Consider the following 42,729-nt stretch of genomic DNA (forward strand, 5'->3'; position numbering starts at 1 on the left):
CCGCATCCGTGAGCGCCCGCTTCACCTTGCCGGGACTGCCCATGACCATCGACCGCGGGGGAATGACAGTGCCTTCGGTGACGAGCGTCCCGGCGGCGACGATGGAATCGCTGCCCACCACCGCACCGTTCAGCACGATCGCGCCCATGCCGATGAGGACGCGGTCTTCGATCGTGCACCCGTGGACAAGTGCGCCATGCCCGATTGTCACCGCATCCCCGATCATCGTCGGATGCGTGCCGCGCATCACGTGCACGACGGTACCGTCCTGGATGTTGGTCCGCGCCCCGATCCGGATCCGGTGCACGTCGCCGCGCACCACGCAGTTCATCCAGACGCTGGACTCCGCCCCAATCACCACGTCGCCGATGACCTGCGCGCTCTGATCCACGAAGACCGAAGCGTCGAGTTGAGGCCACAGGCCACGATACGGGCGAAGCATGGACGAAACATTATACGGGGCGAACAACCGGCAATGGGCAACCGGCAACCGGCAACCGGCAACCGGACGGACGGCGGACGGACGGCGGACGGCGGACGGCCGGGCTCGGCGAGCCGGCCCTACCAGCTACGGTCGCAGGTTGGCCGGTAGGTAGGGCCGGCCCTCCGGGCCCGGCCGCAATGGACATCGCCAACTGCAGGACAAGGTCCGTCTACACCGACGCGGGGCCGACCTCATTCGACGTTCGTGAAAAGATCGCGTACCGCAATGGCTATCACCGAGAGGGTCGGACGCAGCGCGCTGATCGAGACGTTGCGGTCCTGTCGCGAGCCGTTCGACGTGCTGGCGGCTGGCGACGGCGAGGTACTGCGCCTCCGTCGAGGGGCGCGCGTGCTCGGGCTGTTCACGGCCGGGAGCGAGGAGAACCTGCTGTGGACACATCCGGCGCTCGGTAACGTCGACAGCGCTGGTGCCCTGTTGGCCAACGCCGCGTCATGGAATGTCGGCGGCGACCGCACGTGGATCGCGCCTGAAGTGGACGTGTTCTTCCCCGCGTTTCCCGACACGTCGATCTGCGAATGCCCCGCGGCGCTCGACCCGGGCGCGTATCAGGTCACAGACTCGGGACTGGTCAATCGGTTCGAACTGCGCCTCTCTCGAACCGAGGCCACTGTGTCCCTCGAGCTGGCCAAGACGTGGGACGCTGCCACCGCCCCACCGTCTGGCGTCGAGTCGTTGCCGGCCGACGTCAGCCATGTTGGCTACGTCCAGACGACTACCCTGACTGCGCTGGCGTGCGATCGCGACGTGGCCATTGGCATGTGGGGCCTGCTGCAGGTGCCTTCCGGTGCCGAGTGTCTCGTCTCGACGCGTGCCGCGGCAGATGTCGTGTCGTACGTCGGCGGCGTGACGCCTGGCGAACTGCACTCGAGCACACGACTGCTTCGCTATCGCCCTTCCACGCCAGGCATCCACAAGATCGGCGTGCACGCCCCGGTTCTGACGGGGCGCATCGGCTGCCTCCACCGGGAGGGCGACACCGCGATGCTCGTGGTGCGCACCTTCGACGTCGACTCGTCAGGCACCTACATCGACACCGCGTGGCGAACGCCCGACGACCTCGCCTCGCCCGGATGCGCTGCCCAGCTTTGCGCCGTCGACACGCCTGCACTCGGCCGCTTCATCGAACTGGAGCACCACACGCCCGCCTTGCGCATCCCGCCGACGTCCAGCAGTGCCTCCTCGACCCGACTCGCTGACGCGAGCCACGTCTGGGCCTGCCGCGGCCCCGGCCAGCAGATCCGCACGATCGCCGAACGGCTGTTCGGGGAATGACGAATGCTGAATGACGAATGACGGAAACCCTGGCCTCCATGCCCCTTGGGGCTGCGCCGTAGGTAGGGCTCTCCGAGCCCGGCATCCGTGTCCGAGCCCGTTCCGGTTGCCGGTTGCCCATTGCCGGTTGCCGAACGCAATAAATATCGCGCATGTTTATCTAACAAAGATAACTTTGACTTTCCTTGCTCCAGACGCGCACCATCGACAGGCATGGTGGTGGCGTATCAGGGGGAACCGGGGGCGTACAGTGAGGCGGCGGCGCAACGCCATGCGCCCGACGCCACGGCGCGACCCTGTCCCAGCTTCGACGAGGTGTTCCGCGCGGTCGAGGCAGGCGAGGCCGCCTTCGGGGTCCTGCCGATCGAGAACTCCATCGGCGGCACCATCCACCGCAACTACGACCTCCTCCTCCAGCATCCGCTCCAGATCGTCGGCGACCTCGAACTCCGGGTCATCCACAGCCTGATCGCGCTGCCTGGCACGACGCTCGATCAGGTGAGACAGATCTATTCGCATCCGCAGGCGCTCGCCCAGTGCGACAGGTACCTGCGGAGCCTTCCGGGCGTCGAGGTGGTGGCCACGTACGACACGGCCGGTAGCGCCAAGCTCATCAAGGACAAGCAGATCGCCGGTGCGGCCGCGATCGCCTCCGAGCGCGCCGCCGCCGTCTTCGGCCTCCAGATCCTCGAGTCGGGGATCCAGGACTTCGCCGACAACATCACCCGCTTCATCGTCGTGGCGCCGGTGGGCAAGGCCGGCATCACCGGGGCGCCGAGCAACAAGACGACAGTCGTGTTCACGCTGGCCAACGAGGCCGGCGCGCTGTTCAAGGCGCTCAGCGTGTTCGCGCTCCGCGGCATCGACCTGACCAAGCTCGAGTCGCGGCCGATTCCCGGGCGCCCCTGGGAATACCTGTTCTACGTGGACCTGGCCGTGGGTGCCGACGATGCGCGCTGCGATCGCGCGCTCGCGCACCTGGCCGAGTTCGCGCCGATGTTCCGCAATCTCGGGTCGTACGCGTCGACGCTGCTGCCCCGTTCCGTGCCCGTGGCGGCAGGAGATCCCGCATGACCGACCTCAACAAGCACAAGAGCGCCGCGCTCACCGACGGCCCGAACCGCGCCGCCGCGCGCGCGATGCTCAAGGCCTGCGCGTTCACCGACGAGGACCTCGCCAAGCCGCTGGTGGGGATCGCCAACACGTGGACCGAGATCGGGCCATGCAACTTCCACCTGCGTGAGCTGGCCGAGCACGTGAAGGCCGGCGTGCGCGCGGCGGGCGGTACGCCGATGGAGTTCAACACGGTGGCCGTCTCCGACGGCATCACGATGGGCGCCGAAGGCATGCGCGCCTCGCTCGTGAGCCGCGAGGTCATCGCCGACTCCATCGAACTGGTCACGTTCGGCCATCACCTCGACGCCGTGGTGATGCTGTGCGGCTGCGACAAGACGATTCCAGGCACGATCATGGCGCTTGCCCGCCTCAACATCCCGGGCGTCATCCTCTACGGCGGGTCGATTGCGCCGGGCACGTGGCAGGGCAAGGACGTCACGGTGCAGGACGTGTTCGAGGGCATCGGCGCGCAGGCGGCCGGACGCATCTCGCTCGTCGAACTCAAGGATCTCGAAGACAAGGCCTGCCCCGGCGTGGGCGCGTGCGGCGGCCAGTTCACGGCCAACACGATGGCGATGGTGGCCGAGTTCCTCGGCATCGCCGCGATGGGCAGCGTGAGCATTCCGGCAACGCTGCCCGAGAAGCAGGCGGCCGCCGAACACGCGGGCCGACTGGCGCTCGATCTCCTCCACCGGGGCGTCCGTCCGCGCGACATCATCACGCGCACTGCGCTCGAGAACGCCATCACGGGCGTCGTTGCGACAGGTGGATCGACCAACGCCGTGATGCACCTGCTCGCGATCGCCCATGAAGCCGGCGTGCCACTCGGCATCGACGACTTCAACGCGATCAACGACAAGACGCCGCTACTGGCCGACCTGAAGCCGGGCGGACGCTACGTGGCCGCCGACCTGCACTACGCCGGCGGCACCGGACTCGTGTGCCAGCGCCTCGAGACGGCAGGCCTCATCGACGGATCGGCGCCGACGGTCACCGGCCGCACCATCGGCCAAGAAGCCGCGGCGGTGCGTGAAACGCCCGGACAGGATGTGGTGCGGCCTTTCGATACGCCGCTCAAGCCCACGGGCGGGCTACTGATCCTCAAGGGCAACATCGCGCCCGACGGGTGCGTGGTGAAGGTGGCGGGTTCGTCGCTCGCCGGGCATCAGGGGCCGGCGCGCGTCTTCGAAGGCGAGGAAGCCGCGTTCGCCGCCGTGCAGGCGGGCCAGATCGTCGCCGGCGACGTGGTGGTGATCCGCCATGAAGGACCGAGGGGCGGTCCCGGCATGCGCGAGATGCTCGGCGTCACCGCCGCCATCATGGGCGCGGGTCTCGGCAACTCCGTGGCGCTGCTCACCGACGGCCGTTTCTCCGGCGCGACGCGCGGCCTGATGGCCGGCCACGTCGCTCCCGAAGCCGTGTCGGGCGGCCCCATCGCCGCCATCCGCGACGGCGACGTCATCACGTTCGACCTGAAGCAACGCCGCCTCGACATGGCGGTGAGCGACGAGGAGATCGCGCAACGCCTCGCGGCGTACCGCGCGCCCGCGCCGCGCTACACCACTGGTGTCATGGCCAAGTACGCCAGCCTCGTTTCATCGGCGTCGGAAGGCGCCATCACGCGGCCGGCCCCCGCCCTGCATTCCTGAACCTCGAGTATCCCCATGAAGAAGACCGGAGCCCAAATCCTGTGGGAGAGCCTGGTGCGCGAAGGCGTCACCTGCGTGTTCGGCTACCCTGGCGGCGCGATCCTGCCGGCGTACGACGCGATGCTCGACTACCCGATCCGTCACATCCTGGTGCGCCATGAGCAGGGCGCCACGCACATGGCCGACGGCTATGCGCGCGCGACAGGCCAGGTCGGCGTCGCGATCGCCACGAGCGGCCCAGGCGCCACCAACATGGTCACCGGCATCGCCACCGCCATGATGGACTCGGTCCCCATCGTCTGCATCACCGGGCAGGTGGGCAGCAAGGCGATCGGATCGGACGCCTTCCAGGAAACCGACATCACGGGCATCACGCTGCCCGTGACCAAGCACAACTACCTTGTGACGCGTCCCGAGGACGTGGCGCGCGTGGTGCGCGAGGCGTTCTACGTGGCACGGTCGGGTCGGCCCGGTCCCGTGCTGATCGACATCACGAAGGACTGCCAGCAGTCGACCTGCGAGTTCGTGTGGCCGGAGGCACCGACGCTGCGCGGCTATCGTCCGTCGCACACGCCGAGCACGCGCGAAGTCGATCAGGCCATCGAGCTGATTCATTCGGCCAAGCGCCCGATCATCCTCGCCGGCCGCGGCATCGAACTGTCGGGCGCCCGCGAAACGGTGCTGACGTTCGCCGAACAGGCCAACGTGCCGATCGCGACGACGCTGCTCGGCATCGGCGCGATCCCGGCGAGCCATCCGCTGAACCTCGGCATGATGGGCATGCACGGCGAGGCGTGGGTCAACACCGCCATCCAGGAAGCCGACCTGCTGCTCGCCTTCGGGATGCGCTTCGACGATCGCGTGACGGGCAACGTGCGCACGTACGCGCCCGATGCAAAGAAGATCCACATCGACATCGATCCCGCGGAGTTGAACAAGAACGTCCGCGTCGACGTCGGCCTCATCGGCGACCTCCGGCAGACGATCGAGCAGCTCATGCCACGCGTCGAGGCGCGCGATCGCAGCGACTGGATCGCCTACATCTCGATGCTCAAGGGCGATTCGGCCGTTCGCGACATCCAGAACCTGCCCGACAACGGTCACCTCTATGCCGCGCACGTCATCAACGACCTGTGGCGCGAGACGCGCGATCGCGACACGATCGTGGTCACCGACGTCGGCCAGCACCAGATGTGGGAAGCGCAGTACTACAAGCACGAGAGCCGGCGCTCCCTCATCACGTCGGGCGGACTCGGCACGATGGGCTTCGCGCTGCCCGCCGCGATCGGCGCGAAGGTCGCGCGGCCCGATGCCGAAGTGTGGGTGGTGGTCGGCGATGGCGGCTTCCAGATGACGATGTGCGAACTGGCGACGATCGCGCAGGAAGGCATCGACATCAACATCGCGATCATCAACAACGGCTTCCTCGGCATGGTGCGGCAGTGGCAGGAGTTCTTCTACGAGCGCCGCTATGCCGCCACGCCGCTGGTCAACCCCGACTTCGTCAAGCTCACGCAGGCGTTCGGCCTGAAGGCCATGCAGGTGACCTCGCGAGCCGAGGTGGTGCCGGCCGTGCGCGACGCAAGCGGCCACCAGGGCACGGTGCTCATCGACTTCCGCGTGGAGCAGGAAGACTCGGTGTACCCGATGGTGCCGGCGGGCAACGACCTGCACAACATGATCCGGCGCCCGAGCGCCATCATCGAAACCGGAGCTGACGCATGAACACCTTCGTGGTGCTCGTCGAAGATCACCCGGGCGTCCTCACCCGCGTGAGCGGGCTCATCCGGCGCCGCGGCTTCAACATCGACTCGATCACCGTCGGCCACACCGAGACGGCCGGCGTGTCGCGGATGACGATCGCGGTGGAGGCCGACGAACTCGGCGCCCGCCGCATCGAGGCAAACCTCTACAAGCTGCTCGAGGTGCTGCGCGTGGACAACGTCACGAGGCAGCCGTCGATCGTCAGGGAACTCGCCGTCCTCAAGGTGAAGACCACGCCCGAGACACGCGCGCAGATCTTCCAGCTCGCACCGATCTACAGGGCCCGCATCATCGACGTCTCACCGGAGTCGCTCGTCATCGAGATCACCGGCAACGAGGACAAGGTCGAGAGCCTCATCGAGGTGCTCGAGCCGTACGGCATCCTCGAGATCGCGCGCACGGGCCGCCTGGCGATGCTGCGCGGCACGGGCACGGCCAGCACGCCTCCCGACGCCACACAGGACCTGAGCGCCGCCCAGGCCGAGGAGGACGTGCTGTCGCACTCGGTGTAGCGGGGGCTCAGGGCTTACGGCAAAGGGAAAAAGGGTTCGGCGGACGGCTGCAACCCGACATTCGGCATTCTGCATTCGACATTTCGAGAATCACCAACACATGGCTGCGAAAATCTTCTACGACAACGACGCCGACCTCTCACTGATTCAAGCGAAGAAGGTCGCGATCATCGGCTACGGATCGCAGGGACACGCGCACGCGCTGAACCTCAAGGACAGCGGCGTCGACGTGCGCATCGGCCTGCGGGCCGGCAGCGCGTCGGCCGCCAAGGCGCAGGCCGCCGGCGTGCGCGTGGTGAGCGTGGCCGACGCGGCGCAGGAAGCCGACGTCATCATGCTGCTCGCGCCCGACACGGTGCAGCCCTCGCTCTACAAGAAGGACATCGCGCCGCACCTCACCGCCGGCAAGATGCTGATGTTCGCGCACGGCTTCAACATCCGTTACGGCACGATCGTGCCTCCGGCCGACGTCGACGTCACGATGGTCGCCCCCAAGTCGCCGGGCCACCGCGTGCGTGAAGTGTTCGAGGAGGGCGGCGGCGTGCCCGGCCTCATCGCCGTCCATCAGGACGCCACGGGCCATGCGCGCGCGCTGACGATGTCGTATGCCAGGGGCATCGGCGTCACCCGCGCCGGCGTGATCGAGACGACGTTCACCGAGGAGACCGAGACGGACCTCTTCGGCGAGCAGGCCGTCCTGTGCGGCGGCACCGCCGAACTCGTGAAGGCCGGCTTCGAGCCGCTCGTCCAGGCCGGGTATCAGCCCGAGATCGCGTACTTCGAGTGCCTCCACGAGCTCAAGCTGATCGTCGACCTGATGTATCGCGGCGGCCTGAACTACATGCGCTACTCGGTGAGCGACACGGCCGAGGCCGGCGACTACTACACCGGTCCGCGCATCATCACCGACGAGACGCGCGCGGCCATGAAGCAGGTGCTCGCCGAGATCCAGGACGGCACGTTCGCCCGCAAGTGGATCGACGAGAACGAGCAGGGGCGTCCGTGGTTCAACAAGGTCCGCGCCGACGAGCAGACGCAGACGCTCGAGGACGTGGGCGCGAAGCTGCGCGCGATGATGCCCTTCCTGAACCCCGTCACGCACAAGCCGCAGGAACAGAACGCGCCGGTCCAGGGCTAGGACGCGCCGGGGGGCGCTGGCTCGCCTACAATGCGTGTCTTCACGGAGATGCGCATGCCAGGCCCCCATATCCGAACAGTTCTCGCCGCGATCCTCGCGGCGTTCCTGGCGATCGTCACAGGTGCCGCCGGTCAGACAGCCGGCGGCACGCCTCGCGTCCCCACCATCGACGATCTCGTCAACCTGGGCTCGGTCGGCAGCGTCCAGATATCCCCCGACGGACGTTGGGTCGCCTACGAAGAAGCCACCACCAACTGGGACAAGGACGCGTTCGTCACGCAACTGATGGTTGCCGACGTATCGGCCGGCACCGTCGTGCCGCTCACGCGCGGCACCGAGTCGGTGAGCGACATCGAATGGTCGCCCGACAGCGTGTGGATCACGTTCCTGCGAACGGTCGACGGCAAGGCGCAGATCCAGGCCATCAGGCCCAACGGTGGCGAGGCGATCACGCTGTCGCGTCACGACGCGTCGATCGTCAATCACGCGTGGGCGCGCGACGGCAGGACGATCGTCTTCAGCGCACCTGAAGGCGACGCCCCGGCCGACAGGGCGCGCAAGGACGCCTATGGCGACTTCACTGTCGTCCATCGAGACTACCGGTACGCTCACCTCTGGACTCTGGTCGCGACCGACGCGTTCACCGCGCCGATCAAGGGACGCCAGCGCACGTCCGGCACGACGCGACACGTACAGGGTTTCGACGTGTCGCCGGACGGAGCGCGCGTGGCATTCGCCGCGACGCGCACACCGGATTTGATCGACACCGGCTCGTCGGATCTCTACGTGCTGGATCTCGCGAGCGATGCCGTGCGACAACTCGTCACGCAGGACGGCCCGGACACGTCGCCACGGTGGTCGCCGGACGGCACGCGAATCGCGTTCTCGTCGGCCATGCGCGAGCCGCGCTTCTTCCACGCGAACACGCGCGTGGCGATCGTCGACGCCGGCGGCGGCACACCGGTGTCTGTCACCGACTCGCTCGACGAGGACGCCAGACTGGTTGCCTGGGCGCCGACCGGCCTCTACATCAGCGCCTTGCAGAAGACGGCGGCGCACCTGTTCCGCGTCGACCCGGCGACGCGCGCCATTGCCCGCGTCTCGTCGCCCGATGCACTCCTCCTGCTGGCGGCATCGTTCAGTGCCGACGGCCGCACGCTCGCGTTCTCGTCCTCGTCGGCCACCACGCTGCCCGAGGTGAGCGTGACGAGCCTGGCACCATTCACGCCCCGCGTCCTGACAGCGCGCTCGAAGGTGCTGGGGGACTGGACGCTGGCCACGCGTGAAGTCGTGTCATGGAAGAGCCAGGATGGCGAGACGATCGAAGGCATCCTCGCCAAGCCGCGAGACTTCGACCCGACGCGGAAGTATCCGCTGCTGTGCGTGATTCACGGCGGTCCGACGGGCATCGATCGTCCGCAGGCGATCGATGCGCGCTACTACCCCGTCGATATCTGGACCGCGCGTGGAGCGCTCGTCCTGAAGGTGAACTATCGCGGCAGCGCGGGCTACGGCCAGCGTTTCAGGCAGTTGAACGTCCGCAATCTCGGCGTCGGCGACGCATGGGATGTGCTGTCTGGCATCGACGCACTCATCGCCAAGGGCATCGTCGATCCCGAACGGCTCGGATGCATGGGATGGAGCCAGGGCGGCTACATCTCGGCGTTCCTGACCACGTCGACAACGCGGTTCAAGGCGATCTCGGTGGGTGCAGGCATCTCGAACTGGGCGACGTACTACTACAACACCGACATCACGCCGTTCACGATCCAGTACCTCGGCGCGGACCCGGCGAAGGATGCGGAGATCTATCGCAAGACGTCGCCGATGTCGTACGTGATGGGCGCGAAGACGCCCACGCTCATCCAGCACGGCGAGTTCGATCGTCGCGTGCCGATCGCCAACGCGTACGAGCTGCGCCAGGGGCTCGAAGACCGGGGCGTGCCGGTGGAGATGGTGGTGTACAAGGGCTTCGGTCACGGCATCACCAAGCCGAAGTCCATGCGCGCCACCATGCAGCACAACCTGCTCTGGTTCAACCACCACATCTTCGGCGACTCCGCCCCGAACCTGGCGTTGCCTCCTCGGTAATACGGCAATGCCGCGATGCCGGGAATGCCGAATGCCGCACAGGCGGCAACCGTTCGAGTGGAGGCAGGTGTAGCCGCCCCTATGCCGATCTCAGCGCCTGCGCGGGATCGGTGCTGGCGGCGTGGCGTGATGGCCACCACGTGGCGACGAGCGCAACGAGCGCGAACGCGACGCAACTTCCGGCGAGCGCCAGGGGATCGGCGCTCGTCACGCCGACGAGTTGTGTCGCGAGCAGCCGACCCGTCATGAGCGCGCCTCCGATGCCGAGCGTCAGTCCGACCACGAGCACCACGCTGGCTGGCCCCAGGAACAGACGCGTGATGCGTCCCGGTCCAGCGCCGATCGCCACGCGGATGGCGATCTCCCGCTCGCGCTGACGCACCGCGTATGCCACGAGGCCATACAACCCCACGAGGGCCAGTACAGAGGCGGCGAGCGCCAGCGTCGAGAGCAGCGCACTCATGAACCGCGGACGCGCCATGTCCGCAGCCATCAGGTCCTGAAGCGGCCGGATCCTGTCGATGGCGATCTCCGGATCGACGTCGCGAACCGCACGCCGAAGTGACTCGTCGGGATCCACCGACGCGCCGCCCGGCGTGACAGCCATGCGCACGATGGCAGACGCGAAGCGGCCGGGCTGCTGCATCAGCGGCACGTAGACGTCGGCCTGCTCCTCGTCGGTGCCGCCCTGCCTCACGTCGGCCGCCACACCAATCGTGGTGCGCACCACCCGCCGCGGTTCATCCTCGTCATCCTCTTCAAGAGTCACGACACGCTTACCTATTGCCACATCGTCTCGCCACAGCCGTCGCGCGAGCGTCGCACTGACCACGACCACCGCCTCTCGCCCCTCGACATCGTCTCGCTCGATGGGCCGGCCGGTCACGATCGGAATTCCCAGCGTCGAGAAGTAGCCGTCCGACACGACGTGAACCGACGTGCGTGCGACACCGACATCCGTGGTGTCCGTGCCCACGTCGATGAGGCGCGGCTGTTGCGTGAGGGACGCCGACGTCAGCCCCACCGACGCGACGCCTGGCATCGCACGCAGCGACGTCAGGAGCCTGTCGAACACGTGCGCGCGATCCGAGGGGTTCGGATAACGCGACTGCCGCAGCGCGAGACCAGTGGTCGTGACGCCGCCACTGGCAATGCCCCAGTCCATGGCGGTGAGCACGGAGACGGTCCTGAGCATCAGCGTCGCGCCCGTCAGGAGCGACAGCGAGATCGCCACCTGCGCGACGATGAGCGCCGTACGCGTGCGCTGACTCGCCCCGCCTGCTGTCGACGTCCGACCGGCCTGCGCGAGCACGACCGAGGGCTTCAGCAGACGCATGCCCATCACGGGCACCAACGCACAGATCAGTGTCGTCGCCAGGCCGACGATGCCGATGATCGCGGCTGTCCTGCCCGAGATGGCCAGGAGTCCACCAGGCGCCGACCGCCCGCGGTGTTCCTGCATCGTCGGTCCCAGCCACGAGATCGCCATCGCCGCCACGACGATGGCGAGCACGCTGGCGCTCGTCACGAGCAGCGCGGCCTCGGCAACCGACGACCTGATGAGCGCCAGCCGACCTGCTCCGAGTGCCACGCGTACGGCGAGGTCGCGTTCGCGCGCCGCCGCACGCACGAGGAGCAGGCCCGCGACGTTCGCGCACGCCACCAGCAGCACGAGCGCCGCGGCCGTCATCGCGGCTCGAAGCATGGGTCGTACGGTCGCCGTATAGCGGCCGTGCGCCGGCTCCAATCGCACCGGCACCGGCGCCGCGCCCGCATCGCTCACGAGCCCCGAGATGCGCGCGGCAACATCCTGTGGCGACGCGTGCGGCCGCAGGCGTACGAAATAGGGATACGTGGGTGCGCGCAGTGGAACGAGCACGCTGGTGAACGGGTTGAAGTGCCAGAATCCGGCGGGCAGGACGCCCACGATGGTGAAGGTCTCGGCCTCGTCCGGCCTGTCGCTCACATAGGCCGTGAACGTCCTGCCGATCGCATCAGCGTCGCCACCAAACTGCGTCGTCCACAGCGCATGGCTGATGATCGCGACGTTCGGACCACCTGATGTGAACGCCTCGGCGTCGAATCCACGTCCGAGCACAGGACGGATACCGAATGCCTCCATGAATCCCGGCGTGACCCACGCGCCGGACACCTGCTCGGTGTGTTCGCGCCCGAGCAGGTAGAACATGTCGAGATCCCACGCAACCGGGTGCTCGACGAGATCGTCGAGCGACGTCCAGTCGCGCCCCTCCATCCCGCGCGGCGGGGACTGCCCCGGCTGGCCATACTGCACCGAATACAGCCTGTCTGCCCCGGCATAGGGGAATCCACGCCACAGGTATGCGTCGAGCAGCGCCAGGGTGAGGGCGCACAGCGCCATGCCGATCCCCAACGTGGCGATGACCGTCGCGGTGAACCCCGGCGCACGCCGCAGCGCGCGGAGTGATGTCCGAACCTCGCTCAGGATGTCTGCCATGCGTCTCCTCGAACGAGGACGCAGCACGGGAGGGTGGCGTTAACGCGGACTCTCTCCGGCAACCGCCAACCGGCAACCGGCAACCGGCAACCGGCAACCTGACAGATGCCACCACCGTCGAGCGTAGGGCCGGGCTCGGAGCGCCGGCGCTACCACCCAGCGAGAGGTTCCGCCTCGATCCACTCGCGGAGGCTGTTGACGAGCCAGAGGCGGGTGGCACGCTGCATGTCGTCGACGTGGACGATACGTTCGGTCACCTCGCCGCTGGCGAGCAGGGTGGCGCGGAAGATGCCCGGCAACAGACCGCACGACACGGGCGGCGTCACCCGCGCGCCATCGATCTCGACGATGAGGTTCGCGATGGTGGACTCGGTGAGCTCGCCACGCGCGTTCCAGAGGAGGACATCGTCGGCGTCTGGTGCCGCGGCTCGAGCGCGCTCGTAGACCTCCCGGCACGTCGTCTTGTTGAACAGGAGCGGACTACGCGTGTCGATGGGCGAACCAGCAAGCGCCACGCGCCACATGCGGGCGTCCGGCGTGAACGGCGACACCGTCGTGCGAATACGCCCCTCTCGCGATGCCACGAGCCTGACGCGCCACGTGCCATCCCGGTGTTCGCGCGCAACAGCATCCAGCGCAACATCGAGCGCCGCACGTTCGACCGGCCAACCGAACAACGCGGCTGAATCGAGCAGCCGACGCACGTGACCCTCGCGACGCACGATCGCGCCCGCGTCCGATCGCATCGTCTCCAGGAGTTCGGCCTCGGCAGGAACGGCAGCCGGACGGACGACGCGCGCCTTGGCGAGACACTCGGCCCATTCGTCGGCCGCGTCCGAGTCCGACGTGATCCCCGCGCCGACGCTGAACGTCGCGCGCTGCGTCAGACGATCGAGCACCGCCGTGCGAATCGGCACGCTCGCCATCAGATCCCCGCCTGGCTTCAGCAGGCAGATCGCGCCCGTATAGATGCCGCGTGGCGCGATTTCGAGGTCCGCGATGATCTGCATGGTGCGCACCTTGGGCGCACCGGTCACCGACCCGCACGGGAACACCGCGGAGAGGAGCGCCCACAGATCGGTGCCGCCGCTCACACGCGCGTCGACGCGCGACGTCATCTGCCATACCGTCGGGTAGCGCTCGATCGCGCAGAGATCCGATACGCGCACCGAGCCCGGCTGCGCGAGCCGTCCGAGGTCGTTGCGCAGCAGATCGACGATCATCACGTTCTCGGCGCGCGCCTTGTCGCTCGCCTGCAGCGCGTCGGCCAGCGCCACGTCTTCGGCGAGCCAGCGCCCGCGTCGTGTGGTGCCCTTCATCGGCCGCGTGCGCACGTCACCACCAGTGCGTTCGATGAAGAGCTCCGGCGACAGGCTGATCACCACCGCGGCGCCCATGTCGATGCACGCCGCGAAGGGCACGCGCGCCTCGCGCGCGCACGCCGCGAACCACGGCCACGGATCGTGCGGGAATGAGGCGTCCAGCGGGAACGTGTAGTTGACCTGATACGTGTCGCCGGCGGTGATGTGCGCGAGGATGCGCGCGATGTCGGCGTCGAATCGTGTCTCGTCGAGCCGCGGCATCCAGTCGACGGCGCCTACCGGGGACCGGGCACCGGGCATCGGGCACCGGGCACCGGGAATCGGGACGGAGATACCGGGCACCGGCGACCTGGCGTCGGGTGCCGGCAGCGGACACCAGGCGCTCACATCAGCGGCGTCGAGGGGCGCGTCGTAGGCGGCCGCCCAGGCCAGCGGCACGCTCGCGCGGCGTGTTCCCGCTGGATCCGGCGTGCGCACGACGAGTGCGGGATCGAACGCGGGCGCCGACTCATACGCGAGCAGCAGCACGCCCCACTGCCCGGCCCGCGTCCGGCCGTCGATCCAGTCGACGAGGCGGCGCACCTCGTCGAGGTTCCGGGCCTCCTCGATGGCCAGCGGCCTGTCGAACGCCGCGCGCCATCCGTCCTCCGCCAGTCCGGCACCAAAGCAGGCGCGCCCAGCCTTCCGCACGGCGCCCACGATACATCGAGCGGCCACCGGTGATTCGTCTCGACGGGCCGGCCAAGCCAGTCTGCATAACCTACGAATCACCAGACAGAGCACGAATCGATGGACAGTCGCCCCAACAACATCACTTTGTTGTTTAAAGTGATGGCCAAACATTGATCGTTCCGCACATTCGACGTACGCTCTGTGCTGCTTTGCTTCGCAGCCCTGCTGCATCTGGAGGTTCCGTGAACGTTCGTGCCCTGCCCTTCCTCGTCCTCACCGCCGTCGCGGTGGCAGCCTTGTTTCCGCGGAGTGCTCCGCCCGTCCCCGTGGGGGATCCCTGGGTCGCCGGCGACGTCGCCTGGATGCTCACGGCCACCGGCCTCGTCCTGCTCATGACGCCAGGCCTGTCCTTCTTCTATGGCGGCATGGTGCGCTTCAAGAACGTCGTGTCCACGATGCTCCAGAGCTTCGTCGCGCTCGGCGTCATCAGCCTGCTCTGGGTCGTTGTGGGTTTCAGCCTCGCCTTCGGCGACAGCATCGGCGGCGTCATCGGGAATCCGCTCACCTTCTTCATGTTCGATGGCGTAGGGTCGGCCACCCACCCGGATCTGGCGCCGACGATCCCGCTCCTGCTCTTCGCCCTCTTCCAGTTGAAGTTCGCGATCATCACGCCGGCGCTCATCACGGGCGCCTTCGCCGAGCGCGTCCGCTTCTCCAGCTACCTCCTGTTCATGGTGCTGTTCAGCATCTTCATCTACTCGCCGCTCGCGCACATGACGTGGCATCCGCAGGGCTGGCTGCGGCAGATGGGCGTGCTCGACTTCGCCGGCGGCACCGTGGTCCACATGTCGGCCGGCCTCGCAGCCATCGCCGGCGCGCTGGTGCTCGGTCGACGCCAGAGCCACATGGCCAGCGAGACGCACGAGCCCGCCAACATCCCGTACGTGCTGCTCGGCACGGGCATGCTCTGGTTCGGGTGGTTCGGCTTCAATGCCGGTTCCGCGTTGTCGGCAGGGGACGCCGCCGTGAGTGCGTTCGCCACCACCAACACGGCATCGGCCGCGGCCATGCTCGGGTGGGTGTTCTTCGACATGGTGCGCGGCCGCAAGCCGTCGGCGATGGGCGCGTGCATCGGCGCGGTGGTGGGCCTGGTGGCCATCACGCCGGCGGCCGGTTTCGTCTCCGTGCGCCACAGCATCGCCATCGGCCTCATCGCCAGCATCGTCAGCAACGTGGCCGTGCACTGGAAGTCGCGGAGCACGCTGGACGACACGCTCGACGTCTTCCCCTGCCACGGTGTGGGCGGCATGGTCGGCATGGTGCTCACGGGCGTGTTCGCCAGGGACGTAGGCCTCATCAACGGCACGTGGCACACGTTCGGCGTCCACCTCTTCGCCCTCGTGGTGGTGTCGGTCTTCGCGTTCGTGGGCTCGTGGCTGCTCTACCGGATCGTCGATACGGCATGGCCGATGCGCGTTTCTCCCGACGCCGAACTCGATGGGCTCGACGCGAGCCAGCACGACGAGGTGGCCGCCACGTTCGACGCCGCCACGCCATGCCCCACCGGCGTACTCGACCGCGTGGCCTGACCCGTCAGACGTCCCTTTCGCAATTCCCTGCGCTTCCGCTTCCGTCGCCTCGTGCGTCGAAGCCTGACGCCTCCGATCCGCGGGCACCGGATCGGGGGCCTTTTTTCAGGGCGGCGGGGATTCGCGGGCCTGAGGGACGAGGACGGAGGAAGTGGCCGACGAGAGGCAGGAAGTACAATCGGCGGCGTGCTTCTCGATCGGTGGCGGCGTCCGCTGGGCCACCTGCGCATCTCGGTCACTGACCGCTGCAACCTCCGGTGTGCGTACTGCATGCCGGACGCCGACTATGTCTGGCTGCCGAAGGCCACGCTGCTCACGTTCGAGGAACTGACGCGCGTCACGCGGGTGTGTCTCGGGCTCGGCGTACGGCGCGTGCGCCTGACGGGGGGCGAGCCGCTCCTGCGCGCACACGTGAGCGATCTCGTCTCGGCGCTCGCGACGCTGACGCCGCTCGACGACCTCGCGATGACCACCAACGGCGTGCTCCTCGCGCCACACGTCGAACACCTCCGCAACGCCGGACTCCACCGCCTCACCGTCAGTCTCGATACGCTGCGCCGCGACAGGTTCGAAGCGCTCACGCGACGCGACCATCTCTCCGCCGTGCTCGATGGCATCGCAGCCGCGTCCGCGACGTTCGGCTCGATCAAGATCGACACCGTCCTCATGCGCGGCGTGAACGACGACGAATTGGAAGCGCTGCTCGCCTACGCGGCGTCGATCCGTGCCGAGATGCGCCTCATCGAGTACATGGACGTCCCAGGCGCCACGCACTGGTCGCTCGCAGCCGTCATCTCGCACGCCGAGATCCTCACGCGCGTACGCGACGCCTTCGGCGAGTTCGAGACGCTGCCGCCAGACGGTCCGGCTCCCGCGTCACGCTACAGACTGCGATCGGGCCAGACGTTCGGCATCATCGCATCGACGACGCGGCCGTTCTGTGACACCTGCGACCGCCTGCGCCTGACGGCCGACGGCCACCTCTTCTCCTGCCTCTATGCGACGCAGGGACTCGACATCAGAACGCCGTTGCGCGACGGTGCCTCGGACGCTGAACTCGGCGCGCTCATCGCCAACGCCTGGCAGCAACGCACCGACCGCGGGGCCGAAGCCCGCCTGGCCGCCTCCTCGCGCACGGCGTTCATCCGTCCCGCCGGCACCCGCCTCGACCCACACGTCGAGATGCATACCAAAGGGGGATAGGGAGCGACAACGGGCAACCCGGCAACCGGAAAGGCCGGGCTCGGAGAGCCGGCCCTAAGCCGACTGTCTCTCCGTCATCGTGATGTTCCGGAGGTCGGCGGTGGTGCGCCAGCTCGCGATGCCGAGGGGACGGCAGGCCAGCATCTCGATTCGCACGTCCACGTCGCGGCCGGCCAGCTTCGCGTCGGCAACGACCACATCGTCGATGCTCCCCTGCAGACGATCGGGCGTCACGTCCACGGCGATGCGATACCAGCGCTTGTCGTCCAGGTGCATGGCACGACTGGTGTCGTTCTCCGAGGCATCGAGACCGTCTAGATTCGAGAAGCCCACCACGGTGCCGCCCCAGCCACCCACCACGAACGTGCAGTGGTTGCGGCCGACGGGTACCGTGACGGCGCAGAAGAAATCGGTGCCGTCCACGCGCATGGCGTCCATCTCGATGCGGAAACTCGGCCCCGGAAGCGCCCCGGTCCACACGATGCCCGTCAGGTCGTTGCCACGTTCGAGGCGAATCGCACCGTCCACGACCGACACCGCGCCCTCGCCGCCGAAGACCACGGACTTCCAGGCACCGAGAGACGCACCGTCGAACAACGACACGGATGTGGCAGCCGATGTGGCCGGCGGCTGCAACAGACACGGGCTGACGCCGAGCAGAGCGAGCGCCTGACGACGGGACAGAGACGATGGGCGGGTGTGCATGCGATGAAACACCGTGGCCCTCAAGCCTACAGGAATTGGTCAGGCACCACGGCCATCCGGCTCGTCCGACCGCGATGTACAATGCGCCGGTCTCGACCAGGCACCCAGCCGGTCCGGCTCCACTTGACGCCCGTTGGAGCCACGCGCGCCGCTGGCGATTGGGCGCGTTCCGATGAGCCGCTTCATCCCCACCCACAGACCCGCCATCGGCGACCAGGAACTCGCGGCCGTGGCGTGCGTGTTCGACAGCCGGTGGCTCGGCGCCGGCGCCGCGACGGCGGCGTTCGAGGACGCCCTGCGCGCGCAGCTCGGCGTCCCGCACGTCGTGGCCGTGAGCAGTGGAACGGCCGCGCTGCATCTCGCGCTCGAGGCACTGGCGCTTCCTCCGGGGAGCGGAGTGCTCGTGCCCTCGCTCACCTTCGTCGCCTCCGTGCAGGCCATCGTGGCGGCGCGGCTCAGGCCGGTGTTCTGCGACGTGGTGGCCGACACATTGCAAGTCGATCTGGAGGATTGCGCCACACGCCTGCGCGCTGCCGGACGTGACGGCATCGGCGTTCGTGCCGTCATGCCCGTGCACTTCGGCGGGACGAGCTGCGACATCACGCAACTGGTCACCCTGGCCACCGACAACGGCCTGCGCATCGTGGAGGACGCCGCGCACGCCTTCGGCTCGAACCGCAGCGGCCGGGCGCTCGGAACCATCGGCGATGCCGGCTGCTACAGCTTCGATCCGATCAAGACCATCACGTGCGGAGAAGGCGGGGCCATCGTCACGGCGTCCGATGCTCTCGCGGCGCGCCTGCGACCGGCGCGCACGCTCGGGATTTCCGCCGACGGCTGGCGGCGCCACACGGGTGCGGCGGCGTGGGCGTACACCGTCGAGTCCCACGGCTGGCGGGCGCACATGCCCGACATCAACGCCGCCATCGGTCTGACGCAGTTGTCGCGCCTGCCGGACTTCCGCGCACGCCGGCAGGCCATCGTCTCCCGATACGACAGCGCGCTCGCACGAGTACGTGGACTCACGCCGGTGACACGGCCACATCCGGACGCGTGCCCTTTCACGTACACGGTGCGCGTACACGATGGGCGTCGCGACGATCTGATGGCCTGGCTGCGCGCGCGCGACATCGGGACGTCTGTGGAGTACATCCCGAATCACCTGCAGCCGGCCTTTGCGGCGTTTCGCACGCCGCTGCCCGCCACCGAACAGGTGTTCACCGACATCCTCAGCCTGCCGCTCTACAGCGACCTCGTCGACGAGGACGTCGACCTCGTCGTGAGCGCGATACACGAGTTCTTCGACGGAGACCGCGTGCCGTGAGTACGCCGCAACGACTGCTCGTCCTCGGCACACGCACCTTCGCCGTGGAGGTCGCCGACCTCGCATCGGACATCGACGGGATCGTCGTCGCGGGCTTTGTCGAGAACATGGAGCGCGACCGCGTCGGCACGAGCCTCGAAGGCCTCCCGATCCACTGGATCGACGAGGTTGCGGCACTGGCGCCGACGCACGTCGGTGTCTGCGCACTCAGCACGACGCACCGTCGCCGGTTCGTCGACCAGGCCGCCGCGCTCGGCCTGCGGTTTGCGACACTCATCCACCCGAGCGCGCGCGTGTCACGCACCGCGCACATCGGCGAGGGCGCGATCGTCAGTGCCGGCGCGATCCTCGGCGCGCACGCGCGAATCGGTCGTCACGCGATCGTCAACCGTGGCGCGCTCATCGGCCACCACACCGCTGTCGGCGATTGCGCAACACTTGGCCCCGGCGCCAACATCGGCGGCTGCTGCGACATCGGCGCGTCGAGTTACGTCGGCATCGGCGCCATCGTGCTGGACAAGCTGACCGTCGGGCATCACAGCCTCGTCGGCGCCGGTGCGCTCGTCACCAAGCCCGTCGCCAACCATGTGCAGGTGATGGGCGTCCCCGCGCGCGTGGTGCGCGAAGGCATCGAGGGCCGCTGACCCCATGGCTCCGCTGATCGTCAATCTCGCGCCGACAGGCATGGTGCCGACGCCGCGCGACAACGAATCGCTTCCGGTGACGCCCGACACGATCGCGCGTGATGCCGCGGCGTGCCGTGCGCTCGGTGCATCGATCGTCCACCTCCACGCGCGCGACACCGATGGTGTCCCGACGTGGCGCCCTGACATCTTCCGCGACGTGATCATCGCGGTCCGTCGTGCGGCACCCGACCTCATCGTGTGCGTGTCCACGAGCGGACGGACGTTCGGTGCGTTGGAACAGCGCGCGGCCGTGCTCGACCTCGACGATGAGACCCGGCCAGACATGGCCTCGCTGACGCTCGGCTCGATGAACTTTCCGACGCAGGCGTCGGTGAACGAGCCGGCGATGATCGAAGCCCTCGCCACGCGCATGCAGGAACGTGGCATCGTGCCCGAGCTCGAGGTGTTCGACCTCGGGATGCTCGACTACGCACGCTACCTGATCGACAAGGGCGTGCTGCGGCCGCCGTTCTACGTCAACCTCCTGCTCGGCTCGCGCGGCACGCTGGCGGCTACGCCGCTCAGTCTGGCACTGATGGCGCACGCGGTCCCCGCGGGCGCCACGTGGGCGGCCACGGGTATCGGCCGCTTCCAGTTCCCCGTGAACGCGATGGCCATCACGATGGGCGGCCACGTCCGTGTGGGACTGGAAGACAGCCTGTTCATGGATGCCGGCAAATCGATACCGGCGTCGAATGTCGCGCTGGTGCAGCGACTCGTGGCGCTCGGGCGCGCCGCGGGCAGGGAACCCGCCACACCCGACGAGGCACGCGCCATCATCGGCCTGCCGCCACGAACGGCCGGCGGCACGTGACACGCGACGGTGTCGGCGGCGCGCCGGTGTGGCGGCGCGTCGTGCGCCACATTCCGGCGATCCTCGTGACGCTGCTCGTCGCGCTCTACGCCGTCGACGTGCCCTACTGGGACACGTGGGATTGGCTGGACAGACTCTATCCGGACGTCGCACAGGGACCGGCGACGAGCGACCTCGCCCTGTTCAACGGTCATCGCGTCACCATCCCGCTGGCGATCGACAGGGCGCTCTTCGCGGCGTCGTCGATCGACGTGCTCCCTCGCATCTGGCTGAAGATCCCCCTGTCGCTCGCCACGCTGTGGCTGCTGGTCCGCCTGCTGCGGCGAACGGCGCCGGCGCCACCCGGAACGCTCGTGCAGTCCGGTATCGCCGCGTTCGTGTTCACGCTCGCGTACTGGCCGATGTGGATGGACCCACGTCAGTATTCGATACACATCGTGGTGCTCGCACTCGTGGCCGCCGTCGACATCGTCACGGGGCGCGGCACCGGCACGGCGCGGGCCGCAGCGGCGGCCGGCCTCTGCCTCGTGGCGTCGCTGTCGTACGGACCGGGCCTGTTCACGTGGCCGTTCGTGCTGGTCCTGCTCTGGGTACGCGTGCCTCGGCCACCTCCCACCGTCCTCGCGCTCTTGCTTGCCGTGGCCATGACGACAATCGGGCTGCACCTGGCCGACGCCCGCGGTGCGGCACCGTTTGCGCCGACAGCACCGCCAAGCGTCGAGGCTGTCGTGCATGGCATCGCCGCCGTCGCCGGACTGCCGGCAGCGCTCGCGTCGCCGTCACTCGGGTATCGCGCAACGCGCGTCATGGGTGTCGTGGGTCTCGCGCTCTTCGCGGCGCTGACGGCGTTCGCCCTGCGACGCCCCTGGCGCGCGCGGGCCCTGCCCTGGATCGCCATCGGTGGTTGGGCGGCCACCTACGCGGTGGCCGTTGGCCTGGCGCGCGGTGGCCTGGCGCTTCCGTCGATGCACGAACCGCGATTCGCTTACGGTGGCGCTTTCCTCTGGGTCGCCATCACTGCGTTGTTGCATGTGACGGCCACGGCTGACGCAGCGAACGGTCAGCCGGTCTCTCGCCGGCGGGCGGGCGCAATGCAGGCGGCCGCGTGCCTCCTTGCCGCGGGGTGCCTGATGGCGAGCGTGTCGCCATTCACGGCGTCAGGCGGCATCGGTGCCCTGCACGCGCAACTGGTTGCGGGACGCGCGTGCCTGATGCACATCGACACCGCCGAGGACAGCTGCTTGGAACGGCTCTATCCGTCAGCGGTGCGACTGCGCGCGATTGCCCTGCGCATGGAACGCCGCGGCGCGGCGTTCCTGCCGTCTCCGTCCAGCGAGTCCGGCAACACCAAGCCCGACGAGCGCGCTCCCGTGCAGTGACAGCAGCACCATGAGTCCACTGATTGGGGGATCGGCCAGGCGGTACCAGCCCGCAGCGGCCGCGAGGAACACCATTCCAACCGTGAGGCAGCACCACGCCGGAACCGCCGACCATTCCAGCAGGACACGCATCGTCACGCCAATCAAGGCCATCGGCGTGTAGCTGCTGGCACTTGCGCGACCGGCATGCTCGACGTCCACGTTGGCGGGCGTGCGGGAGGCACGCAGGATCTGTCCGCGTACGAATGGCGATGTGCCGCGATACGCGCACACGCGATCGACCACGTCGCGCCGCATCGCCCGGAAGCTGCTCACCGCCAGCCCCGACGGCGCACCGAATACGCCGCGATCGATGGCGCGCATGAGAAGACTGCCTCCCTGCCGCCACCAGGCATGGCGCGGCCGCTCGAATCGCGCGAAGACCGCGTCGTGCCCCGCACGTATCCGCTCGACGAGGCGCGGAATCGCCTCCGGCGCGTGCTGCATGTCGTCATCCATGCAGACGACAATCTCGCCGGAACAGGCCCGGAGGCCGACCAGCAGCGCCGCGTGCTGGCCGGCATTGGCATCCAGGCCGATGACGCGTATCGCTCGATGCCGTCTCGCCGCCGCCTCCAGCACGCGCAGGCTCCCGTCGCGGCTGGCATCGTCGACGACAAGCACCTCGAACGTCTCGCCCATGGCCTCACAGGCCGCCACGACGCGGTTCAGCGTCTGTCCGACGATCGACGCGCTGTTGTAGACGGGAATGACGATGGAGACTATCGTCACATGTGCCTCGAGCAACGCCTGGTGTTCATCCCGGCGGGCCGGTGCGTTGAGGACAATGGACGAGGCACGTTCGCCTCAAGCCTACAGGAGATCGTGCGTGAAGAAATTCGTCATCGGATGTGCGGTCGCGCTCGTGCTGATGGTCATCGGCGGCAGCGCGGCGGTCTACTACTTCGTCTACAAACCGGCGAAGTCCTTCGTCTCGTCGATGACCGAGTTCGGCGCACTCGCCGAGGCCGATGAGAAGGTCGCCAACACCGCCACCTTCACGCCGCCGGAGTCGGACACGCTCACCGAGGCGCAGGTACGGCGGTTCGCGGCCGTCCAGGAGAGCCTCCACGCGAAGATGGGTGCGCGAGCCACCGAACTCCGCACGAAGTACGAGGCCCTCAGCGCGCGAGGGAAGGATGCCGGTCTCACCGAAGTCGTCGGGGCCTACAAGGACATCTTCAGCATCGTCGGCGACGCAAAGCGCGCGCAGGTCGACGCGCTCAACTCGCAGCAGTTCTCGCTCGCCGAGTACGGGTGGGTGAAGGCGCGCGTCTACGAAGCGGCAGGCGTCTCGGTGTCGGGCATCGACTTCAGGGAACTCGCCGGCAAGCTCCAGTCGGGCGACCTGCAGGCTCTCCAGCAGATGGTGTCGAAAGCCGGCGACGCGGTCGCTGACGCGCCGAAGGTGGAGACGGACATGCCGGAGGTCGGCGTCCCCGAGGCCAACAAGACACTGGTCGCGCCATACAAGGACAAGATCTCCACCTGGATGATCTACGGCGCGTTCGGACTCTAGGAAGGACAGAGGCGAGCACCCGTTCTGATGGAGGCCAGGGGCTTCAACCCCTGGCGCGGGCGTGCCAGCGGAGGTAGCGGCCCATCGTCGAAACGTCGAGGACGTCGAAGCCGACGGCTTCGAGTTCGTCCTTCCACTGCCTGGGCTCGACAGGCGCGAACGTATCGCCGAGATGGAAGAGACGCAACCCGATGGTCCACAGCGCGTCGCATCCTGCAAAGCTTCCGCCCGGCAGCAGCACGCGCCACACCTCGGACAAGAGCGCGCGCTGACGCGTGAGGCCTGGCAGGTGGTGCACCATCGTGAACGCCGCGACGGAGGTGAACGCGCCGTTCACGAACGGCAGCGCCGCGGCGTCAGCGGTGGCAGCAGGGACTCGTGTGGGGATACGCCCACCCGACACCAACGGGACACTGGTGCGCGCTCTGAGCCGTCGCAGCGCGTGTGTGTCGACGTCGACCGCCGTGACCCGGGCGACACGCTGGCGCAGGTGCGTGGTCACCGTACCGGCGCCGGCTCCCAGTTCGAGGAGCGACTCCCCCAGCGACACATGCGCGAGCGTCCACTCCAGCAGATCGTGTTCGACGGTGCGGGCCCAGTGCTCCGAGTTGCAGTACCACGCGTGCAGCCGGTTCATGACAGGTGAATCATGTCTCGACTATCGGCCTTCGTGACCTCCGGCCGCCGAGCGGCATTCCCGGCATTCCCGGCATCGCGGCATGTCAGCTGTAAATCTTCTCCCCCGCGCGGATCGGCACCTTCAACACGTTCTGCGCGGGCGGGGTCGGGCACGTGGTGTACGGGTTGTACGCGCACGGCGGATTGTAGGCCTTGTTGAAGTCGATCACGTACCGGCCGTCGCCCGTGGGTTCCGCGTATGCGAAGCGCGTACCGTAGGTCTCGCGGCCGACGCCCGCGTCCCTGAAGATCACCTGGAGGCGTCCCTTGCTCGCCGTGAAGGCCAGCAACCGCACCTTCTTTCCGTCGAACGTGAACTCCAGCGTGCCTGGAGCCTTGTAGGGCTCGGGATCGCCGAGCACGTTGCGCACCTCGACGGCCTTCGGCTCATCGAAGGTCTTCAGCGTGGCAACCACGCGAGCCTGGTCGGCGACCGGATACCACTTCGTGCCCTGGAAACCCGTACGGATCGGCGACTCGGGATCGCGCACGCGCAACGCCAGTCGCGGTCCGCTCCGGTGCAGGTGGAACTGGACGCCCTGCCCCACGCTCACGCGATCGGCGGAGGTCCCCGGCGCGCCATTCACGCCAGGCTGGTTCCCGCGAAGCACGATCGTCGTCGACGACGCGGGCTCGCCGTTGACCGTCGCCACGACACCCGGAGTCAGGTGGAGGGTGACACCCTCGGGCGTCACCTCGAGCCGTCCCACGTGCGACGGCGCATGCCCTGCCGGCAGGACGATGTCGCTCGATGGATCGCCGCCGATCGTGTGTGAGCCCTCGGGCAGGAACGCCAGGCCCGCCACGCTCAGCCAGCCGTACTCGGCGCGCAGGCTCGTGTCGTACTGCTGGCGCCACGCGGCCACGTCGGCAGGCGGGCCGGGCGCCGCGTCGGCTGTCGTGACAACAGGAGGCGCAGGCGACGCGGCCGCGGCAGGGCGTGTGAAGCGGGCGGCGGCGACGGCGCCCGAGGTGACAACAGCGAATACGGCAAGCCAGGTGAAGGACGTACGCATCGAACCATCCGGACGTCGGCCCCTGCGCGCCAGCGCGCGGGATCGACATCGAGCCCTGCGCATGACGCGGGGCGAACCATGAGTGAACGCGGCCAGGCCGGCGTTCAGAATTCGTGAGGGAGAGAACGCAGGATCAACAACAACAGGCGCAGCGCCGGGCGGCGCTGGCACACATCGACGGCACGCGAGGCGAAGGCGTCGAAGACATGTTCATGACGGTACCGCGCAGGCGTCGCGCACCGCAAGGCGTATGACGCACTCGCGCCCCTACAATGATGTGTGGCTGCCCTGCTCGGCGACCTTGTTCCTCGCCCCGTTGACGTCTCTCCCGACACGCTCCTCGACGGGTTCCTCGCATACGCGTCAGACCGGAGGCTCACGCTCTACCCCGCGCAGGAAGAGGCGATCCTCGCCCTGCTCGACGGCCAGAACGTGATCCTCAACACGCCGACGGGATCCGGCAAGTCGCTGGTCGCCTCGGCGCTGCTCTTTGCCGCCATCGCGCGCGGCGAACGCGCCGTCTACACCTGCCCGATCAAGGCGCTCGTCAACGAACGCTGGATGGATCTGTGCCGCGAGTTCGGTCCCGAGTACGTGGGCCTCTCGACGGGCGACGCCACCGTCAATCGTGAGGCGCCCATTCTCTGCTGCACCGCGGAGATCCTCGCCAACATGGCGCTGCGCGAAGGCGCGGGGGCACCGGTCCACCACGTGGTGATGGACGAAGTCCACTACTACGCGGACCGCGACCGCGGCGTCGCCTGGCAGACGCCGCTGCTCACGCTGCCGCAGGCGCGCTTCCTCCTGATGTCGGCCACGCTCGGCGACACCGCCCCCTTCGAGCGCGCGCTCACGGCGCTCAACGGACTCCCGACAGTCACGATCACGTCTGCCGTCAGGCCCGTGCCCCTCGAGTTCAGCTACGCCGAAGTGCCGCTGGCCCACACGATCGAGACGCTCGTGGCGGAGGGGCGCACGCCGGCCTACGTCGTGCACTTCACGCAGGCCGACGCGGCAGGCAGCGCGCAGGACTTCACGAGCCTGAAGATCTGCACGCGCGAGCAGAAGGCCGAGATCGCCGACCGCATCGCCACGTTCGACTTCTCGAGTCCGTACGGGGGATCGGTACGCAAATGGTTACGCCATGGCATCGGCCTGCACCATGCCGGGCTGCTGCCGAAGTATCGCGTGCTCGTGGAACAGCTCGCGCAGCGCGGGCTGCTCCACGTGATCTGCGGCACCGACACGCTCGGAGCCGGCATCAACGTGCCGATCCGCACGGTTGTCTTCACGCGGCTGTGCAAGTTCGACGGCCAGAAGACCACGCACCTCACCGCGCGCGATTTCCACCAGATTGCCGGCCGTGCCGGCCGCAAGGGCTTCGACGATCGCGGCTTCGTGGTGGTGCAGGCGCCCGAACACGTCATCGAGAACCTGCGACTCAGCGAGAAGGCCGCACGCGACGGACGGCGCGTGGTGAAGCGCAAACCGCCCGAGCACAACTACGTCCACTGGGACCAGAACACACTCACCCGCCTGATCGGCGCCGCACCCGAGTCGCTCGTGTCGCGCTTCCACGTCACGCACGGCATGCTGCTCAACGTCCTGAGCCGCCGGACAGACGGCGCACGCGCGATGCAGCAGCTCATTCGCGACAGTCACGAGTCCGACGCCGCCAAGGCCGCGCACCGCCGGCGCGCCTGGCAGTTGTTCCGCGCGCTCGCCCGGCGACGCATCGTCGAGATCGTGCCGCGCACGGCCGAGGGATCGCGCGTGCGGGTGAACGTGGACCTGCAGGACGACTTCTCGATGAACCAGGCGCTGTCGCTCTACCTGATCGAGACGCTGCCGCTGCTCGATCCCGACGCGCCCACCCATGCGCTCGACGTGCTCACGCTCGTCGAGTCGATCGTCGAGAACCCGGAGCTCATCCTCCGGCGACAGCTCGATCGCGTGAAGGATCGCGCCATCGCGCAGATGAAGGCCGACGGCATGGAGTACGACCAGCGCATGGAGGAGCTCGAGAAGCTCGAGTATCCCAAGCCGCTGCGCGACTTCGTCTACGACACGTTCAACGCGTTCGCCGACAGGCATCCATGGGTCGGCGAGGAGAACATCAAGCCGAAGTCCATCGCACGCGAGATGGTCGAGAGGTATGCGTCGTTTGCCGAATACGTGATGGCGTACGACCTCGAACGGTCGGAGGGTCTGCTGCTGCGCCACCTGTCGGGCGTATACAAGGTGCTGAGCCAGACGGTGCCAGACGGCGCCAAGACCGACGAGGTACTCGACATCGAGTGGTACCTGCGCACGCTGGTGCGCGGCGTCGATGCGAGTCTGGCCGACGAATGGGAGCGCATGCGCGATCCCGACTACGTGCCTGTCAGCGGCAGCGGACGGGCTGCCATCGATGCGCGACCGCCGCAGACGGTCGCCTACGACATCACCACCGACGCGCGCGCGTTCGGTGCGGCACTTCGCAGCCGGATCTTCACGGTCCTCAAGGCATGGTCGCGCGCCGACGCAGACGCGCTGCGCGCAGCCCTCGGCCTCGCGTCAGGCGATGAGGGTGCCGACGAGTGGTCGAGCGAGCGCCTGCGAGAGACACTCGACGCATTCGCCATCGAGCACGGCCAGCTCCGGTTCGATCCCGAAGCGCGCAACGCCCGGCACACGCACGTCGCGGTACATGAGGACGACACACGCCAGCGCGTGCTGCAGATGCTGGTGGATCAGGAAGGCCTGAACGACTGGGTCGCCGAGTTCAGCGTCGACATCGCCGCATCGCGCGCACGACAGGAGCCCGTCCTCACGCTCGTGAGGATCGGGAGATTAGGGGAATGAAGCGAGAGCGGCAACGGGCAACAGGCAACCGGCAACCGGAAGGCTCCGGCGAGATGGGTATCCCATCCTGTTGCCGGTTGCCCGTTGCCGGTTGCCGGTCCCTTTCTCAGCGTTCAGGCTGCGGGACGTAGCGCAGGTAGGGCTTCTCGGCGCGCCAGCCGTTCGGGTAGATCGTCTTCGCTTCCTCGTCGGACACGGCGGGAACGATGATCACGTCACCGCCCTGTTGCCAGTCGGCGGGTGTCGCCACGCGATGCGCGGTGGTGAGCTGGAGCGCGTCGATGATGCGCAGGATCTCCGGGAAGCTGCGGCCAGCCACCATCGGGTACGACAGCACCACCTTGATCTTCTTGTCCGGACCGATCACGTACACGTTGCGCACGGTGGCGTTGTCGGCGGCGGTGCGGCCCTCGCACGTCTCGCCCGCGTCGGCCGGCAGCATCCCGTACAACTTCGACACCGCGAGCGTGGGGTCGCCGATCATCGGGAAGTCGGGCTCGGCCCCCTGCGTCTCGGCGATGTCCTTGCTCCACAGCGCGTGCCGCTCGACGGGATCGACGCTCAGGCCCAGCACCTTCACGTTGCGTCTCGCGAACTCGTCCTTCAACCGCGCCACGGCACCAAGCTCGGTGGTACAGACAGGCGTGAAGTCCTTCGGGTGCGAGAACAGCACGCCCCACGCGTCGCCGAGCCACTCGTGAAAGCGGATGGCCCCCTGCGTCGTGGTGGCTTCGAAATCTGGTGCGGCGCTGTTGATGGGCAACGGACCTGACATTGCGCGTCTTCCTCCTCGCCGGCGCGCGTGAGTGCGCACCCGGCATCTTCGCGATTCTCCGAGCCACGCGTCGCGAACGTCAATGACGAGTTGCGACATGGTGGTCCCGAACGCGATACGGGCGTGAGCGGCACCCGCCACTCACGCCCGTGTCCCTGATTGACGCCAGAGGTGGCCGGGCTCTCCGAGCCCGGCCCCTGCATCCGAACGCGGATCAGTTGACCGTCGGTTCCGGTTCAGACTCCGGCTTCGGCGCCGACTTCCTGAGCCCCTGAATCTGCAGGCCCGTCGCGAGTTCTGGAGCGGGCTCCTTCAGGACGTGCTGGCGGTAGAGCGCCGCCATCCTGTCGTGCTCGGCCTTCTTCTTGGCTTCCTCGCGCGCCCGCAGCTTCTCTTCCCGCGCGTTCTTCGCCACGCCGGCCTCATCGAGATCGGTCTGGCGGCCCTTGGCCACGGCTTCGGCGTCGAGCACGAGCGAGTGCTCGGCGGTGCCGAGGCTCACCTTCTTGCCACCGGCGAAGATCTCGTGACGGCCGTGCTCCTCGTACCACTTGGTGAGCGTGGCCGTCATGTGCATCTTCTCGATGATGTTCCGCCAGCCGATGCCCGTGTTGTACGCGCAGAAGCTGATCTCGCCCTGCTGCGTCGCGTACGGGATGATGCAGCGTTCCGTGCGGCGGAAGTCGTAGTTGAACAGGTCCTGGAACCACATGCCCGCGATGAACAGGAAGTTCCAGCGGTCGGCACGGCGCGCGTCGATGTCCTCGCGCGTACGCTGGCCGTCCACGCGACCGTACTCCTTCCTTGTCGCCCCGAACGTCTTGTCGAACTTCTTCAGCAGGTCGGTCCGCTTGAATTGCGTGGGCGACTTGAACGGGTCGTAGTTCTTCGCCAGCGCCAGCGCCAGGCCGAGCATCGACATCTTGGGGCCGCGCGCCGCGTCGTTGACGCGTCGCAGGTCCTTCGCGAGCTGCGTGCCCTCGAGGAACGCCGTCACCGGCACGGCTTCCTTCGTTTCCTTGTCCACCATGATGGCCATGCCCACGCCGCAGTTGGGGTGGCAACCACACGCCAGGTTGCCCCAGTCCTGCTGCGGGCCCTTCACGAGGTCGGCCCAGTCGGTGAACGTCCCCATGAAGGAGATCGGGAACCAGTCGCGCGTCGGCTCGCCGATGCTGACCTGCTTCTTCACGTCGTGCGCCAGGTGCGACAGCGTGTAGCGCTGCGCCGCGCGGCGCTCGTCGGTGATCTCCTCGTCGCGGCCCGTGAACGACACCGGCTGGAACGAGAGGAACGAGATCTTGCGCGGGTTGTCGAGCGCGAACCTGATGATCCGGCCCACCTGCTCGTTGTTCACGCCATTGACGATCGTCGTCACGGGGACGATGTCGACGCCGTTGTTCCAGAGGTTCTCGATGGCGCGCAGCTTGACGTCGAACAGGTTGCCGACGAGACGATGCGAGTTGGCCGCGTTGCCGATGCCGTCAAACTGCAGGTAGACGTACCGGAGGCCGGCCTCGGCCGCCGCCCTGGCGAACTCGGGGCTCTTGGCGAACTCGATGCCGTTGGTGGCCGCCTGCACCGAGTTGTAGCCGACCTTCTTCGCGTAGCGGACCGCGTCGAGGAAGTACGGCGACAGCGTCGGCTCACCACCGGAGAACTGCACCGACATCTGCCGGCGCGGCTTGATGGTGATGGCGTTGTCGAGCAGCGTCTTGATGTCTTCCCAGCTCAGTTCGTGAACGAACCCGACCTGGTTGGCGTCCATGAAGCACGGGTCGCACATCATGTTGCAGCGGTTGGTCAGGTCGATCGTCAGCACCGCGCCGCGACCGTACTTGATCGTGCTGCTGCCATGGTTGTGCAGCGTCTCGTCGTTGTGGGCGCGGATGTCGCTGCCCGGGTACGACTCCTCGAGGTGCTTGAAGAACGCCGGGTCCACCGACATCACGTCCTCGAAGTGGCCGTGCAGCGGGCAGTCCTTGACCATCAGGATGCGGCCGTCGCGCTCGATGATGGTGGCCTTGATCTCGCCGACCTTCTCGTTGAGCAGCACCGACACGTCGCGCTTGCCGTCCACGATCTCCTGGCGCGCCTCGCGCACGCAGGTCGGGCAGAGCGAGTCGGTCTCGCGCGGCCAGCCGAGGGGCGGCTTCACCTTCTCCCACGACTTCTGCAATGGCTTGTCAGACCACTTGGGTACGAAACCGGGATTGCGGTTCATGGCGTTCAACGCATCGAACACCACCCACGCCCCCTTGGCGGCATAGGTCAACCCCTTCTCGACGTACTTGATGGGCTTGTGCGGCATCTCGGTCCTCTGCGTCGTTGTCCTCGCGCCGGCGCATCCGGTCGCGATCGGCTCGAATTCCAGCCCGGGGCAGTATGACGAACTCCGTGTCGGGCGTGGCGCCGAAATCTGCAAGCAGGCAGAATCCTGCGGCGAATGGGCAGGATAGCCGGCCGACGGGCCGCGGCCGAGGTCGAGCGGGCGTCGTCTGATCGCGAGGGGGTCGACACCGCGGGTACACTGGCACGGGACAACGGCCGGGCTCGCTCTACTTGTCGACTGGTGTCCGCCCCGCTCCGTGATGCTCGAACCCGTCTGGTTGCTCCTCGCTCTGCTGTATGGGCCGGCTCCCGTTGCCGCGTCGCCGCTGCCGTCAACCGTCGACGTCGCCATGCTCCCCGACTCGGCCGTCGCAGTGGCGCACCTCGCGCCACCGCCGGTTCCGCCCCCTGTGGCGCTTGCCGCGGCACGACCGACGAAGAAACCGGGACGCGTGAAGAGCAAGGCCGAGCTCTCCTACGTCTCCACGGACGGCACCACGAGCACACTCACGCTCGGGACCGGCGGCGAATTGACGTTCACCGATGGCCCCTGGCGCCTCGAAGCCCGCGCGGCCTACCTCCGCGCCAGTACCGACGATGTGGTGCGCGCCCGTCGAATCACGGGCCAGGTGAAGTCGGCCAGGCGGGTGGGCGATCGCGCCGAACTGTTCGCCCGCGGCACGTACCTCCGCAACACGTTCGCCGGTATCGACCATTCGGTCGAGGGTGCGGTCGGCGTTACCGCGCTTCTCATCAGCGGCTCGCCGCAGCGGTTGTCGCTCGACTCGGGCTTCGGCTACATCGGCGAGGACCGGACGGCGGGGATCAGCAGGTCCGTGGGCACCTTCGACATGGGGCTGCGCCACCAGTGGGAGTTCAGCAAGCGGAACCGCTTCTCCAACGACGCCTCCGTCAAGACCGATATCGAACGCACCAGCGACTGGCGGCTGTCGCACGTCGCGGCGCTGCAGGCCTCGCTCAACGCCGTGCTCGCCCTCAAGTTGTCGCACGAGATCAACTACAGGAACGAGCCGGTGCCGGGGTTCACGCGCGCCGACACCATCACCGCCGCCAGCATCGTGGCCACGTTCTGAATGCTGCAGTGAAGGGTCGCGCGGCTGCTGCCGATAAGGTAGACACGATGGTGTCCCCAGACCCTCGCTCCTCGTCGTCCTCCTCTGCGCTCACGCGCGAACGCCTTCTTCGGCATGCCGACGCGATCGAGCCGCTGCCGGGAACGGCCACGCACCTGGTCACGCTACTGAGTCAGTCCGAGTGGATGATTCGCGAGGTGGAAGAGATCGTCCGGCTCGACCTGGGACTCACCGCCCGCATCCTCCGCTTCGCCAACTCGGCGTGGACCGCGCACCTGCCGTCGGTGACGACAGTCAGGGACGCGCTGATGCGCATCGGCGTCGGGACGGCGCTGTCGCTGGCCATCGCCGAAGGCGTCCGCCCGCGGTTGCTCAAGCCGCTGCCGGCGTTCGACCTGCAACCGGGCCGTCTCTGGCAGCACGCTGTCGCCAGCGCCTTGGCCGCCGAAATCGTGACCAAGCGCGCCCGGATGCCGATTCCTCCCGAGGCGGTCACCGCCGCCCTCTTGCACGACATGGGGAAAGTGGTGCTCGACGAGGCGATGGACAACGCCACGCTCACCGCCCTGCGTGCCGCGTGGGCATCCAGTGCGCAGTCACGCCTCGAGATCGAGCGTCAGGTGCTCGGACTCGATCACGGCGAACTGGGCGGCTATATCGCCCGCCATTGGGGGCTGTCCGAGCGTGTGGCCGCCGCCATCACGCATCACCACGATCCCGCGTCGGCCCGGAGCGTCATCTGCGACGTCGTGCATCTCTCGAACGGCATCGCCAAGCTGGCCGGCTTCGGCCCGCTCGTCGCCGAGATCGACGGCCCCATCGAAGGGGATGTCCTCGCGCGCCTGTCGTTCTCGCCTGGCGACCTGCACACCTTCTGCACCGACCTCATCGAACGCATGCGGACGGGACAGGAACGCTTCCACTGACGCTGCGTGGCCTCTACGGGTGCGGCGAGGCCGGCGTGACGAGACCGCGTGCGAGCGTGAGCAGCATCTCGATGGCCACGTCGTTGTGCCCGCCCTGCGGCACGATGATGTCCGCATAGCGCTTGCTCGGTTCCACGAATTCGAGGTGCATCGGCTTGACCGTACTCAGGTACTGGTCGATGACCGACTGCACGGTGCGGCCGCGTTCGGCGACGTCGCGCTGCAGGCGACGGATGAACCGCGTGTCGTCGTCGGCGTCGACAAACACCTTCACGTCCATCAGTGCGCGCAACGGGGCGTCGGCGAAGATGAGGATGCCTTCGACGATCAACGCTGGACGCGGGAGGACGGGATCGCGTTCGTCCAGACGATTGTGTCGCGCGAAATCGTACTGCGGCGCGTCGATCGCTTCGCCCGATCGCAGGCGTCGCACGTGCTCGACCAGCAGGTCGGTTTCCAGCGAGTCGGGGTGGTCGTAGTTGAGCGCCGCGCGTTCCTCGAGACGCAACTCGCTGCGTTCCCTGTAGTACCTGTCGTGCTCGAGCACCGATACCTTGTCGTCGCCGAGCGACGCCTTCAAGCGTCGCACGACAGTCGTCTTCCCCGACCCCGACCCGCCCGCGATCCCGATCACCACCGGCCGCACGGACGCCTCGCCCACACGCAGTTCAGCACTCACGGGGGAAATTAGAACAGATCGGCAACCGGCAACCGGGCACAGCCCCTCGTCAGATCACGGCAGGCGCGTGGCGACCGCGTTGGTGCCGGCGGCCCAGGCCTGCCCCCCGGCGTCGCTGTACATCGCGCGCTCGACGACAATCGGGACGCCGGCGCTCTCGATGAGCAGACCCACGCGCCGGCCGCGGGCGTTCGGGAAGAACTGCGGTGCGCCGAGCGCGATGTTGAAGCGACTGTTGGCCGGCACCGTGTACGTCATCGATTCCGGTGCCGCGTCCTCGGCGAGCATCGTCACGACGATCGTGGCGGCACCGCCCGTCGGGTTGACCACGAGCGCGTAGGTGCTCGTGTTGCGCGGCCCGCCCACTTCTCCCTCGGCGAGTGCCCACCGCGTGGCTGGCGTCGTGACGCCGCCGCTGTTGTGCGCTTCGCCCCATGTCGCCGACGTGCCCGGCCACCACATCGATCGCTCGACGAGGATGCCCACGCCGTTGTCCACGATCACGTCAGTGGACAGTGACGCATCGGCCAGGCGGGCGTAGTCGGGATTCTGCGCGATGCGTTCCGCGTCGCGTCCGAGCGCATCCACCCATACGGTGGCCCGCGACTCGCCGGACACCTGCTCGCGATGTTCGACGACCGTCCCGTCGCCGAGCAGGAAGCGCAGCCGCACGTCGGCGGCGTCGCGCGACGGATTCGCGATCAGCACGAAGAGGTCGAAGTACGGCCCCGTCGCTCCCTCGGCGAGCAGCCACCGCTCGGCCGGCGCCGGGAGGCCGACGCTGTCGTGACCCGCCGTGAACAACTGCCCGTTGCGATCGAGGTACATCGCGCGCTCGGCGATGATCGGTGCCGTCGCGTCGATGCGCGCCGACACCTCCGCCGACGCGAGGGAATCCCCATCGTCCCAGCGCTCCATGTCCACCCACACCGTATGCCGGGCACCCGGCGCCACCGCGTAGGTTCGCGTGCGGGGCGCGTGTCCCGCGCGAAGGTACGTGATGGTCGCCTGCGCGGGGACGGTGCCGGGGTTGAGCAGCAGGTAGAACGTGTTGAACCCGCCACCCGTCGCACCTTCGGCGAAGTACCACGTCGTGCGCGGCGCCTCGGTGGCCGACTCGGCATGACTGCCGTAACCGGAACCATCCCACGACACCGTCCGATCGGCAACAACGAGCGTGTTGGCCTCGATGGTCGTGGCAAACGCGTCGATCGCGCCAACCGCGGCTCCCACGTCGACGGTGGCCCGCCGTCGCGGCTGGATCGTCACCCAGTGCGCGCGCGTCGCAACGGCGCCGTTGGCGTCAGGCGGGCTCGCGAATCGCAGTTGTACGTTCGCCACGGTCGTGACGCTCGGGTTCACGAGCGCAATCCGGGTCGAGAAGAACGCGTTCTGCACCCCTTCGGCGAAATACCGCTGAACGACGCCGCGGGGATGCAGCCCCCGCTGGTACTCCTGCAGATTGGTGAGGCCATCGCCGTCCGGATCGCCGCCCGGCCCGTCGTTCCCTGTGGCGACCAACGGATTGAGACCCGCGGCAATTTCCCACGCGTCGGGAAGGCCGTCGTTGTCGGAGTCCGTGGGAGGAGGCGGCGGCGGTGGCGGCGCGGCGGCCTGCGCCACGGTCACGCCAACTCCGCCGATCGTGACGTTCCCTGTGCGCGCGCTCCCGCCGTTGGCCGCCGCCGTGTACGACACCGTACCCGGTCCCGTTCGTGTCACGGGCCCCGACAGCGTGAGCCATGACGCGCTCGTCGACACCGACCACGTGCAGGCGCTGCCCGTGTTCACGGTGAACGGCGCGACGGCTCCGCCGCCGTAGCCGACGGCGCGCGTCGCCGGCGTCACGTCGTATGTGCACGCGGGCGGAGCGGCAGACGCCGGGTAGATGAACCGGAGGCCCGCCAGATCGTCGGGGCCGATCGCCGGCGGGATCGGCGTCGCCGCGTAGCAGCACGACGGATACATGACGTTGGAGTTCGCGTTGGCCACCGAGCCGTCCGTCGGCGTATGGCCCAACCCGATCGCATGACCGATCTCGTGCTCCAGCACTCGCGCCAGGAATTGCGACTGCCCGAGCGACGGCATCTCCGCCTTCGTCGTGAAGATCACGAAGCCGTACGTGATCTTGTAGAACGTCGTCCCGTTGACCGTACGCGTCGTGCCGTTCGAGCACGCCCCGCCGATCGCGATCACGCCGCTCGTCGTGATGTCGTCGGCGGGATCCTCGTACGTGATGATGCCGCCGCCGGGCGTGGGTGGCGCGCCGCAATCGAGCAGCGATGCCGCCGACGCGAGTCGCGTGCCGCCATGCGAGAGCGAGAGCGACGCGCCTGTCGGATTGGTCCACCCCGCCAGCGCTTGCGTGATCTCGGCGTCGCTGTTGCCGCTCGCCAGCGGCGACGGCGTCAACGTGTTGCGATACCACCGCACCGTCTGGTCGCTGTCGGCCTCGTGCCAGCGCATGGTGCCGAGCAGACGGAACGTCTCGACGGTCGGCGTGGCTGGCGCGAGCGCGCCAGACGACGACGTGGCGGTCGCGGGCGTCCAGAGGCGCACTGCCGCCGTCCCTCGCACCTGACGGACCGCAGCGGCAAAACCGGCCAGCGACCGGGTCGACATGCCGGCGTCGGAGGCAGCGGCCTCCGACTGCTGGACCAGTTGCGTGCCCGTCGCCGAGTCGCGCACGCCGAACACCGACCGCGCCATGGCCGATGGCCGCCACGCGCCGCCGCGACGCTCGACGAGCGCCAGGATGTCGTCACCGACGATGAACCGCGCCGCGCCCGGAATGGCGAGCGTGGTGGACCCTATGGTGCCGCCGATCTCCCGGATCTCGATCACGCGGTCCGCGCCACCCGAGTAGTCGTCGACGATGCGGATCGACGCGACGGTCTCGATCGCGCCGCTGCCCGCACGCCGTTCCGTACGCACCGCCTCCACGCGGCCGCGCACGATGCGATCGGCGGCCGCAATGGCCTCGGCGTCGGTCCGTACCTTCAGCGTCGAGGCGTCGGCAGGACTGGCGAGCGACACGCTCGCGATGCATGTCAGCAGCGTGGCGACACGCACGAGATGGGAACGCCGTGGGGGGAGCAAGAACATGCCGCCCCCCCGCGTTGCAACTCGGCTGCCGTGCAAGCGACACGGTGCGCGTAGCCCGAATCGGCCGGTGCGTGCCCGCACACGACATCACGACGAGCCGCCAATGACGCTTTCGTATCCCGAATCACGAAACTGACGGCGTCTGCTGTGCCGGTCTTCGAACAACCCCTGCAATTGTTTCCAAGTAAATCGTCGGGATGGGTTTTTGTTTCGACGTATTTATACTGGCGGGGTTCGCCCGGCTTCCGATGGACGGAAGACCGGCGCTGGAGGCTTCCTGCATGACCTGCATCCGCCGGGTGGCCCTGACGGCCCTCATCCTTCTCACGTCCGCGTCGTACGCCGCCGCGCAAGGTGCATCCACGTGGTTGCTCGCCGAAGGCGCCAACAACGCCACCTTCGCGCAGGAAATCCTCGTGGGCAACCCCGGCGCGCAGGCGTTGAAAGTGACGGTGACGCTACTGCCCCAGTCCGACGCGCTGCTCACCTGGGAATCCAGGACGTTCGACCTCGCCGGGACCTCGCGTCTCACCGTACGCCTCGGGCCCGACTTCGGCCTGAACGGCAGTGCCTCCGCACGCGTCACGGCCGTCCTCGCCAGCGACAACAGCACGCCGGCCGACATCGTCGTCGAGCGGACGATGTACTTCCAGAGCGTGGGTCAGCAGGGGTCTCACAACGCGAGCGGCGTGACGCAGGCGCAACTCGCGTCCAAGTGGACCCTGGCCGAAGGCTCCGGCGGGATGTTCGAGACGTTCATCCTCGTGGGGAACCCGAACGGCACGCCGACCACCGTGAAGGCCACGTACCTGACCGGCACCGGTGGGGTGTTCGAGACCACGCAGACCGCACCGGCGAACGGCCGCGTGACCTTCTACCCGAAGGGCGAACACGCCGGCCTGATGAACGCCGACTTCTCCACCGAGATCGAATCGCTCACCGGCGGGAACCTCGTGGTGGCCGAACGCGCGATGTACTTCGACGGCTTCCTCAGCGGCCACGACGCCATCGGCGTGACCAGTCCGAGCACCACGTGGCTCTTCGCGGAAGGCTTCACCGGCGGTAACGCGGAGACGGCGTTCGAGACGTACCTGCTCCTGGTCAACACCAACGCGACGCCAACGGACGCGACGGTGGATTTCCTCCTCGACAGCGGCGAAGTCGTCAGCCGGACGTACACGCTCGCTCCACGACAGCGCTTCAACGTGTGGGTGGATCACGAGGGCCGCACGTACGACGCGCGCCTCAATGGCGCGGCGTTCGGCATGCGCGTGACGTCCACGCAGCCCATCGTCGCCGAGCGCGCGATGTACTGGGGCACCCCGTCTGCGAGCGATCCCACGGTCCCCACGGTCCCCTGGCGCGAAGGGCACGCAGCCGCCGGCGTCGCGGCAGGCAATGCCCGATGGGCGTTCGCCGAAGGCCAGCAGGGCCGGTTCGGCGCCGCCGCGACGGGTTTCGAGACGTTCTTCCTGCTCGCCAACCCAACCGCCACGCCGATCACGGTACGGGCGACGTTCATGCGCGAGGACGGCAAGGGCATCGTGCGCACCGTCTGCCTGGCGGCCAACGCGCGTACCAACATCTGGACCGCGGTCTACAGCGAGCTGGCGGGGCGACGATTCGCGACGTTCCTCGAGTCGGTGGCCAGCGCCGATATCTCGTGCCCGTCCTCTGCCGGTACGCCGTTCGTAGCCGAACGCGCCGTCTATTCGGGCCCGTCGTTCCTGGCCGGTCACGTCAACGGCGGGACGCCCTGGACGGGAACCATCGCCACGCCGCCCGTGGCCCCCGCGTTCGCCATCGCCAACGTGTCGCCGTCGAGCGGACGCCTCGGTGGCGGGCAGACGATCACCATCACGGGCGCGGGGTTCCAGTCCGGCGCGAAGGTCTACTTCGACAACCCGGCGTGGACCGGCGACAGGAACGCCAACACCCACACGGCCGCCGTCGACCAGGCCACCGACGTGGTGGTCTCCTCCGATGGCGCGACCATCACGGCCAAGACGCCTCCGCGCGGTTTCTACACCGGCTACCAGACGGCCGGGCCGGTGACCGTACGCGTCGTGAACCCCGGCAACGAGAGTACGACGCTCCCCAATGGCTACACGTTCAAGCTGAACGTGCTCGCGTTCGGCGATGACTACGTCTACGGCTCCACGTCTGGCGGCCGCGCGGCCACACCGTTCCCGGCCAGCCTCCAGAACCGCCTGCGCGCCTACCAGAAGGACCTGCTGAATGTGTCGACGGGTGCGCCAACGGGAACCAGGGTGCTGCAGTTCGGCGAGTACGTCACGGTGACCAACGCCGGCGTGGTCGGCGAGTGCGCCTCGGCGACAGGCGGCGGGTGCCTCGCAACTGCCGGCGTCGCACGGTTCCCGGCGCTGGCCGATGCAGCCGCGAGCGCGGACAAGTACGACGCCGTCGTGTTCGTGGAAGGCGTCAATGACATCCGTGCCGGTAGGGTTGCGGGCAGCGTGGCGTTCGCCTACCGCGACATGGTGGCCCGGGCGCGCGACAGGAAGATCGTCATCGTCATGACCAAGTTCGAGGGGAACGGCCTCGGGATCGGCGGGCTCTCGGACGGACAACTCAAGGAGCTCGGCGACGCGCTCTGGGGCGTCACGGAAGACACGTCGCTCAACGTCGAGATCTACAGACAGTCGCTGTTCAATTTCGAAACGTCAGGCAGTTCCCCCACGCAGAGTGGATACGACCGCATGTCGCAGCTCATTTTCGAGAAGGTGGCGCGCGAGTTCCCGCTCCAGCCGTGCGACGCGCGCAACGACAAGCCCGGCAAGGGTTGCCCGCGTAACCCGTAAGCCGTGATGCACAATTGCTCAACCGCGCGAACAGCGCTCCTGGTCATCGCCGTCGCATTCTGGTCGGCCGCTCCCGCGGCCGGCCAGGGCGCGTCCCGCTGGTTCCTCGCCGAAGGCGCGAGCAACGCGATCCTCGAGCAGGAGATCCTCGTCGTCAATCCCTCGTCGACGCCCCTTGACGTCACGGTCAAGCTGCTGCCGGACGCGTCGGCACACGTCACCGGCAGCACGCAGAAGGTGTTTCCCCTCGGGGCGACGAGCCGGCTCACCGTCCATGTCGGCAAGGAGTTCCCGGGCCTGAACGGCGCCGCGTCGGCGGATGTGTCGGCCGTGCGCTCGGGCTCGGCGACACCCGCCGACATCGTCGTCGAACGAACGATGTACTTCCCTGACGGCACGCGCGCCGGCTCGCACAATGCGAGCGGCGTGACGGCGCCAGCCACGCAATGGATCCTCGCGGAAGGCGCCAGCGGCATCTTCAGCACGTTCATCCTCGTGGCAAACCCCAATCCGATCGCGGCGCCGATCCGCGTGCGCTACCTGAAGAACACCGGGGAGGTCGTCACGATGACCGACACGGTGCCGGCCAACAGCCGTCGCACGTTCTGGCCGCAGAACGACTTCCCCGACGAGATGGCCAACGCGGAGTTCTCGACGGTGGTCGAGAGTCTGAACTCCGCCGCGCCCGTCGTCGCCGAGCGTGCGATGTACTTCGATCCCGCGAGTTCGGGCAGCCACTTCGCGACGAGCGGCCACGACGCCATCGGCGTCCCGAACGCCAGCACCACGTGGTACTTCGCCGAGGGATATACCGGCGGCAATGACGCCATGGCGTTCGAGACCTTCCTCCTGCTCGCCAACACGCAGGCCAGCGCCGTCACGGCCACCGTCACGTATCAACTGGACTCGGGTGAGACGGTGGTGCGCGACTACGCGCTGGCGCCCAACGAGCGGTTCACCGTGTGGGTCGATCAGGAAGGCCGCACGTTCGATCCACGCCTGAGCGCGAGTGCCTTCGGCATGACCGTCGAGGCGACCGCGCCGATCGTCGCCGAGCGCGCGATGTACTGGGGCACGCCATCGGCAGCCGATCCCATGACGCCCACGTTCCCCTGGACCGAAGGGCACGCGACCGCCGGATCGCCGGGGCGCGCCGCGACGTGGGGCTTTGCCGAGGGTGCGCAGGACTTCATCGACGGGTCGGGTCTGCGCTATCAGACCTTCCTGCTGTTTGCCAATCCCAACGACGCCGCCATCGCCGTGCAGGCCACATACATGCGCAGCGACGGTACCGGCGTCCGCCGTTCGGTGTGCGTGCCTGCGGGCGGGAGGGCGAACCTGTGGTCGGCCACCATCCCCGAAGTGAGCAATGCGCGGTTCGGCGTCTTCGTCGAGTCCGTCGCGACGGCTGCCGGTGCCGTGTGCCCGGGCGCGACGGCTGGCGGCGAGTCGTACGTCGCCGAGCGGGCGATGTATGCGGGTGCAGGGTTCACCAGCGGTCACGTCAACATGGGCGTGCCCTGGGTCGGCACGATCGCGACGCCGCCGGCGCCGGACATGACGTACACGGTGACCGCGTTGTCACTCGAACAACAGCCCGGCGGCCGTGTGGGCCGCCTGAGCGGCGGCGAGTACGTCACCGTCACCGGGACGAATTTCACCGCCGGCGTCCGCGTGTTCTTCGGCGATCGCGAAGGTGTCGTCGGCTTCGGCGCCAATCCCACCACGACGCTGCGCGTGCGCACGCCCGGGGCGGTCGGCGGCAGATATGGTGGCGCGCGAACGGTTCCCGTGACGGTACGGCGCGAAGCATCGTCGGTCCCTGCAGGTGACTTCTCGTTCACGTTCCGCGTGATGGCCATCGGCGACAGCTTCACCGAAGGCATGCTCGTCGAGCGGATCCCGCCGGTACCGCCGGCCACCACTCCGACGCAGATCTACTCGTACGCCTCGCCGCCCTATCCCGGATCGCTGCTCGATCTGCTGCGCGGTGATGGCCAGTTCGGTGGCGCCACGATCGTGACCAACGAGGGCTACTCGGGCGAATGCGCCGCATTGCGCGGCTGCTCGGCCAATCCGACGAGCGGCGCAAGCCGTATCGAAGGGCTTGTCGCGGCACGGGCGTACGACGCGGTGATCGTGATGGAAGGCTTCAACGACCTCAACGCAGGCGGCAACGTCGGCAGCGCGGTCAATGCGCTCCGCTTCATGGCCCAGACGGTCAGGGCCTCAGGCGCAACGCCCATCCTCGGTATCCTCGACGGCCCGATGTCGGGCGCGCTCGGCGACGGCATTCGAGGCATGGCCGATGCCAACGGCTTCGCGCGACACAACTTCCGCGACATCGACATCGGCAGCGACGACATTCACCCGACGCAGTCCGGCTACGACGACATGGCCCGCCAGGCCTACGACAAGCTCAAGGCGCTGTTCCCGTTCTGACGGTTGCCGGTTGCCGGTTGCCGGTTGCCGGTCGTCGGTTGCCGGTTGCCGGTTGCTGATTGCCGGTTCTGCTAACGTGTTCGCCCGTGCCGTGGCGTCTCCTGCGTGGCCCGTTCGGATGGGCGTTGCTGCTGGCCGCGGTGGCCGTCATCGGCAGCGTCGTGGCGCGGGTGACGGCAGACACGTCGGCGAGTGGGCTGACAGCCGTTCTCGAAGAACCCCGCGACGACGCCTGGCGGACC

31 protein-coding genes are annotated in these 42,729 nt (G+C 68.1%); 20 read left to right on the forward strand and 11 right to left on the reverse strand.

Going from position 1 to position 42,729, the window contains the following annotated elements; translation table 11 throughout:
* A partial coding sequence (locus IT182_12445; protein MCC6164150.1) for a gamma carbonic anhydrase family protein occupies positions 1 to 442 on the reverse strand: 442 nt, incomplete at its 3' end.
* Positions 443 to 709: 267 nt separating this feature from the next.
* Between IT182_12445 and IT182_12450 the strand changes: the two genes are divergently transcribed.
* From IT182_12450 to IT182_12480, 7 genes are all read left to right on the forward strand, one after another.
* A complete protein-coding gene (locus tag IT182_12450; protein MCC6164151.1) occupies positions 710 to 1,777 on the forward strand; it encodes a hypothetical protein in 1,068 nt (355 codons plus the stop codon).
* Positions 1,778 to 1,990: 213 nt separating this feature from the next.
* Complete coding sequence (gene pheA / locus IT182_12455; GenBank protein ID MCC6164152.1) at positions 1,991 to 2,851, forward strand: prephenate dehydratase; 861 nt, start codon at positions 1,991 to 1,993, stop codon at positions 2,849 to 2,851.
* A complete protein-coding gene (gene ilvD / locus IT182_12460; protein ID MCC6164153.1) occupies positions 2,848 to 4,542 on the forward strand; it encodes a dihydroxy-acid dehydratase in 1,695 nt (564 codons plus the stop codon). Before pheA ends, ilvD begins: the two co-directional genes overlap by 4 nt.
* 15 nt (positions 4,543 to 4,557) lie before the next feature.
* On the forward strand, positions 4,558 to 6,267 hold the full coding sequence (gene ilvB / locus IT182_12465; GenBank protein ID MCC6164154.1) for a biosynthetic-type acetolactate synthase large subunit: 1,710 nt from the start codon (positions 4,558 to 4,560) through the stop codon (positions 6,265 to 6,267).
* Positions 6,264 to 6,818 (forward strand): acetolactate synthase small subunit, encoded by a 555-nt coding sequence (gene ilvN / locus IT182_12470; GenBank protein MCC6164155.1) that lies wholly within the window; start codon positions 6,264 to 6,266, stop codon positions 6,816 to 6,818. The genes ilvB and ilvN overlap by 4 nt, the downstream gene beginning before the upstream one ends.
* A gap of 100 nt (positions 6,819 to 6,918) precedes the next feature.
* Positions 6,919 to 7,956 (forward strand): ketol-acid reductoisomerase, encoded by a 1,038-nt coding sequence (gene ilvC, locus IT182_12475; protein ID MCC6164156.1) that lies wholly within the window; start codon positions 6,919 to 6,921, stop codon positions 7,954 to 7,956.
* Between the two features lie 54 nt (positions 7,957 to 8,010).
* Positions 8,011 to 10,047 (forward strand): S9 family peptidase, encoded by a 2,037-nt coding sequence (locus tag IT182_12480; GenBank protein MCC6164157.1) that lies wholly within the window; start codon positions 8,011 to 8,013, stop codon positions 10,045 to 10,047.
* A gap of 79 nt (positions 10,048 to 10,126) precedes the next feature.
* Here IT182_12480 and IT182_12485 read toward each other — a convergent pair whose 3' ends face one another.
* Positions 10,127 to 12,523: an ABC transporter permease gene (locus IT182_12485; protein ID MCC6164158.1), complete on the reverse strand. Its 2,397-nt coding sequence runs from the start codon at positions 12,521 to 12,523 to the stop codon at positions 10,127 to 10,129.
* A gap of 149 nt (positions 12,524 to 12,672) precedes the next feature.
* Positions 12,673 to 14,562 carry a chorismate-binding protein gene (locus tag IT182_12490; GenBank protein ID MCC6164159.1) on the reverse strand — a complete coding sequence of 630 codons (1,890 nt, stop codon included), beginning with the start codon at positions 14,560 to 14,562 and terminating at the stop codon, positions 12,673 to 12,675.
* A gap of 317 nt (positions 14,563 to 14,879) precedes the next feature.
* Here IT182_12490 and IT182_12495 point away from each other — a divergent pair, with 317 nt between their 5' ends.
* Together IT182_12495 and moaA are read left to right on the forward strand one after the other, a co-directional pair.
* Positions 14,880 to 16,106, forward strand: coding sequence for an ammonium transporter (locus IT182_12495; GenBank protein MCC6164160.1), 1,227 nt, complete (start codon positions 14,880 to 14,882; stop codon positions 16,104 to 16,106).
* Positions 16,107 to 16,283: 177 nt separating this feature from the next.
* The gene (gene moaA / locus IT182_12500) at positions 16,284 to 17,309 is read left to right on the forward strand and encodes a GTP 3',8-cyclase MoaA (protein MCC6164161.1); all 1,026 of its coding nucleotides are present in this window, start codon (positions 16,284 to 16,286) and stop codon (positions 17,307 to 17,309) included.
* A 54-nt stretch (positions 17,310 to 17,363) separates the two neighbouring features.
* On the opposite strand, the gene IT182_12505 is transcribed toward moaA, so the two are convergent.
* Positions 17,364 to 17,912, reverse strand: a complete 549-nt coding sequence (locus IT182_12505; protein ID MCC6164162.1) for a DUF1080 domain-containing protein — start codon at positions 17,910 to 17,912, stop codon at positions 17,364 to 17,366.
* 274 nt (positions 17,913 to 18,186) lie between these two features.
* Between IT182_12505 and IT182_12510 the strand changes: the two genes are divergently transcribed.
* From IT182_12510 to IT182_12525, 4 genes are read left to right on the forward strand one after another with little or no spacing between them, the layout of a single operon-like run.
* Positions 18,187 to 19,338, forward strand: a complete 1,152-nt coding sequence (locus tag IT182_12510) for a DegT/DnrJ/EryC1/StrS aminotransferase family protein (protein ID MCC6164163.1) — start codon at positions 18,187 to 18,189, stop codon at positions 19,336 to 19,338.
* Positions 19,335 to 19,982 carry an acetyltransferase gene (locus IT182_12515; protein MCC6164164.1) on the forward strand — a complete coding sequence of 216 codons (648 nt, stop codon included), beginning with the start codon at positions 19,335 to 19,337 and terminating at the stop codon, positions 19,980 to 19,982. The genes IT182_12510 and IT182_12515 overlap by 4 nt, the downstream gene beginning before the upstream one ends.
* 4 nt (positions 19,983 to 19,986) lie before the next feature.
* Positions 19,987 to 20,838, forward strand: coding sequence for a 3-keto-5-aminohexanoate cleavage protein (locus tag IT182_12520; protein MCC6164165.1), 852 nt, complete (start codon positions 19,987 to 19,989; stop codon positions 20,836 to 20,838).
* Positions 20,835 to 22,217 carry a hypothetical protein gene (locus IT182_12525; protein ID MCC6164166.1) on the forward strand — a complete coding sequence of 461 codons (1,383 nt, stop codon included), beginning with the start codon at positions 20,835 to 20,837 and terminating at the stop codon, positions 22,215 to 22,217. Before IT182_12520 ends, IT182_12525 begins: the two co-directional genes overlap by 4 nt.
* On the opposite strand, the gene IT182_12530 is transcribed toward IT182_12525, so the two are convergent.
* On the reverse strand, positions 22,098 to 22,988 hold the full coding sequence (locus tag IT182_12530) for a glycosyltransferase family 2 protein (GenBank protein ID MCC6164167.1): 891 nt from the start codon (positions 22,986 to 22,988) through the stop codon (positions 22,098 to 22,100). The genes IT182_12525 and IT182_12530 overlap by 120 nt on opposite strands.
* A 97-nt stretch (positions 22,989 to 23,085) precedes the next feature.
* Here IT182_12530 and IT182_12535 point away from each other — a divergent pair, with 97 nt between their 5' ends.
* Positions 23,086 to 23,775, forward strand: a complete 690-nt coding sequence (locus tag IT182_12535) for a hypothetical protein (protein MCC6164168.1) — start codon at positions 23,086 to 23,088, stop codon at positions 23,773 to 23,775.
* A gap of 43 nt (positions 23,776 to 23,818) precedes the next feature.
* On the opposite strand, the gene IT182_12540 is transcribed toward IT182_12535, so the two are convergent.
* Positions 23,819 to 24,412, reverse strand: a complete 594-nt coding sequence (locus IT182_12540) for a class I SAM-dependent methyltransferase (GenBank protein ID MCC6164169.1) — start codon at positions 24,410 to 24,412, stop codon at positions 23,819 to 23,821.
* An 85-nt stretch (positions 24,413 to 24,497) separates the two neighbouring features.
* On the reverse strand, positions 24,498 to 25,469 hold the full coding sequence (locus IT182_12545) for a DUF1684 domain-containing protein (GenBank protein ID MCC6164170.1): 972 nt from the start codon (positions 25,467 to 25,469) through the stop codon (positions 24,498 to 24,500).
* Positions 25,470 to 25,748: 279 nt separating this feature from the next.
* Here IT182_12545 and IT182_12550 point away from each other — a divergent pair, with 279 nt between their 5' ends.
* Positions 25,749 to 28,313, forward strand: coding sequence for a DUF3516 domain-containing protein (locus IT182_12550; protein ID MCC6164171.1), 2,565 nt, complete (start codon positions 25,749 to 25,751; stop codon positions 28,311 to 28,313).
* A 106-nt stretch (positions 28,314 to 28,419) separates the two neighbouring features.
* Here IT182_12550 and IT182_12555 read toward each other — a convergent pair whose 3' ends face one another.
* Positions 28,420 to 29,088 (reverse strand): peroxiredoxin, encoded by a 669-nt coding sequence (locus IT182_12555; GenBank protein MCC6164172.1) that lies wholly within the window; start codon positions 29,086 to 29,088, stop codon positions 28,420 to 28,422.
* A 214-nt stretch (positions 29,089 to 29,302) separates the two neighbouring features.
* Positions 29,303 to 31,399, reverse strand: coding sequence for a radical SAM protein (locus IT182_12560; protein MCC6164173.1), 2,097 nt, complete (start codon positions 31,397 to 31,399; stop codon positions 29,303 to 29,305).
* A 280-nt stretch (positions 31,400 to 31,679) separates the two neighbouring features.
* Here IT182_12560 and IT182_12565 point away from each other — a divergent pair, with 280 nt between their 5' ends.
* A complete protein-coding gene (locus IT182_12565; GenBank protein MCC6164174.1) occupies positions 31,680 to 32,513 on the forward strand; it encodes a DUF481 domain-containing protein in 834 nt (277 codons plus the stop codon).
* 47 nt (positions 32,514 to 32,560) lie between these two features.
* A complete protein-coding gene (locus tag IT182_12570) occupies positions 32,561 to 33,439 on the forward strand; it encodes an HDOD domain-containing protein (GenBank protein MCC6164175.1) in 879 nt (292 codons plus the stop codon).
* Positions 33,440 to 33,452: 13 nt separating this feature from the next.
* Here IT182_12570 and udk read toward each other — a convergent pair whose 3' ends face one another.
* Both udk and IT182_12580 read right to left on the reverse strand, forming a co-directional pair.
* Positions 33,453 to 34,085 (reverse strand): uridine kinase, encoded by a 633-nt coding sequence (gene udk, locus IT182_12575; GenBank protein ID MCC6164176.1) that lies wholly within the window; start codon positions 34,083 to 34,085, stop codon positions 33,453 to 33,455.
* A gap of 87 nt (positions 34,086 to 34,172) precedes the next feature.
* A complete protein-coding gene (locus IT182_12580; protein MCC6164177.1) occupies positions 34,173 to 37,223 on the reverse strand; it encodes a hypothetical protein in 3,051 nt (1,016 codons plus the stop codon).
* A 281-nt stretch (positions 37,224 to 37,504) separates the two neighbouring features.
* Between IT182_12580 and IT182_12585 the strand changes: the two genes are divergently transcribed.
* The 3 genes from IT182_12585 to IT182_12595 form a co-directional block, all read left to right on the forward strand.
* Positions 37,505 to 40,045 carry an IPT/TIG domain-containing protein gene (locus tag IT182_12585; protein ID MCC6164178.1) on the forward strand — a complete coding sequence of 847 codons (2,541 nt, stop codon included), beginning with the start codon at positions 37,505 to 37,507 and terminating at the stop codon, positions 40,043 to 40,045.
* A 3-nt stretch (positions 40,046 to 40,048) separates the two neighbouring features.
* Positions 40,049 to 42,487 (forward strand): IPT/TIG domain-containing protein, encoded by a 2,439-nt coding sequence (locus tag IT182_12590; protein ID MCC6164179.1) that lies wholly within the window; start codon positions 40,049 to 40,051, stop codon positions 42,485 to 42,487.
* An 86-nt stretch (positions 42,488 to 42,573) separates the two neighbouring features.
* A partial coding sequence (locus IT182_12595) for a hypothetical protein (GenBank protein MCC6164180.1) occupies positions 42,574 to 42,729 on the forward strand: 156 nt, incomplete at its 3' end.

This window comes from Acidobacteriota bacterium, assembly GCA_020845575.1.
Taxonomy (GTDB): domain Bacteria; phylum Acidobacteriota; class Vicinamibacteria; order Vicinamibacterales; family Vicinamibacteraceae; genus Luteitalea.

Excerpts from the sequence above, each read along its gene's own strand:
- IT182_12450 (MCC6164151.1), top strand. The coding sequence starts at position 710 with ATGGCTATCACCGAGAGGGTCGGACGCAGCGCGCTGATCGAGACGTTG.
- pheA (MCC6164152.1), top strand. The coding sequence starts at position 1,991 with ATGGTGGTGGCGTATCAGGGGGAACCGGGGGCGTACAGTGAGGCGGCG.
- ilvD (MCC6164153.1), top strand. The coding sequence starts at position 2,848 with ATGACCGACCTCAACAAGCACAAGAGCGCCGCGCTCACCGACGGCCCG.
- ilvB (MCC6164154.1), top strand. The coding sequence starts at position 4,558 with ATGAAGAAGACCGGAGCCCAAATCCTGTGGGAGAGCCTGGTGCGCGAA.
- ilvN (MCC6164155.1), top strand. The coding sequence starts at position 6,264 with ATGAACACCTTCGTGGTGCTCGTCGAAGATCACCCGGGCGTCCTCACC.
- ilvC (MCC6164156.1), top strand. The coding sequence starts at position 6,919 with ATGGCTGCGAAAATCTTCTACGACAACGACGCCGACCTCTCACTGATT.
- IT182_12480 (MCC6164157.1), top strand. The coding sequence starts at position 8,011 with ATGCCAGGCCCCCATATCCGAACAGTTCTCGCCGCGATCCTCGCGGCG.
- IT182_12485 (MCC6164158.1), bottom strand. The coding sequence starts at position 12,523 with ATGGCAGACATCCTGAGCGAGGTTCGGACATCACTCCGCGCGCTGCGG.
- IT182_12495 (MCC6164160.1), top strand. The coding sequence starts at position 14,880 with ATGCTCACGGCCACCGGCCTCGTCCTGCTCATGACGCCAGGCCTGTCC.
- IT182_12510 (MCC6164163.1), top strand. The coding sequence starts at position 18,187 with ATGAGCCGCTTCATCCCCACCCACAGACCCGCCATCGGCGACCAGGAA.
- IT182_12520 (MCC6164165.1), top strand. The coding sequence starts at position 19,987 with ATGGCTCCGCTGATCGTCAATCTCGCGCCGACAGGCATGGTGCCGACG.
- IT182_12540 (MCC6164169.1), bottom strand. The coding sequence starts at position 24,412 with ATGAACCGGCTGCACGCGTGGTACTGCAACTCGGAGCACTGGGCCCGC.
- IT182_12545 (MCC6164170.1), bottom strand. The coding sequence starts at position 25,469 with ATGCGTACGTCCTTCACCTGGCTTGCCGTATTCGCTGTTGTCACCTCG.
- IT182_12555 (MCC6164172.1), bottom strand. The coding sequence starts at position 29,088 with ATGTCAGGTCCGTTGCCCATCAACAGCGCCGCACCAGATTTCGAAGCC.
- IT182_12560 (MCC6164173.1), bottom strand. The coding sequence starts at position 31,399 with ATGCCGCACAAGCCCATCAAGTACGTCGAGAAGGGGTTGACCTATGCC.
- IT182_12565 (MCC6164174.1), top strand. The coding sequence starts at position 31,680 with ATGCTCGAACCCGTCTGGTTGCTCCTCGCTCTGCTGTATGGGCCGGCT.
- IT182_12570 (MCC6164175.1), top strand. The coding sequence starts at position 32,561 with ATGGTGTCCCCAGACCCTCGCTCCTCGTCGTCCTCCTCTGCGCTCACG.
- IT182_12580 (MCC6164177.1), bottom strand. The coding sequence starts at position 37,223 with ATGTTCTTGCTCCCCCCACGGCGTTCCCATCTCGTGCGTGTCGCCACG.
- IT182_12585 (MCC6164178.1), top strand. The coding sequence starts at position 37,505 with ATGACCTGCATCCGCCGGGTGGCCCTGACGGCCCTCATCCTTCTCACG.